This window comes from Telluria sp. ZB4P34, assembly GCF_059686055.1.
In genome coordinates this window covers 1-57,256 of sequence record NZ_JCASIF010000017.1, presented here as the reverse complement: position 1 = coordinate 57,256, position 57,256 = coordinate 1, and the positions used below count along the sequence as shown (strand labels likewise).

At 66.0% G+C, this 57,256-nt stretch carries 48 protein-coding genes; 29 read left to right on the top strand and 19 right to left on the bottom strand.

The features are described 5' to 3' along the window. Positions 1 to 58 precede the first annotated feature (58 nt). Together secD and secF are read left to right on the top strand one after the other, a co-directional pair. Positions 59 to 1,948: a protein translocase subunit SecD gene (secD, locus tag AC56KL_RS20200; RefSeq protein WP_497181965.1), complete on the top strand. Its 1,890-nt coding sequence runs from the start codon at positions 59 to 61 to the stop codon at positions 1,946 to 1,948. Between the two features lie 2 nt (positions 1,949 to 1,950). Then, positions 1,951 to 2,973: a protein translocase subunit SecF gene (gene secF / locus AC56KL_RS20195; RefSeq protein WP_497181964.1), complete on the top strand. Its 1,023-nt coding sequence runs from the start codon at positions 1,951 to 1,953 to the stop codon at positions 2,971 to 2,973. Positions 2,974 to 3,192: 219 nt separating this feature from the next. Here secF and AC56KL_RS20190 read toward each other — a convergent pair whose 3' ends face one another. The 4 genes from AC56KL_RS20190 to AC56KL_RS20175 all read right to left on the bottom strand — a co-directional run bounded on the left by AC56KL_RS20190 (position 3,193) and on the right by AC56KL_RS20175 (position 6,677). Then, on the bottom strand, positions 3,193 to 4,629 hold the full coding sequence (locus tag AC56KL_RS20190; RefSeq protein ID WP_497181963.1) for an FAD-binding oxidoreductase: 1,437 nt from the start codon (positions 4,627 to 4,629) through the stop codon (positions 3,193 to 3,195). Positions 4,630 to 5,017: 388 nt separating this feature from the next. Then, complete coding sequence (locus AC56KL_RS20185) at positions 5,018 to 5,851, bottom strand: HDOD domain-containing protein (protein WP_497181962.1); 834 nt, start codon at positions 5,849 to 5,851, stop codon at positions 5,018 to 5,020. 80 nt (positions 5,852 to 5,931) lie between these two features. After that, complete coding sequence (locus AC56KL_RS20180; RefSeq protein WP_497181961.1) at positions 5,932 to 6,213, bottom strand: hypothetical protein; 282 nt, start codon at positions 6,211 to 6,213, stop codon at positions 5,932 to 5,934. Positions 6,214 to 6,227: 14 nt separating this feature from the next. After that, positions 6,228 to 6,677: a MarR family winged helix-turn-helix transcriptional regulator gene (locus AC56KL_RS20175; RefSeq protein ID WP_497181960.1), complete on the bottom strand. Its 450-nt coding sequence runs from the start codon at positions 6,675 to 6,677 to the stop codon at positions 6,228 to 6,230. 155 nt (positions 6,678 to 6,832) lie between these two features. On the opposite strand from AC56KL_RS20175, the gene AC56KL_RS20170 reads away from it, so the two are divergent. The 10 genes from AC56KL_RS20170 (at position 6,833) to AC56KL_RS20125 (ending at position 22,375) form a co-directional block, all read left to right on the top strand. After that, entirely contained in the window at positions 6,833 to 7,774 is a 942-nt protein-coding gene (locus AC56KL_RS20170) for a GlxA family transcriptional regulator (RefSeq protein ID WP_497181959.1), read from the top strand. Positions 7,775 to 7,932: 158 nt separating this feature from the next. Continuing rightward, positions 7,933 to 9,174, top strand: a complete 1,242-nt coding sequence (locus AC56KL_RS20165; protein WP_497181958.1) for an acetylornithine/succinyldiaminopimelate transaminase — start codon at positions 7,933 to 7,935, stop codon at positions 9,172 to 9,174. 82 nt (positions 9,175 to 9,256) lie between these two features. Beyond that, complete coding sequence (locus AC56KL_RS20160) at positions 9,257 to 10,285, top strand: arginine N-succinyltransferase (protein WP_497181957.1); 1,029 nt, start codon at positions 9,257 to 9,259, stop codon at positions 10,283 to 10,285. Positions 10,286 to 10,296: 11 nt separating this feature from the next. Next, a complete protein-coding gene (astA, locus tag AC56KL_RS20155; protein WP_497181956.1) occupies positions 10,297 to 11,349 on the top strand; it encodes an arginine N-succinyltransferase in 1,053 nt (350 codons plus the stop codon). Continuing rightward, positions 11,342 to 12,823 carry a succinylglutamate-semialdehyde dehydrogenase gene (gene astD / locus AC56KL_RS20150; RefSeq protein ID WP_497181955.1) on the top strand — a complete coding sequence of 494 codons (1,482 nt, stop codon included), beginning with the start codon at positions 11,342 to 11,344 and terminating at the stop codon, positions 12,821 to 12,823. Before astA ends, astD begins: the two co-directional genes overlap by 8 nt. A gap of 13 nt (positions 12,824 to 12,836) precedes the next feature. Then, entirely contained in the window at positions 12,837 to 14,180 is a 1,344-nt protein-coding gene (gene astB / locus AC56KL_RS20145) for an N-succinylarginine dihydrolase (protein WP_497181954.1), read from the top strand. Positions 14,181 to 14,366: 186 nt separating this feature from the next. Then, complete coding sequence (locus AC56KL_RS20140; RefSeq protein ID WP_497181953.1) at positions 14,367 to 19,088, top strand: NAD-glutamate dehydrogenase domain-containing protein; 4,722 nt, start codon at positions 14,367 to 14,369, stop codon at positions 19,086 to 19,088. A 4-nt stretch (positions 19,089 to 19,092) separates the two neighbouring features. Then, positions 19,093 to 20,094: a succinylglutamate desuccinylase gene (locus AC56KL_RS20135; RefSeq protein ID WP_497181952.1), complete on the top strand. Its 1,002-nt coding sequence runs from the start codon at positions 19,093 to 19,095 to the stop codon at positions 20,092 to 20,094. A 150-nt stretch (positions 20,095 to 20,244) separates the two neighbouring features. Continuing rightward, a complete protein-coding gene (locus AC56KL_RS20130; RefSeq protein WP_497181951.1) occupies positions 20,245 to 21,357 on the top strand; it encodes an NADH:flavin oxidoreductase/NADH oxidase in 1,113 nt (370 codons plus the stop codon). A 139-nt stretch (positions 21,358 to 21,496) separates the two neighbouring features. Continuing rightward, positions 21,497 to 22,375 (top strand): head GIN domain-containing protein, encoded by an 879-nt coding sequence (locus AC56KL_RS20125; RefSeq protein WP_497181950.1) that lies wholly within the window; start codon positions 21,497 to 21,499, stop codon positions 22,373 to 22,375. A gap of 120 nt (positions 22,376 to 22,495) precedes the next feature. Here AC56KL_RS20125 and AC56KL_RS20120 read toward each other — a convergent pair whose 3' ends face one another. Next, positions 22,496 to 23,698, bottom strand: coding sequence for a globin domain-containing protein (locus tag AC56KL_RS20120; RefSeq protein WP_497181949.1), 1,203 nt, complete (start codon positions 23,696 to 23,698; stop codon positions 22,496 to 22,498). Between the two features lie 243 nt (positions 23,699 to 23,941). Between AC56KL_RS20120 and AC56KL_RS20115 the strand changes: the two genes are divergently transcribed. Further along, positions 23,942 to 25,405 (top strand): APC family permease, encoded by a 1,464-nt coding sequence (locus AC56KL_RS20115; RefSeq protein WP_497181948.1) that lies wholly within the window; start codon positions 23,942 to 23,944, stop codon positions 25,403 to 25,405. Continuing rightward, a complete protein-coding gene (locus AC56KL_RS20110; protein WP_497181947.1) occupies positions 25,405 to 26,052 on the top strand; it encodes a CatA-like O-acetyltransferase in 648 nt (215 codons plus the stop codon). The genes AC56KL_RS20115 and AC56KL_RS20110 overlap by 1 nt, the downstream gene beginning before the upstream one ends. Here AC56KL_RS20110 and AC56KL_RS20105 read toward each other — a convergent pair. The 4 genes from AC56KL_RS20105 to AC56KL_RS20090 form a co-directional block, all read right to left on the bottom strand. Beyond that, positions 26,033 to 27,121, bottom strand: a complete 1,089-nt coding sequence (locus tag AC56KL_RS20105) for an alpha/beta fold hydrolase (RefSeq protein ID WP_497181946.1) — start codon at positions 27,119 to 27,121, stop codon at positions 26,033 to 26,035. The two genes, AC56KL_RS20110 and AC56KL_RS20105, sit on opposite strands and share 20 nt — an antisense overlap. A gap of 118 nt (positions 27,122 to 27,239) precedes the next feature. Continuing rightward, positions 27,240 to 29,405 (bottom strand): S46 family peptidase, encoded by a 2,166-nt coding sequence (locus AC56KL_RS20100; protein ID WP_497181945.1) that lies wholly within the window; start codon positions 29,403 to 29,405, stop codon positions 27,240 to 27,242. Between the two features lie 134 nt (positions 29,406 to 29,539). Further along, entirely contained in the window at positions 29,540 to 30,826 is a 1,287-nt protein-coding gene (gene cls, locus AC56KL_RS20095; RefSeq protein ID WP_497181944.1) for a cardiolipin synthase, read from the bottom strand. A gap of 70 nt (positions 30,827 to 30,896) precedes the next feature. Further along, the gene (locus tag AC56KL_RS20090; RefSeq protein ID WP_056336677.1) at positions 30,897 to 31,166 is read right to left on the bottom strand and encodes a GlsB/YeaQ/YmgE family stress response membrane protein; all 270 of its coding nucleotides are present in this window, start codon (positions 31,164 to 31,166) and stop codon (positions 30,897 to 30,899) included. 285 nt (positions 31,167 to 31,451) lie between these two features. On the opposite strand from AC56KL_RS20090, the gene AC56KL_RS20085 reads away from it, so the two are divergent. After that, on the top strand, positions 31,452 to 32,957 hold the full coding sequence (locus AC56KL_RS20085) for a hypothetical protein (RefSeq protein WP_497181943.1): 1,506 nt from the start codon (positions 31,452 to 31,454) through the stop codon (positions 32,955 to 32,957). 90 nt (positions 32,958 to 33,047) lie between these two features. Here the strand turns inward: AC56KL_RS20085 and AC56KL_RS20080 are convergent, their stop codons facing one another. The 3 genes from AC56KL_RS20080 to AC56KL_RS20070 are packed head-to-tail and all read right to left on the bottom strand — an operon-like array spanning position 33,048 to position 34,755. After that, positions 33,048 to 33,623: a YceI family protein gene (locus tag AC56KL_RS20080; protein ID WP_497181942.1), complete on the bottom strand. Its 576-nt coding sequence runs from the start codon at positions 33,621 to 33,623 to the stop codon at positions 33,048 to 33,050. 38 nt (positions 33,624 to 33,661) lie between these two features. Continuing rightward, positions 33,662 to 34,210 (bottom strand): YceI family protein, encoded by a 549-nt coding sequence (locus tag AC56KL_RS20075; RefSeq protein ID WP_497181941.1) that lies wholly within the window; start codon positions 34,208 to 34,210, stop codon positions 33,662 to 33,664. Between the two features lie 8 nt (positions 34,211 to 34,218). Further along, the gene (locus AC56KL_RS20070) at positions 34,219 to 34,755 is read right to left on the bottom strand and encodes a cytochrome b (RefSeq protein ID WP_497181940.1); all 537 of its coding nucleotides are present in this window, start codon (positions 34,753 to 34,755) and stop codon (positions 34,219 to 34,221) included. A gap of 272 nt (positions 34,756 to 35,027) precedes the next feature. Here AC56KL_RS20070 and AC56KL_RS20065 point away from each other — a divergent pair, with 272 nt between their 5' ends. After that, the gene (locus AC56KL_RS20065) at positions 35,028 to 36,923 is read left to right on the top strand and encodes a TOL_0244 family TonB-dependent receptor (RefSeq protein WP_497181939.1); all 1,896 of its coding nucleotides are present in this window, start codon (positions 35,028 to 35,030) and stop codon (positions 36,921 to 36,923) included. Between the two features lie 116 nt (positions 36,924 to 37,039). Here AC56KL_RS20065 and purB read toward each other — a convergent pair whose 3' ends face one another. Next, positions 37,040 to 38,431, bottom strand: a complete 1,392-nt coding sequence (purB, locus tag AC56KL_RS20060) for an adenylosuccinate lyase (RefSeq protein WP_497181938.1) — start codon at positions 38,429 to 38,431, stop codon at positions 37,040 to 37,042. A 156-nt stretch (positions 38,432 to 38,587) separates the two neighbouring features. On the opposite strand from purB, the gene AC56KL_RS20055 reads away from it, so the two are divergent. After that, a complete protein-coding gene (locus tag AC56KL_RS20055) occupies positions 38,588 to 39,202 on the top strand; it encodes a glutathione S-transferase C-terminal domain-containing protein (RefSeq protein ID WP_497181937.1) in 615 nt (204 codons plus the stop codon). Then, on the top strand, positions 39,199 to 40,140 hold the full coding sequence (locus tag AC56KL_RS20050; protein ID WP_497181936.1) for a PfkB family carbohydrate kinase: 942 nt from the start codon (positions 39,199 to 39,201) through the stop codon (positions 40,138 to 40,140). The genes AC56KL_RS20055 and AC56KL_RS20050 overlap by 4 nt, the downstream gene beginning before the upstream one ends. 54 nt (positions 40,141 to 40,194) lie before the next feature. On the opposite strand, the gene bfr is transcribed toward AC56KL_RS20050, so the two are convergent. Then, on the bottom strand, positions 40,195 to 40,665 hold the full coding sequence (gene bfr / locus AC56KL_RS20045) for a bacterioferritin (RefSeq protein WP_027866505.1): 471 nt from the start codon (positions 40,663 to 40,665) through the stop codon (positions 40,195 to 40,197). A 264-nt stretch (positions 40,666 to 40,929) separates the two neighbouring features. Next, positions 40,930 to 41,139, bottom strand: a complete 210-nt coding sequence (locus AC56KL_RS20040; RefSeq protein ID WP_497181935.1) for a (2Fe-2S)-binding protein — start codon at positions 41,137 to 41,139, stop codon at positions 40,930 to 40,932. Between the two features lie 234 nt (positions 41,140 to 41,373). On the opposite strand from AC56KL_RS20040, the gene AC56KL_RS20035 reads away from it, so the two are divergent. Genes AC56KL_RS20035 through AC56KL_RS20025 form a run of 3 tightly spaced genes read left to right on the top strand, consistent with a single transcriptional unit; the run spans position 41,374 to position 43,788 of the window. Continuing rightward, complete coding sequence (locus AC56KL_RS20035; protein WP_497181934.1) at positions 41,374 to 41,631, top strand: FeoA family protein; 258 nt, start codon at positions 41,374 to 41,376, stop codon at positions 41,629 to 41,631. Between the two features lie 2 nt (positions 41,632 to 41,633). Then, positions 41,634 to 43,514, top strand: a complete 1,881-nt coding sequence (feoB, locus tag AC56KL_RS20030) for a ferrous iron transporter B (RefSeq protein ID WP_497181933.1) — start codon at positions 41,634 to 41,636, stop codon at positions 43,512 to 43,514. Between the two features lie 13 nt (positions 43,515 to 43,527). Next, entirely contained in the window at positions 43,528 to 43,788 is a 261-nt protein-coding gene (locus AC56KL_RS20025) for a DUF6587 family protein (protein ID WP_497181932.1), read from the top strand. Positions 43,789 to 43,793: 5 nt separating this feature from the next. Here the strand turns inward: AC56KL_RS20025 and AC56KL_RS20020 are convergent, their stop codons facing one another. Further along, a complete protein-coding gene (locus AC56KL_RS20020) occupies positions 43,794 to 44,096 on the bottom strand; it encodes a COG4315 family predicted lipoprotein (protein ID WP_497181931.1) in 303 nt (100 codons plus the stop codon). 120 nt (positions 44,097 to 44,216) lie between these two features. Next, on the bottom strand, positions 44,217 to 45,107 hold the full coding sequence (locus AC56KL_RS20015; protein ID WP_497181930.1) for a DUF72 domain-containing protein: 891 nt from the start codon (positions 45,105 to 45,107) through the stop codon (positions 44,217 to 44,219). A 92-nt stretch (positions 45,108 to 45,199) separates the two neighbouring features. Between AC56KL_RS20015 and AC56KL_RS20010 the strand changes: the two genes are divergently transcribed. From AC56KL_RS20010 to AC56KL_RS19980, 7 genes are all read left to right on the top strand, one after another. Continuing rightward, positions 45,200 to 45,883, top strand: coding sequence for a glutathione S-transferase (locus AC56KL_RS20010; protein WP_497181929.1), 684 nt, complete (start codon positions 45,200 to 45,202; stop codon positions 45,881 to 45,883). Between the two features lie 99 nt (positions 45,884 to 45,982). After that, positions 45,983 to 47,611 carry a DUF1800 domain-containing protein gene (locus AC56KL_RS20005; protein ID WP_497181928.1) on the top strand — a complete coding sequence of 543 codons (1,629 nt, stop codon included), beginning with the start codon at positions 45,983 to 45,985 and terminating at the stop codon, positions 47,609 to 47,611. Beyond that, entirely contained in the window at positions 47,611 to 48,963 is a 1,353-nt protein-coding gene (locus AC56KL_RS20000) for a DUF1501 domain-containing protein (RefSeq protein ID WP_497181927.1), read from the top strand. The genes AC56KL_RS20005 and AC56KL_RS20000 overlap by 1 nt, the downstream gene beginning before the upstream one ends. A 5-nt stretch (positions 48,964 to 48,968) precedes the next feature. After that, complete coding sequence (locus tag AC56KL_RS19995; protein ID WP_497181926.1) at positions 48,969 to 51,566, top strand: DUF4214 domain-containing protein; 2,598 nt, start codon at positions 48,969 to 48,971, stop codon at positions 51,564 to 51,566. Beyond that, positions 51,563 to 52,540, top strand: a complete 978-nt coding sequence (locus AC56KL_RS19990; RefSeq protein ID WP_497181925.1) for a DUF4214 domain-containing protein — start codon at positions 51,563 to 51,565, stop codon at positions 52,538 to 52,540. The genes AC56KL_RS19995 and AC56KL_RS19990 overlap by 4 nt, the downstream gene beginning before the upstream one ends. Positions 52,541 to 52,611: 71 nt before the next feature. Then, on the top strand, positions 52,612 to 53,397 hold the full coding sequence (locus AC56KL_RS19985) for a 5'-3' exonuclease (protein ID WP_497181924.1): 786 nt from the start codon (positions 52,612 to 52,614) through the stop codon (positions 53,395 to 53,397). A gap of 24 nt (positions 53,398 to 53,421) precedes the next feature. Further along, positions 53,422 to 53,817 carry an ANTAR domain-containing response regulator gene (locus AC56KL_RS19980; protein WP_497181923.1) on the top strand — a complete coding sequence of 132 codons (396 nt, stop codon included), beginning with the start codon at positions 53,422 to 53,424 and terminating at the stop codon, positions 53,815 to 53,817. Here AC56KL_RS19980 and AC56KL_RS19975 read toward each other — a convergent pair. Beyond that, positions 53,814 to 54,425 (bottom strand): hypothetical protein, encoded by a 612-nt coding sequence (locus AC56KL_RS19975; RefSeq protein WP_497181922.1) that lies wholly within the window; start codon positions 54,423 to 54,425, stop codon positions 53,814 to 53,816. The genes AC56KL_RS19980 and AC56KL_RS19975 overlap by 4 nt on opposite strands. Before the next feature lie 61 nt (positions 54,426 to 54,486). After that, complete coding sequence (locus AC56KL_RS19970; RefSeq protein ID WP_497181921.1) at positions 54,487 to 55,182, bottom strand: GAF domain-containing protein; 696 nt, start codon at positions 55,180 to 55,182, stop codon at positions 54,487 to 54,489. 180 nt (positions 55,183 to 55,362) lie between these two features. Here AC56KL_RS19970 and AC56KL_RS19965 point away from each other — a divergent pair, with 180 nt between their 5' ends. Beyond that, positions 55,363 to 57,123: a putative bifunctional diguanylate cyclase/phosphodiesterase gene (locus AC56KL_RS19965; protein WP_497181920.1), complete on the top strand. Its 1,761-nt coding sequence runs from the start codon at positions 55,363 to 55,365 to the stop codon at positions 57,121 to 57,123. The last annotated feature ends 133 nt before the right edge of the window (positions 57,124 to 57,256 follow it).

Sequence of the window (57,256 nt, the reverse complement as noted above, 5' to 3'; positions counted from 1 at the left end):
CACCAGCGGCCCAACTGAAAAAGGGCCGCATCGTGCCACCATTGAACGCTGGAACACTATGAATCGCTATCCCGTCTGGAAATATCTATTGATCGCCGTCGCGCTCCTGCTGGGCGCGCTGTTCACGGCACCTAATTACTTCGGCGAATCGCCGGCACTGCAGGTTACTACCGGTAAAACGACGGTCAATATCACCAGCGCCACCGTCGGCCTGGTCGAGGATGCGCTCAAGCGCAACGGTATTCCGGCCGACGGGGTTGCGCTCGAAGGCAGCGGCAACAGCACCTCGGTGCGGGCACGTTTCAACAGCACCGACGCCCAGTTCAAGGCCAAGCTGGCGCTCGAGCGCGACTTGAACGGCAACAAGGACAATCCCGATTACATCGTCACGGTCGGCCTGGTGAAGAACACCCCGGCCTGGATGGAATCGCTCGGCGCCAAGCCCATGAACCTGGGCCTGGACCTGCGCGGCGGCGTGCACTTCCTGCTGCAGATCGACAGCAAGGCCGTGCTCGACACCAGGGTGAAGGGCCTGCAGGCCAGCATACGCAGCCAGCTGCGCGACGCCAACATCCGTCACGCCGGCATCGAACGCGTCGGCAACAGCATCGAAGTGCGTTTCCGCGACGACGCCACCCGTACCGCGGCCCGTAATGCGCTGGCCAAGCAGTCCCAGGACCTGGCTTTCGCCGAAACTGCCGACGGCACCGAGCTGAAGCTGGTCGTCAACATGAAGCCGGAGGCGCTGCGCCGCACGGTGGAAGAGGGCGTGAAGCAGAACATCTCCACCCTGTCCAAGCGCATCAACGAACTGGGCACCACCGAACCGCTGATCCAGCAGCAGGGCGCCGACCGCATCATCGTCCAGCTGCCGGGCGTGCAGGACGTGGCGCGCGCCAAGGACATCATCGGCCGCACCGCCACCCTGGAGCTGCGCATGGTCGACTCGACCGTCACCCCGGGTACCGAAACGACCGCCGCCATCCCGCTGAACTCGGAACTGTTCACCGAGGGGCGCGGCGGCCCGGTCGTGGTGTCGAAGGACATCATCCTGACTGGCGACTACATCTCCAGCGCCGTCGCCAGTTTCGATTCGAACCAGCAGCCGGCCGTTTCTATCGACCTGAACGGCGACGGCGGCCGCCGCATGCGCATGGCCACCCGCGACAACGTCGGCAAGCGGCTGGCGGTGCTGCTGAAGGAAAAAGGCGTGTACAGCGTGCCGACGGCGCCGGTCATCAACCAGGAGCTGGGTTCGACCTTCCAGATCACCGGCATCGGCAGCATCGAAGACGCCAACGAGCTGGCCCTGCTGCTGCGCTCGGGCGCGCTGTCGGCGCCGATGGAATTCATCGAAGAGCGCGTGATCGGCCCGCAGCTGGGCGCGGAGAACATCGAACGCGGCCTCAAGTCCACCCTCTGGGGCTTCGTGGCGATCGCGGTCTTCATGGTGCTCTACTACCATCTGGTGGGCTTCGTCAGCGCCATTGCGCTGGCCGCCAACGTGCTGTTCCTGCTGGCGCTGTTGTCGATGATGCAGGTTACCCTGACCCTGCCGGGTATCGCGGCAATCGCGCTCACCCTCGGTATGGCGATCGACGCCAACGTGCTGATCAACGAGCGCATCCGCGAGGAATTGCGCGCGGGCGCAACGCCGCAGGTGGCGATCAACGCCGGCTTCAAGCACGCCTGGGACACGATTTTCGACTCCAACGTCACCGCCCTGATCGTCGGACTGGCGCTGCTGATCTTCGGTTCCGGTCCGGTGCGCGGCTTCGCCGTGGTGCACTGCCTTGGCATCCTGACCTCGATGTTCTCGGCCGTGTTCGTGGCCCGTGGCCTGATCAACCTCTGGTATGGCCGCAAGAAGAAACTGACGGGCATCTCGATCGGCACGGTCTGGAAAGAAGGCTTCACGCCTAACAAGCAAAACGCACCTCAGGAATAACCATGGAATTTTTCAAGATCAAACGGGATATCCCGTTCATGCGTCACGCCGTGATCCTCAATGTGATCTCGGCGCTGACCTTCCTGGCAGCGGTGTTCTTCCTGGTGACCAAGGGCCTGCATTACTCGGTGGAGTTCACCGGCGGCACCGTGATGGAACTGCATTACCCGCACGCGGCCGACCAGGAAAAGATTCGCACGACGCTGCGCGGCATCGGCTACGAGGCCCCTGAAGTGACCGGTTTCGGCACCGCCCAGAGCGTGCTGCTGCGCCTGCCGATCATCGAAGGGCAGGCTGCGGCCGGCGCCTCGACCCGCGTCTTCAATGCGGTCTGCGCCTCGGAGCAGGGCTTGCCGAAGGTCACGCAGGTCACGACCGACAAAGGCCAGACGGTCAACCGCACCAGCTGCGTGACCGCGGCCGGCCAGGAAGCGGTGAGCCTGCAGCGTGTGGAATTCGTCGGCCCGGCGGTTGGCGAAGAACTGCAGCAGAACGGCCTGAACGCACTGGTCATGGTGATCATCGGCGTGGTCGCCTACCTGGCGATCCGCTTCGAGTGGAAGTTTGCCGTCTCGGCGATCATCGCCAACCTGCACGACGTGGTCATCATCCTCGGCTTCTTCGCCTTTTTCCAGTGGGAGTTCTCGCTGACGGTGCTGGCGGCGATCCTGGCGGTGCTGGGTTACTCGGTCAACGAATCGGTCGTCATCTTCGACCGGATCCGCGAGATGTTCCGCAAGCAGCGCAAGATGAGCGTGGAGGAAGTGATGGACCACGCGATCACCAGCACCATCTCGCGCACCATCATCACCCACGGCTCGACCCAGATCATGGTGCTGTCGATGCTGCTGTTCGGCGGCCACGCGCTGCACTACTTCGCACTGGCGCTGACCATCGGCATCTGCTTCGGCATCTATTCGTCGGTGTTCGTCGCCGCCGCATTGGCCATGTGGCTGGGCGTGAAGCGCGAAGACCTGATCAAGCCGGTGAAGGAAAAGGACGAGCACGACGGCGCCGTGGTCTAAGTCCCGGCCCTCGCCAGGCACATGCCGCCCCGGTTCGCCGCGGCGGCATTTTTACATTTGATCAAAGGTGTGTGACAAGTTAACTGTTTATGTGCGGTAACGCACGGAAGTTCTGAAACGGTTTCCCTATAGTGGACCTGTCTCTTTCAGGACATCCCTAGTTTTGGACTTCACCCGCTCCCCAACCGGAGCGGGTTTTTTTTGCGTCGACGGCGGGGTTCATAAGTACTTTTCCCACAGTGCGTTGGAAAACCTGCCTGCCGGGTCGACGCTGCGCTTGAGCTTGCGCAAATTGTCCGCCTCCGGATAGGCGCGGTCGAATTGCTCCCGGCTGGCGTGAAGCTGGTAAGGCAGGTAGTAGCGTCCGCCGAACGCGAGCGCGGTGTCGATCATCGCGCGGGTCCAGTCGCCGGCCGCGCGCCTGGCCGCCGCATGGGTCCGCTGCTTGTAGTAGACGACGAAGGAAAACACCTCTTCCTTGGCCCAGGGCAGCAGGGCGGTCCGGTCGGCCGGCGAGTGGCGCACCGACACGTTCAGCACTTCTGCATCGTGCTTGCGGATGACGGCCGCCATCGCGCGGGCGTAGGCGGCGAAGTGCCGCACAGGGATGAAATATTCCTGCAGGACGTAGGTCGACAGCGCGCGCGTGCGCGGTTCCAGTTCCGCGACGTCGAGGCTGGCTTCATGGTTACGCCAGGTGACGGCTGGCCGCGCCAGCAGCAGCGGGTGGACCAGCTTCCTGCGCAGCAGGTCGCCGCGCGGCAGTTCGGTCATTGCGAACAGCAGGTTCTGGTTCAGGCTGTAGGACTGGCCGCGCGGCACCAGCCTGGCGGGCTCGGTCAGGGCTTTCGTGGTCCTGTGCCAGGACACCGCCACCGGCGCGTTGAACAGCGGCGGCAGCAGGTCGGCATTGTGGAAAATGCAGTCGCCGCGTGCGAGTACGCGCTGGAAGCAGGCCGGATAGTCATCGAGCGCCATCTCCTCGACGACCCGCTCGATGCGGGTGTTCTCCGCCAGATCGAGCTCCACTTCGGTGATCACCCCGACCGCCCCGTAGCCGCCCGCGGCGGCGTGGAACAGGTCCGCATGGCGGGTGCGGCTCGCTTCCACGATCGCGCCGTCCGCCAGTACGAGCTGCAAGGCCCGCACCGAGTTCACCACCGGCCCGTTGCCGACGTAGCGGCCATGGGCATTCACGGAGACCGCGCCGCCCACGGTGAAATTCGAAAAGCTCTGCATCGTGTGTACGGCCAGGCCGAGCGGGTCGAGCGCATCCTGCAGGTCGCGCCAGCGCATGCCGGCCTGGACCCGCGCCAGCTTCGCGTGGACGTCCAGCCGCAGCAGCCGGTTCATGCTGCGCATGTCCAGGTGCAGCCCGCCGCGGATGGCGACCTGGCCGCCCATGCTGTAGCGGCCGCCGCCCACCGCGATCTTCCCCGGCCAGTCGCGCAGTGCCTGCGCCACTTCCTGCGTCGACAGCGGCGCCACTACGCGGGCGACTTCGACCGGATACAGGCCGGTAAGGTTGGGAATGACGATGCCGGGTGCGGCGAAGGCACGGGGCGTGGACAGGGCCACGAGGCCGGCCCCGGCCATGGCCTGGACGAGGAAGCGGCGGCGCGACGGATGCAAGGTCTGGCTGGAAAGATGTGTCATGTGCGCACCTGTTCAGGAATGAAGACTGAATCTTCCGGCAACATCAGCTTGCCGCGGAAGCGATCCTTAAACGGTAGCGCGCCACAATACCCAGCGTATCGCGTCAACGCGTCAAAGTAGGTGGATTAAGTGAATCAGCGCACGGAAATCGCCGAGGTGGACGATGTATAGTGAAACCGTCTCTTTCAGGACATCCCTAGTTTTGGACTTCACCCGCTCCCCAACCGGAGCGGGTTTTTTTTTCGCCCGGCAGGAAAGCGACGGTCTGTGTGAATCAGCGCACGGAAGCGGTCTCGTGCGAGGCTTATAGTAAAAGCGTCTCTTTCAGGACATCCCTAGTTTTGGACTTTGCCCGCTCCCTCGAGCGGGCATTTTTTTGCCAAAGGGCTTACAGGAGGGCGGAAGTTAGACTCTTGACTTCCTCACTCGACTCGGCCAGCACCTGGGCCAGGGTGCCTGCGCCGACCGTGAAGTCGATCGTGGCGGCGGATTCGAGCGTGGTGGCGCCAGCGCGCTCGCGCAGTGGGGACGGGAAGGGCGCCAGGTCCTTGGCCAGCAGCAGGGTGTCGCCCAAGGTTTCCGGCGGCAGGGCGCGCATGCCGTTCCACAGCGCCTCGATGGCGCCCATCACCGGCACCGGCACGCCCAGCTTGAGCAATACGCCGCGGCCGATCGCCACTTCGCCGTGCTCGATCCATTCCTCGGCGCCGCCGTCGAGCAGGCCCGGGAACTCTTCGGCGCGCGACAGCAGGTAGAAGCCGCCGACCTCGTGCACGATGCCGGCGAACATCGCCGTCTCCGGATCGACGAAGGACACGCGGCGCGCGATCACCTGGGCCAGTGCGGCCACATGCGCCGAGTGGACCCACAAGGCATCGGCCCTGGTGCGCAGGGCGGGGTCGGCGATCTCGCCGGCCAGCTGGCGCACGATGACCGAGGCGGCCAGGGCGCCCAGCGTACGGAAACCGACCCGCTGCACGGCGGCCCGGACATTGGTCACGTCGTGGCCGGAGCGGTTGTAGGCCACCGAATTCGCAATCGCCACGGTGCGCGCGGCGAGCAGGGGTTCGGCCTGCACCAGGCGCGCCGCCATGTCGGTATGGCAGTCGGGTTCGCCCAGGGCGCGCTGCAGCTTCAGCGTCGCGGCGACCTTGGTCGGAAAGCTGAGGTCGCCACGGCTTGCCTGGGCGCCGATGCTCTTGAGGGCAGAGAGTCGGTCCATCGAAAAATTATACCCCCCATCGCATTGCTCGGCCCAGTAAAATTGCCTTACGGCACTATTTCTGTTGCCAAAGCGAGAGATCAGGGCTCGCCGAAGATGGCGTCGCAGCCTTCCTTCTGCTCTTCGAGATCCTGCAGTTCGTCGACCAGGCCGAGGTCGAGCAGCTCTTCGCTCGCATTCATGAAGCTGTTGAGCTTGGTGGCGCCAATGAGGCGGTAGATCTCGCCCGCTTCGTTGCGCACGCCGATCAGCATGGCTTCCTGCTTGACCTCTTCCAACGGTGCGACATCCAGCAGGATATTGCCGATGATGTGTTTGTCGAAGTGGGCAGGCTTTTTGCCGTCGATCAGGGATGTTTTCAAGGCAATTCCTTTGTTTATGGTGAGTGAGGAGGGGGGATGCCGGCGGCGATCTGGTCGCGCAGCCTGCGCAGCACGCTTTCCAGGGCATCGAAGTCGGCCTCGCCATAGTGGGCGAACAGTTGCTTGCCGTGTGCTACTACCTTGGGAAACACATCGGCGAATACCGCATCGCCTGCCGGCGTGAGGCGCACGAAAAACGAGCGCTTGTCGTCGCTGCTGCGCTCGCGCAGCACCAGGCCCTTCTGTTCCAGGCGTTCGATCACACCTGTCAGTGTGCCTTTGGTGATCAGGGTGCGCTCGCCGAGCTCCTTGTAGCTCATGCCCGGCGTATTGCCCAATGTGGCAATGATATCGAACTGCGCATGCGTCAAGCCGTGCTGGCGCACGGACTCGCCGGAAAAACGCTCGAAGCCTTGCATGCACTCGGCCAGCAGCCGGACGCTCTTTAAATATCGTTCCCCCATGGGCCAGGATTATAGCTGGCCGGCGCAGGTTTGCCGCCAGTGGCATGTGTGGAGGTGGTCCGGTTCTTCCAATCGCTTCTTCCAGTATGATAGCGGGCGACGCGACCTGCCGGGCTCCATGCCCGCTTCCCGAATGACACCGCCCATCCGTACCGATGCAGCCTGCTGACCTGTCCCAACTGGCACAGGAAAGGCCGCTGCGCGTGCTGCTCGTGAACGCGGGCGAGCCGGACATGCTCACCTGGTCCGGCCTGGTGCAGCCGCTGCGCCTGGCGGCCAAGCTGCTCGGTCCCGAGCTGCTGCACGTGGACGTACGCAGTCCCGACAAATTCGCCGCCGACGCCATGCGCCACTGGCACCTGGTGCTGCTGGTGGCCGACGAGGCCGAGGCAGCCCTGAAGCCGGCCAACTGCCGCGCCCTGGTCGAGCGCTGCCGCGCGGCGCCGTTCTGGGGCGGGGTCGGCGCCGGGGTGCTGTGGCTGGCCGACGCCGGCGCCCTGCACGGCGTGCGCACCGCGCTGCCCTGGGCGCTGTACCCGGATACCAATGCGCTGGCCGAGCAGGCGCTGTTCACCCCCAACCTGTACGAATTCGACCGCAACCGCCTCACCTGCTGCGGCGGCGCGGCCAGCATCGATTTCGCCCTGACCCTGGTCGAGATGCTGTTTGGCGCGGCGCTGCAGGCCCAGGTGAAGGAAATCCTGTGCATCGACCGCGTGCGCGGCAAGGACGAGCGCCAGCGGGTGGCGCTGCAGGCCAGGTTCGGCGCCCTGCAGCCGAAGCTGACCGAGGCCGTGGCCCTGATGGAAGCGAATATCGAAGAGCCGCTCTCCACCGACGAAATCGCCGGCCTGGCCGGCATTTCGCGCCGCCAGCTGGAGCGCCTGTTCAAGCAATACCTGGGCAGCCTGCCCTCGCGCTACTACCTCGAACTGCGCCTGCAACGGGCGCGCAAACTGCTGCTCGAAACCAATTATTCGATCGTCCAGGTGGGGCTGATGTGCGGCTTTTCGTCGGGCTCGCATTTCTCGACGGCCTTCGGGGCGCTGTTCGGAAATACACCGCGGGAGGAGCGGCAGCGCAAGCTGGCACAGTGATGCCCGGACCTGTTTGGTAGTTACGCAATATTTCCCCGACTAAAAACGAAAATCCCTGTCGCAGTTCTGCAAGAACTTGCCAGGGTGGCTTCCTATAATGGCTCTACTCTGTGCGGCACTGGGTCCGCGCACAACCGTCTCTAGATGAGGAAGAAGCCATGAACGCAAACCTTGACTCCGGTGTCACCACGCGGCCTGTCACCCGGCAGACCTTCGACGAAGTCCTCGTCCCCACCTACGCCCCGGCCGCCATGGTGCCGGTGCGCGCCGCGGGCCTGGATTTGTGGGACCAGGAAGGCAAGCGTTACCTCGACTTCACCTCGGGCATCGCCGTGTCGAGCCTGGGCCACTGCAACCCGCAACTGGTCGCCGCCTTGACCGAACAGCTGGGCAAGGTCTGGCACCTCGGCAATGGCTACACCAACGAGCCGGTGCTGCGCCTGGGCCTGGCCCTGACCGAAGCCACCTTTGCCGATCGCGCCTTCTTCTGCAACTCCGGCGCCGAAGCCAACGAAGCGGCCCTGAAGCTGGCGCGTAAGTATGCGCACACCAAGTTCGGCCCGCACAAGTCGCGCATCGTGTCCTTCCTGTCGTCCTTCCACGGCCGTACCCTGTTCACCGTCTCGGTGGGCGGCCAGCCGAAGTACACCGAAGGCTTCGAGCCGCTGCCGCAGGAAATCAATCATATTCCGTACAACGACATCGACGCGGCGCGCGCCGCCATCCTGGATGACGTTGCCGCCGTGATCGTCGAGCCGATCCAGGGCGAAGGCGGCGTGATCCCGGGCGACCGCGCGTTCCTGAAGGCGCTGCGCGAACTGTGCGACCAGACCGGCGCGCTGCTGGTGTTCGACGAAGTGCAGTCGGGCGTCGGCCGCACCGGCGCCTTCTACGCCTACATGGACACCGGCGTAACTCCGGACATCCTGACCTCGGCCAAGGCGCTGGGCAACGGCTATCCGATCGGCGCCATGCTGACCACCGACGAGATCGGCCAGCACTTCAATGTCGGCTCGCACGGCACCACCTACGGCGGCAACCCGCTGGCGGCCACCGTCGGCCTGAAGGTGGTCGAGACCATCAGCAACCCAAGCTTCCTGGCGCGCGTCAAGGAAGCCAGCGGCAAGATCTTCGCCAACCTCGAAAAGCTGTCGGGCGAGTTCCCGCAGGTGTTCGGCAAGCCGCGCGGCCAGGGCTTGCTCATCGGCCTGCCGATGGCGGCCGACTTCAAGGGCCGCTCCAAGGACTACACCAAGCTCTGCGAAAAGCTCGGCCTGATGCTCCTGATCGCCGGTCCGGACGTAGTGCGCCTGGCGCCTGCCCTGGTCGTGTCGGACGAGCAGATCGCGGAAGCCGACCGCCTGATGCGCGAGGCCGTGCAGGCCTTCATCGCGGGCTGATTTCGCGCCTGCCACCGGCCGGCCAGCCCTCCCCGGGCATGGCCGGCCTCGCCGTTTGAATTGACCCATCTTGGGAGTACGCATGTATGTAGTTCGTCCGGTAGAACGCGCGGATATCGGCGCCCTCGAGGCGATGGCCGCGGTGTCGATCCCCGGTGTGCACACGCTGCCGCGCACGCGCGAAGCCATCGTCGCGGCGGTCGAGCGTTCGATCGCCTCGTTCGCCGCCCACGTCGATATTCCAAGCGAAGAGTCGTACCAGTTCGTGCTGGAAGACCTGCGCACGCGCGAAGTGGTCGGCACCTCGTCGATCCACGCCTCGGCCGGCTCGAACGGCACCTATTTCGCGTTCCGCAACGACGTGATCCAGCAGGTGTCGCGCGACCTGAACATCAGCCACAGCGTGCACGCGCTGACCCTGTGTTCGGAACTGACCGCCTACTCGCACCTGTCGGGCTTCTACATCCGCAACCGCGACAGCGCAGGTAGCGAAGCCGCGCTGCTGTCGCGTGCGCGTCTGCTGTACGCCGTGCTGGCGCCGCAGCGCTTCGGCGACCGCTTCTTCGTGCCGCTGGCCGGCGTCACCGATGGCGAAGGCCAGTCGCCGTTCTGGAATGCGCTGGGCCGCAAGTTCTTCAAGATGGACTTCCTCGACGCCGAGCGCGTCATCGACGGCGCCCGCAACCGCACCCTGATCGTCGAGCTGATGCCGCACTATCCGGTCTACGTGCCGCTGCTGCCGGGCGACGCCCAGGCCGCGCTCGGCCAGATCCACCCGAGCGGCCAGCTGGCCTTCAACCTGCTCACGCAGGAAGGCTTCGAGGCCGACGAGTACATCGACATCTTCGATGGCGGCCCGATCCTGCAGGCCCACAAGAATGCCCTGCGCTCCTTCTGCGCCTCGCAGTTGCGCCAGGTCGAGAACGCCGGCCGCGCGGCCGGCGCCGATGAATTCGTCACCTATGCGGTGGCCAGCAGCGAGCAGAACTTCCGCGCCGTCATCACCGCCTGCCCGCCGGCGGAATCCGGCCAGGCGATCTGCCTGTCGCGCGACGCCCAGCAGGCGCTCGGCGTGTCGCCCGGCGACAGCGTCACCTGCGTGCGCATCTGAGAGAGGAACCGATGCTCGTAATCCGTGCAGTGAAAACCGAGGACCTGGACGCGCTGATCGACATGGCGCGCCAGGCCGGCAGCGGCATGACCACGCTCAAGCCCGACCGCAAGATGCTGGGCGACCGCGTCGCCACTGCGGTGGCCTCGTTCAACGAAACCATCCCGCCCGAGCAGCGCGACTACATGTTCGTGCTCGAGCAAACCGCGCAGTCTGGTGGGCCCGGCAGCATCGCCGGCGTGTGCGCGATCAAGGGCGCGGTCGGGCTCACCGAGCCCTTCTACAACTACCGCATCGGCACCCTGGTGCACTGCAGCCGCGAGCTGAACGTGTTCACGCGGATGGAGACCCTGTACCTGTCGAACGACCTGACCGGCTCGTCCGAACTGTGCTCGTTGTTCCTGCTGCCACAGTTCCGCGCCGGCTTCAACGGCAAGTGGCTGTCGAAAAGCCGCTTCCTGTTCATCGCCCAGTTCCAGCAGCTGTTCACCGAGAAGATCATCGCCGAGATGCGCGGGTACCAGGACGAGAACGGCGTCTCGCCCTTCTACGAAGGCCTGGGCCGCCACTTCTTCAAGATGGACTTCGACCACGTCGACGGCCTCACCGCGATCGGCAAGAAGTCCTTCATCGCCGAGCTGATGCCGCGCCAGCCGCTGTACGTGGACTACCTGCCGGAATCGGCGCGCGAAGTGATCGGCAAGGTGCATACTTCGACCCTGCCGGCGAAGAAGCTGCTGGAAAACGAGGGCATGCACTACGAAGGCTACGTCGATATTTTCGACGCCGGCCCGGTGCTGCAGGGCCGCGTGTCCGAGCTGCGCGCGGTGCGCGACAGCGTGCTGGCGACCGCCGTGGAAGGGCCGCACGACGAGCTCGAGCACACCGAACACCTCCTGGTGTCGAACACGAAGCTCACCGATTTCCGCATGATCGTGACCCGCGCCGTTCCCGGCGCCACGCGTGTCGCGCTGTCCGCGCAAGAACTGTCGCAGCTGCACGTGCAGGCCGGCGATGCAGTGCGCACGCTGCCCCTCAATACAAGGAAGAACGCGAATGCCTGATCTCTCGAACTATATCGGCGGCGAGTGGCTCGCCGGCAGCGGCCCGGAACTGGCCACCATCGACCCGTCGACCGGGCGCCAGACCTGGACCAGCAAGGCCTCCACCGTTGACGACGTGGCGCGCGCCGCTGCGGCCGCCCGCAATGCCTTCGAATCCTGGGCGCTCACGCCGCTGGACGAGCGCATCGCCGTCTGCACGCGTTTCCGCGACCTGCTGAAGGAGCACAGCGAGGAGCTCGCCGCGATCATCGCCGAGGAAGTGGGCAAGCCGCTGTGGGAAGCGCGCACCGAGGTGGCGACCATGGCCAACAAGATCGACATCTCGGCGCAGTCGTATGGCGCGCGCACCGGCGAAACGGCCGCCAAGGTAGCCGACGGCAACGCCGTGCTGCGCCACCGCCCGCACGGCGTGTTTGCCGTCTACGGCCCGTATAACTTCCCCGGCCACCTGCCGAACGGCCACATCGTGCCGGCCCTGATCGCCGGGAACACCGTGGTGTTCAAGCCGAGCGAATATGCGCCGCGCGCCGCCGTGAAGACCGTGCAGCTGTGGGAACAGGCCGGCCTGCCCAAGGGCGTGCTGAACCTGGTCAACGGCGGCCGCGACACCGGCGTGGCGCTCGGCCAGCACGGGGACATCGACGGCATCCTGTTCACCGGCAGCAGCCAGACCGGCATGGCCCTGCACAAGCAGTTCGGCGGCAGGCCGGGCAAGATGCTGGCGCTGGAAATGGGCGGCAACAACCCGCTGGTGGTGTGGGACATCCCGCTTGACGCCAAGCTGCTGGACGCCGCCGTGCACCACACCGTGATGTCGGCCTTCATCTCGGCCGGCCAGCGCTGCACCTGCGCGCGCCGCCTGGTGATCCAGGACTCGCCGCAGGCCCAGGCATTCCTTGACCGTTTGGTCGAGATCGCAGCATCGCTGCAACCCGGCCCGTCGAAGGCCGATCCGCAGCCCTTCATGGGGCCTGTGGTATCGAGCGCCGTCGCCGCCCGCCTGGTGCAGGCGCAGGCCGACATGGAGGCCAAGGGCGGCAAGGTGCTGCTGCAAATGAAGCAGCTCGACCCGAACGCCGGTTTCGTCACCGCCGGCATCGTCGACACCACCGATGCGCAGGGCATCCCGGACGAAGAGTGGTTCGGCCCGCTTCTGCAGGTGATCCGCGTGAAGGATTTCGACGCGGCCCTGCGCGTCGCCAACGCCACCGAGTACGGCCTGGCCGCGGCCCTGCTGTCGCCCTCCGAGGCGCTGTGGAAGCGCTTCTCGGTGCGCGCCAGGGCCGGCATCGTCAACTGGAACCGCCCGACCACCGGCGCGGCCAGCTCGGCCCCGTTCGGCGGCGTCGGCAAATCGGGCAACCACCGCCCGAGCGCCTATTACGCCGCCGATTATTGCGCCTACCCGGTCGCCTCGATCGAGACGGCGGAACTCGACATGCCGGCGAAGCTGTCGCCGGGGCTCAGCTTCTAAGGCTTACTACACCATGCGTATCGCTCGCGAATACAACTTCGACGGCCTGGTCGGCCCATCCCATAACTACGCCGGACTCTCGTTCGGCAACGTCGCCTCGTTCAGCAATGTGAGGAGCGCCTCGAACCCGCGCCAGGCCGCCCTGCAGGGCCTGGCCAAGATGCGCGCGCTCGGCATGCGCGGCTTCGCCCAGGCCGTGATGCCGCCGCAGGCACGCCCGAACTTCCGCCTGCTGCGCCGCATCGGCTTTTCCGGCACCGACGCCGACGTGCTGGCGCGCGCCTTCCGCGATGCGCCCGTGATCCTGGCCTGCGCCTATTCGGCGGCGCCGATGTGGACTGCCAATGCGGCCACCGTCAGCCCATCGGGCGATACGCTGGACGGACGCGTGCACTTTACCCCGGCGAACCTGAACAACAAATTGCACCGCTCGGAAGAGTACGTGCAGGCCACCCGCACCCTGCGCGCGATCTTCCAGGATTCCAGCCGCTTCGTGGTGCACGACGCGCTGCCGCCGGTGCCGGCCTTCGGCGACGAAGGCGCCGCCAACCACACCCGCTTTGCCAGCGCCCACGGCGCCGCCGGCGTGGAATTCTTCGTGTATGGCCGCGCCGAGTTCGACCCGTCCGCCCCAAGCCCGAAGAAGTACCCGGCGCGCCAGACCCTGGAAGCCTCGCAGGCGGTCGCACGCCTGCACGGCCTGGACCCGGCGCGCACCGTATTCGCCTCGCAGAATCCCGACGTGATCGACCAGGGCGTGTTCCACAACGACGTGATCGCGGTCGGCAACGGCAACGTGCTGTTCTACCATGAAGAAGCGTTCGCGGACGAAGCCGTCACGCTGGACGCGCTGCGCCGCGCGCTGGCCGGCGTCGATGCCGAGCTGGCGCCGGTGCGCGTGGCCGGCGCCCAGGTGCCGGTGGCCGACGCCGTGGCCAGCTACCTGTTCAACAGCCAGCTGCTCACCAAGCCGGACGGCCGCATGGCCCTGGTGGTGCCGCACGAATGCCGCGAGAACGAGGCGGTCTCGCGCTACCTGGCCGGCATGGTCGCGAGCGGCGGCCCGATCGACGAGCTGCTCGAATTCGACCTGCGCCAGAGCATGCGCAATGGCGGCGGCCCGGCCTGCCTGCGCCTGCGGGTAGCCCTGACCGACGAGGAAGCGGCGGCCCTGCACGGCAACGTGATCATGACCGAAGCGCTGTATGCGCAGCTGGTCGCCTGGGTCGAGAAGTACTACCGCGACCGGGTCGAGCCGAAGGACCTGGCCGACCCGCAGCTGGCGATCGAATGCGCCGCGGCGCTCGAGGAACTGGAACGCATCCTCGGCCTGCCGGGCCTGTACGACCTGTCGTAAAAATGGGCGGGAAGGCCGCAGCGCACGGGTGACCGGGCCGATGCGGCATGTTCTAATAGCGGATTGGCGCGCCCCGGTTCAAGGCGCGCACGGAATTCGGACGGGACACCCCCGTCCATATAAAGCCAGGGCCGCGCACAGCCACAAGCCTCAGCGCGCCGGGCACACAAACTTTGGAGAAGCAAGATGAAAGACATGCCTCAAGATTTGCGTAACCAGACGCTCGCGCTGGTGAACGCAAACCACGCCGCCGCCGGCGCCAACGCCCAGGTGGGCGCGCTGATCAGCGCGTGGCTCGGATCGCTCGATGACGAAGACCTGGCCGGCACCGCGCCCGAGAGCCTGGCCCCGGTACTGTGGGAAGGTTTCTCGCAGCTGGCCCAGCGCACCGGCCCCGGCTGCCAGATCGCGCAGATGAAGTATTCCGACGCCCGTGGCGGCATGGCCACTGCCCTGCTGATCCTGAACGACGACATGCCTTACCTGGTCGATTCCTTCGTCATGGCCCTGCGCAAGGAGCGCCAGACCGCCGCCGGCGTGATGAACGCCGTGCTGGCCGTGCGCCGTGAAGCGGGCGGCATCGCAACCGCCGTCGGCGAAGCCGGCGCGCCGCTGGAATCGATCGTCCTGATCCTGATGAGCGACGAACTCGAATTCGGCGAACTCGATTCCCTGACCGCACGCATCCGCATGGTCGCCAACGATGCCGCCACCGTGCACCGCGACGCCGTCAAGATGGCCGACCGCATGACCGCCGTCGCCGCCGCCGCCGCAAGTAGCAACAGCGAGGCCGGCAGCGCCGAAGGCCAGGAAGTGGCCGCATTCCTCGAATGGGCCAAGAACGAGGGCTTCGAGCCCTTCGGCTACGCCTACTATGCCGTGAAGGAAGGCGTGCGCGAACTCGAACGCGACATCCCGAGCCGCATCGGCGTGCTTGCCGACACCTCGCACCCGGTCTACGGTACCTGCCTGGCCAATATCCCGGGCGACTTCGAAACCCTGTCGCGCCGCGCCGACACCCTGTCGATCGTGAAAGCCGACGTCGAGGGCACCCTGCATCGCGACCAGCCGCTCGACTTCATCGGCGTGCGCAACACCGACGCCCAGGGGCGCATCCTGGGCGAGCACTGCTTCGTGGGCCTGTTCACCCGCGCCGCCACCGCGACCCCGCTGGCGCGCCTGCCGTTCGCGCGCGGCCGCGTGGCCAAGGTGCTGTCGATCGCCGGCGTGCGCCAGGAAGGCTTCCGCGCCGAGAAGTTCGTCGAGATCCTCGAATCGCTGCCGCGCACCGAAGCGCTGGAAGCCGATCCGGAATGGCTGGCCCAGGTGTGCTCCTCGGTCGTGTCGATGTACAAGCAGCCGCGCCCGAAAGTGTTCGCGCGCCGCGACGTGTATGCGCGCCACCTGAACGTGCTGGTCTACCTGCCGCGCGAGCGCTACAGCGCCGCCGTCGCGGCCAGCCTGGCCTCGGCCCTCAAGAACAGCTCGGGTGCGGTCGATGTGCGCGTCCAGACCCTGGTGGCCGACGGCCCGCTGGCCCGCGTCTACCTGATCGCCCAGGCCGCCCGCTATCCGCTCGACCTCGAGACCGACATCCAGCAGCCGCTGCTGGCGGTGCTGGATGGCTGGCATGACCGCTTCGCCGCCGTCACCAACACCATCGGCGACGCCGGCATGCGCAGCAACCTGCGCAAGCTGGGCAGCAACCTGCCGGTCAGCTTTGTCACCAACACCGCGCCGGAAACCGCCTTCCGCGACCTGCAGGCCGTGCTGAAGAACGGCCTGCACGACCGTGTCGCCGTGCGCGTGGAGCCGGGCGACGCCGCCAATGGCATCGATGCCTCGATCCGCCTGTACTCGGGCGAGAACGTGCCCTCGCTGTCGCGCATCCTGCCGGCCCTGCAGAACGCCGGCATCGCGGTCGACCGCGAGCAGACCTGGACCTTCAAGAATCCGGATGGCGCCATCCACAACGTCACCGCGCTGGCCGTGGACGACGAAAGCGGCGCCAAGCTGGTCAAGCCGGGCATCATCCCGGTGGCCGAGGAACTGTTCACCGCGCTGTTCAACAACGAAGCCGAAGACGGCCGCATGAACGGCCTGACCATCGAAGGCGGCCTGTCGCTGCGCGAAGTGCAGCTGGTGCGCGCCTACATCAGCTACTGGCGCCAGCTCGGCTCGAAGTTCTCGGTGCGCTACATGGCCGAGACCCTGCGCACCCAGCCGGCCCTGGTGAAGGAATTCGTTACCGCCTTCCTGCTGCGCTTCGACCCGAAGCTGGGCGATTCCGAGCACGGCGCCGGCACCGCCAAGCTGTCGGCATTGAAGGCCGGCCTGTCGACCGTCAACCACGCCGACACCGAAGAGATCATGGCCGCGCTGGTCGACCTGGCCCTGGCCACCGTGCGCACCAACTACTTCCAGAACGACGGTGAGAAGATCATCTTCAAGGTCGACACCAGCAACCTGGCGCTGGCGCCGGAGCCGCGTCCGTACCGCGAGATCTATGTGTTCTCGCGCCGCTTCGAAGGCGTGCACCTGCGCGGCGGCCCGGTCGCCCGCGGCGGCCTGCGCTGGTCGGACCGCATGGAAGACTACCGCACCGAAGTACTGGGCCTGGTGAAGGCGCAGATGGTGAAGAACGCCGTCATCGTGCCGGCCGGCTCGAAGGGCGGCTTCGTGTGCAAGCAGATGCCGGCCAATGCAGCGCGTGAAGTGGTGGCGGCGGAAGGCGAAGCCTGCTACCGCGAATTCATCGCCAGCCTGCTGGAAGTGACCGACAACCGCGTGCGCGGCGCCATCGTCCCGCCGGACAACACCGTGCGCCACGACCAGGACGACCCGTACCTGGTGGTGGCCGCCGACAAGGGCACCGCGACCTTCTCGGACATCGCCAACAGCATCGCCGTCAAGCGCGGCTTCTGGCTGGGCGACGCGTTCGCCTCGGGCGGCTCGAACGGCTATGACCACAAGAAGATGGGCATCACCGCCAAAGGCGCGTTCGAAGCGGTCAAGCGCCACTTCTACGAACTGGGCCACGACATGGGCAGCACCCCGGTAACCATGGTCGGCGTGGGCGACATGTCGGGCGACGTGTTCGGCAACGGCGTGCTGCTGTCGCGCCAGCTGAAACTGCTGGCGGCGTTCGACCACCGCCACATCTTCCTGGATCCGACCCCGGACGTCGCAGTCTCGTTCAAGGAGCGCGAGCGCATGTTCGCGCTGCCACGCTCGTCCTGGGAAGACTATGACAAGAGCCTGATCTCGCAGGGCGGCGGCGTGTATCCGCGCACCTCGCGCTCGATCGAGCTGAGCCCGGAAGTGCGTGCTGCCCTGGACATCGAGGAAAGCGCGCTGTCGCCGGAAGAGCTGATGCACCGCATCCTGCTGGCGCCGGTGGACCTGTTCTACAACGGCGGCATCGGCACCTACATCAAGTGCTCGAACGAGACCCACGCCCAGGTGAAGGACCGCGCCAACGACCGCATCCGCGTCAATGGCAACGAACTGCGCTGCAAGGTAGTGGCCGAAGGCGGCAACCTGGGCGCGACCCAGGCCGGCCGTATCGAGTTCGCCCTGGCGGGCGGCCGCATCTTCACCGATGCGATCGACAACTCGGCCGGTGTGGACTGCTCCGACCACGAAGTGAATATCAAGATCTGGCTGGACACCGAAGTCAACGCCGGTGAACTGCCTGAAGCCGACCGCAACCGCATCCTGAACGAGATGACCGGCGCCGTGGAAGACCTGGTCCTGCGCGACAACACGCTGCAGACCCACCTGCTGACCCGCGAGGCGCAGGCGCAGGCCACCGCGTCGACCGTCGACGGCTATGCCGCCCTGATCACGAACCTGGAATCGGAAGGCGCCGTCAACCGCGAACTGGAACAGCTGCCGACCGATACCGAACTGCAGCGCCGCAAGGCCCTGGGCCTGGGCCTGACGGCGCCGGAACTGGCGGTGGTCGTGGCCAATGTGAAGAACCGCTTCAAGCGTACCCTGTCGGCGCTGGACCTGACGAAGGAAACCTGGGCCGAGCCGCTGCTGCGTCCGTACTTCCCGGCCCAGCTGGTCGCCACCCGCAACCCGCTGGACCACCCGCTGGCCAACGCCATCCTGGCGACCGTGCTGGCCAACGAAGCGGTCAACCGCTGCGGTCCGCTGATGCTGCGCGACCTGGCCGCCGAGCACCGTGTGGACGAAACCGAAGTGGTGAAGGCCTGGGCCCGCGCCTGGTCGGCGCTGCACCTGGCGCCGGTGTTCGACGCGCTCGACGCCGATGCCTTGACGGTGCCGCGTGACGTCTCGATGGCGGTCGACACCCGCACCCGTGCGCTGCTGCGCGCCGTGATCGAAGGCGTGCTCTCGCTGCCGGCCGGTACCGACGGCATGGCCGAGCTCTCGACCCTGTTCGGCCAGGCCGACCAGCTGCGTTCGCTGACCCCATCCCGTTCGGAAGCCGACGGCCACAGCGGCCTGCCGACTTCCTTCACCGCGGCCTGGAAGGCGGTCGAGACCATCGAGTCGCTGGCCACCTTCCTGTTCGCGGCGGTGTCGGTCCAGCGTCCGAGCGGCATGAGCCTGGCCCAGTTCCTGCAGGTCGGCATGGCCCTGCGCCAGCAGGCCGGCATCGACACGCTCGAGCGCGGCCTGAAGCTGCCGGCCCAGAGCAAGTCGCAGGAACAGCTGCGCAACTACGCGATGCAGGCCCTGCGCCGCACCCAGCAGCGCCTGCTGCTGCAGGTGATCGAGCGTGCCGGCCAGGGCGGCGACCCGCTGGCAGCCGTCCAGCAGGTCACCGAGGCGCGCGGCCTGAGCGGCTTTGCACAGCCGGTCGAGCTCGAGCAGGCCATGCTGGACGTCTGGGCGCTGTCGGAAGGTTCGAGCCCGGACCGCCTGGCTGCCTGAGCCGATGAGCAGCGCTGCTGACTCAACGCTGCCGGAAGCGGTGCGCGCCCTTGCCGAAGCGGATTTCGGCGCGGTCGCGCAGCGCTTCGCGGAGGCCGGCTTTACTGTCAGCCTGCCGGCGCCCGGCATCCTGAGCGTGAAAGGCGCTGCGCCGGATGCGCAGCGTCCTGCCGTGCTGGTGTCGGTGGGCGTGCATGGCGACGAGACCGGGCCGATCGAGATGGTGGCCTGGCTGATCGAAGCCCTGTCGCGCACCCCGCGTACGCTGGCCGTCGACCTGATGCTGTGCGTCGGAAACATCGACGCGATCGCCCAAGGCAAGCGCTTCATCGATGCGGACCTGAACCGCATGTTCCGTGCGGAGCGCGGGTCGCTGGCCGGCACCGCGGAAGCGGGGCGGGCCGATGCGCTGATCCGGGCGACCTGCGCCTTCTTCGAGGGCGCCGGGCCGCAGCGCTGGCACCTCGACCTGCACACGGCCATCCGGCCCTCGCACTATCCGATGTTCGCGATCGTGCCCGAGATCATTCCGGATGAACCGCGCCGGGCGCTGATCGACTGGCTGGGAGAGGCGGCAATCGGCGCCGTCATCATGAACCCGAAGTCGGTGGGCACCTACAGCTACTACTCGTCGGAGCATCACGGCGCCGCGGGCAGCACCGTCGAGCTGGGGCGGGTCGGGACGCTGGGGCAGAACGACCTGTCGCAGTTCGCCGATGCGTCCGAGGCGCTGGACCGCCTGCTGCGGGGCTTGCCGGCAGCCGCCGGCAAGCCGGCGCCGCACGTGTTCGCGACGGCGCGGCAGGTGATCAAGCTGTCGGACGCTTTCACGATGTCGGTGGGGCGCGAGACCTGGAACTTCGCGCCGATGAAGAAGGGCGAGGTGATCGCCACCGACGGGGATACCGTGTATCGCGTCGAGCATGACGAGGAGCTGGTGGTGTTTCCGAATCCGGACGTGCGGGTGGGCTTGCGTGCAGGGCTGATGGTCACGCGTATCGGCTGATCCAGCCAACTTGGCGGGACGACGGTTTGTCGGCCTGCGACTTCAAAACGTCATCCCGGCGAAGGCCGGGATCCAAGTTCTTCACCGACGTCGCAGCACCAGACTCCCCACCAAGCTAGACTGAAGCCTTTGCCCAAATGCGGAGGCCTCATGAGCAGCATGCTTTTCTCCCCAGTCACCCTGGGCCCCCTGCAACTCCCCAACCGTATCGCGATCGCCCCGATGTGCCAGTACTCGGCCGTCGACGGCCTGCCCACGGACTGGCATACCATCCACCTGGGCGGCCTGGCGCTGTCCGGCGCGGGCCTCCTGATCATCGAAGCCACCGCCGTCACGCCCGAGGGACGCATCTCGCCCGACGACCTGGGCCTGTGGTCCGGCGCCCACCAGGAAGCGCTGGCGCCCGTCATCCGTGCCATGCGCCGCTATTCTCCCATCAAGATCGCCGTGCAGCTGGCCCACGCCGGCCGCAAGGCGTCGACCGCCGTGCCCTGGGAAGGCGGCGCCCAGATCGCGCCAGGCGAGCCGCGCGGCTGGCAGACTGTCGGGCCGTCGCGCCTCGCGCATGCCGACGGCGACGTGCCGCCGATGGCGCTCGACGCCGCCGGGCTGGCGCGCATCAAGCAAGGTTTCGTCGATGCCGCCCGCCGCGTCCAGGCGCTGGGCCTGGACGGCATCGAACTCCACGCCGCGCACGGCTACCTGATGCACCAGTTCCTGTCACCGCTGTCGAATACCCGCGATGACGAATATGGCGGCACGCTCGAGAACCGCATGCGCTTCCCGCTCGACCTATTCGACGCCGTGCGCGCCGCAGTGCCGCGCGGGATGGCGGTGGGCGTGCGCATTTCCGCCACCGACTGGGTCGACGGCGGCTGGGAGATCGAGCAGAGCCTTGCCTTCGCCCGGGCCCTCGAGGAGCGCGGCTGCGACTTCATCCACGTGTCCAGCGGCGGCCTGTCGCCCATGCAGAAGATTCCCGTTGGACCCGGCTACCAGCTCGGGTTCGCCGAGCGCATCAAGCGCGAGACCGGCGTGCCGACCATCGGCGTGGGCCTGATCACCGAGGCCCGCCAGGCGGAAGCCATCCTGCAGCAGGGCCAGGCCGACCTCATCGGCCTGGCGCGCGCCATGCTGTACGACCCGCGCTGGCCATGGCATGCGGCGGCCGAACTGGGCGAGCAGGTGTTTGCGCCGCCGCAGTACTGGCGCTCGCAGCCGCGCGAATACAAGGCGCTGTTCGGCAGCATGCGCGCCGGCTAGGGCGGATCCCGGCGATCGCCGGCGCCGTGATGCCGCAGCTCAGGCAGCGTTTCCTGCAGCTTGTCGCACGGCGCGGGCGGCAGGGCAGGGGTGATTGTTACAGTGCTACCACTCTATAACCACCCTGAAGGATTGACCCATGCGCACGCCACGTACCCTGCTTGCCCTCGCCACCATCGCCGCCATCGCCTCGCTGGGCGGCTGCGCCATCATCGTGTCGCCGAACGACGGCGACGTGCGCATGCGGAGTGTCTTCAGCAGCGACACGGTGGAGGGCGACGGCATCGCGGCGCGCGACCAGCGCCGGGTGGCGGCGCATGGCGAGCTGGAAGTGAGCGGCTCGATGCAGGTCGACGTGCGCGTCGGCCCGGCGCCCTCGCTGCTGGTCGAAGCCGACGGCAACCTGCTGCCCTATATCCGCACCGAAGGGAGCGGCAATACCCTGAAGATCGTTAACGAGCGCCAGCTGCGCAGCAAGACGCCGGTGCGCATCGTCTACACCACGCCGCGCCTGAGCGCCGTGCGCGCGTCCGGCTCGGGCCAGGTCTTCGTACGCGACCTGGCCGGTGCGCCGCTCGAGGTGCGCAAGAGCGGCTCCGGCCAGGTACGCCTGGCAGGCAAGGTGGACAGCCTGCACGCACGCGTGAGCGGCTCGGGCGTTCTCGATGCGGGTGAATTGAGCAGCGCCAGCGCGGACCTGGGCCTGGCGGGTTCCGGCCGCATGACCATCGGCCAAATCCGCGGCGACTATGTGCGCGCCAGCGTGGCCGGTTCGGGCGCCCTGCAGGCCGGCGGCGCGGTGCGCTCGCTGAATGCGCGCGTCGCGGGCTCGGGCAGCCTCGACCTGGCGGGCCTGACGACCCAGGATGCCGACCTGGCGGCAGACGGTTCCGGCGGCATCCGCGCCACCGTGAAGCAGTCGCTGATCGCCCACGGCGGCGGTTCGGGCGGCATCCGCGTGTACGGCCACCCGGCGCAGCGCAGCGTCAGCGGCCGCAACGTGCATCTGCTGGATTGATTTTGTAGGGTGGTCGGCTCTGCCGACCGGGCGTCCAGCTCCACCCGGCTTTGTGGCAACGCATCCGTCAGTTGAACGCGCGGTCGGCGAAGCCGACCACCCTACGAGAAACGATGCATCCTAGAGCAGGTTGTCGAGCAGGTCCGGACCGAACACCTCGCGGTGCAGGCGGCTTGCCGGGGCGCCGGCCGCCAGCAGCGCATGCCACTGCGCCTGCATGAAGGGCAGCGGGCCGCACAGGTAGACGTCGGTCTCGCTGCGTGGCCACGACGGCAGGCGCTCGAGCGCCATCTTGCCCTTCAACACGCCCGCTGCCTCTTCCTCTTCATAGAAGCTCACCACCTGCAGGTGCGGCATGCGCGCCTGCGCGGCGGCGACGTCCGCCTGGTGCGCGTGGTGCGCAGCATTGCGTGCGGCGTGGGCGAAGATCACGCGGCGCTCCGGATTCACCATCGCGATGCGGTTCAGCGCCGAGATCATCGGCGTGATGCCGACGCCGGCCGACAGCAGCACGATCGGCTCGTTCGATTCGGTATCGGGCAGGAAGTCGCCGAACGGGTGGCTCACGTGCAGCACGCCGCCCACGTTCACGTTCTTGTGCAGCCAGGTCGACACCTCGCCGGCCGGATGTGCACTGCCATCTTCGCGCTTGACCGAAATGCGCAGGCTGTCCTTGCCCGGCGTGGCGACGCCCGGCGCATCCGACAGGCTGTACTGGCGTAGCTGGCGGCGGCCGTCCGCGAAGTCCACGGCCACGCTCACATACTGGCCCGCCTTGAAGGGCGGCAGGGCGCCGCCATCGAGCGGATTGAACCGGATCGAAATCACGTTGTCGCTCTCGCGCACCACCTCCGTCACGCGCATCGCGCGCGTTTCGCCCGGCTGCACCCCGGCTTCCTCGTACATCTTCGCTTCCGCATCGATCAAGAGGCGCGCCAGCGAGGTATAGGCTTCTTCCCAGGCCTTCAGCAGGGGCTCGGTGGCGGCATCGCCCAGCACCGTCTTGATCGCGCCGAGCAGGTGGTGGCCGACGATCGGGTAATGGTCGGCGCGGATGCCCACCGAGGCGTGCTTGTGCACGATGCGGTTCACCACCGGGCCGAGGGCCGCGGCATGGCCGATGTTGGCGGCGTAGGCGAACACCGCCGACGCCAGCGACTGCTGCTGCACGCCGCTGGCCTGGTTGCCCATGTTGAACAGGTTCTTCAGCTCCGGATGGGCCTCGAACATGCTGCGGTAAAAGAGGGTGGTGATGGCCAGGCCGTGCTCGCGCAGGACGGGAACCGATGCGTCGATGTAGGGGCGGGAAGCGCTCGAGATCATGCTGTTTCCTATATTGATGTATTGAGATTACATGTTTAAGGCCAAAAAATGGTCCGGACTGGATGGGGAATCAGTGCGGACGCAGCCATTCTATCAAAAGATGTTCTTTAAATGTATCTTTGCGCAAACTATTTTATTGAGACAACGCAAAACCCCTATAATCGCTGGTTTGATTGGCGGTTCATATCGCTGCCGACGTGAGACAACTGCGCGGCGACGGGCCGCGCCACCAAAGGACATGCCGTGAATTTGACCCTGGGCCAAAAGCTGATCCGTACCAAACAGGCTGAACGTCACCATGACGAAGACGGCACGGGCGGCGGCCTGCAACGGTCGCTCGGCCTGTTCCCGCTGACCATGATCGGCGTCGGCGCCACTATCGGCACCGGCATCTTCTTCACGATGGTCGAGGCGGTGCCGAAGGCCGGTCCGGCCGTGATCCTCTCCTTCCTGCTGGCCGCCGTCACCGCCGGCCTGACCGCGCTGTGCTACGCCGAATTGGCCGGCCGCGTGCCGGCCGCGGGTTCCTCGTATTCCTTCGCCTATGCCACCGTGGGCGAGTTTGCCGCCTTCATCGTCGCCGCCTGCCTGCTGCTCGAATACGGCCTGGCGGGAAGCGCCGTGGCGATCGGCTGGTCCGACTACCTGAACAACTTCCTGGTGAATGCCTTCGGCTGGGAGATCCCGGCGCACCTGCGCTCGCCAATGTTCGTATCGGATCACCACAATCTTCAAGTCAATCCCGGCAACGTCAACCTGCCGCCGATCATCCTGGTGGCGATGTGCTGCCTCCTGCTGATCCGCGGCACCAGGGAGTCGGCGACCACCAATGCCGTCATGGTGATCATCAAGCTGGCCATCCTGGTCTTCTTCGCCGCGATCGCGCTCACCGGTTTTGACAGCGCCAACTTCACCCCCTTCTTCAACCCCGATGCGGCCAGCGGCTATGTCGGCATGGCCGGCGTGACCGCCGCCGCCGGCACCGTGTTCTTCTCCTTCATCGGCCTGGACACGATTGCCACCGCCGGCGAGGAAGTCAACAACCCGCGCCGCAACGTCCCGATCGGGATCCTGGCCGCGCTCCTGATCGTCACCGTGTTCTACATGCTGGTGGCGGTGGCCGCGATGGGCGCCCAGCCTTCGCACATGTTCGCGGGCCAGGAAGCCGGCCTGTCGGTGATCCTGCAGAACGTCACCGGCCAGGCCTGGCCGGCGCTGGTGCTGTCGGCGGGCGCCGTGGTGTCGGTGTTCTCGGTGACCCTGGTGACGATCTACGGCCAGACCCGCATCCTGTACGCCATCAGCCGCGACGGCCTGATCCCGAAGACTTTCCAGAAGGTGAACAAGCGCACCCAGGCGCCGGTCAGCAATACGGTCATTGTTTGCGTCGTGGTAGGCGCGGTGGCCGGCCTGGTCGACTCTGGTTTCCTGTGGGACATGGTGAGCATGGGTACGCTGACCGCCTTCATCGTCGTGTCGATCGCGGTGCCGGTGATCCGCGCCAAGCAGGGCCGCGGCGAACCGGGCGCCTTCCGCGTGCCCTTCGGTCCCTACGTGATCCCGGGCCTGTCGATTGCGGCCTGCCTGTACATCATGAAGGACCTGTCGCCCGCCACCTTCCGCGTGTTCTTCATCTGGATTGGCGTGGCCGTGGCCACCTACTTCCTGTACAGCGTGCGTCACAGCCGCCTGAACAAGGCCCAGTAATGGAGCTGTTCGACAGGCGGCGCGACCGCTTCGCGCTGTTCGATGCGATGGACAGCGCCGCGGTGAACATCTGCTTCCCGCTCGAGCTGCCGGACTTCCGGCCCTGGTGCAAGGAACAGGGCCTGGCGCCCTTCCACGTGCTGCTGTATGCGGTGCTGCGTTCGGTGCTGAAGGTGGAGAACTTCCGCTACCGCATCCTCGACGGCGAAGTGATCCGCATCGAGCGCCTGATGCCATCCTTCACCGTGGTCAACCAGCACAATGACCTGAACTTCGCCCAGTTCGACTGGAGCGACGAGCTGCGCGAATTCGTCGCACGCGGCATCGCGGCGCGCGAGGAAGCCGGCAGCATGGCGGCGCTGAACATGGAGTACGCCGCCCGCACGCCGCTGCAGGCGAAGGAGCAGGTGTTCGTCACCTGCATTCCCTGGCTGGCGTTTACTTCGATCCAGCATCCGAGCGCCTCGATCCAGCAGCCCGACATTCCGTCCTTCGCCTGGGGCAAGTACCGTGACGCCGCCAACGGCCGTTTGGAACTGCCGTTCTCGGCGCAGGCCCACCACGGCTTCGTCGACGGTTTTCATATCCACCAGCTGGCCCGGCAGATTGCGGCCGAGCTGGAAGCGATTATTTCGCCAGCGGCCTGACCACCTCCAGCAGGCTGACCAGGGTCTTGCCCGGCTCTTCCCACGGCACCATGTGCGCAGAGCGCTCGAACCAGACGACGCGCTTGTAGGGCGCGTCGACCTTCTCCATCCAGCTGGCCGTCGGCGCCGCCGGTGTCGTGTAGTCGTGGCGGCCCAGGAGCATCACGACCGGGATCGGGAAGCGCTTCACGTTTGAAAAATCGACATCGAGGAACTCGGGCAGCACGCGGCCCAGGGTCAACACGTTGCCCCTGTCGATGTCCTTTACCTGGCTCGGGGTGTACTCGGGCGAGAGCAGCGGCCCGCGGAAGAAGTAGCCGGACTCGCTGCGGAAGGCCGACAGGCCGCCGTAGTGCTGCGGCCACTTGCGGGCGATGATGATGCGTTCGCGCGTGATCGGCTGGTCGCCGGGGTAGGGGGCGATCGAGGCCATCTCCCTGACGGCCTGGACATTGTTCTCGCGCCTGGCGCGCTCGTAGGCGTAGTCGAAGCTGATGCGTTCGTTCTCGCGCACGTTCAGCACCTGGCCGATGCCCACGTAGGCATGGAACAGGTCGGGACGCCTGAGCGCCGCCTGCATGCCGACGACGGTGCCCCAGCTGTGGCCCATCAGGATGAGCTTGCGCTTGCCGTAGCGCGCCTTCAGGTGTTCGGCCACCTCGATGGCATCCAGGACGTAGCGCTCGATGCGGATGGTCCCGGCGACTGCCGCGGGATCGGCTTCGGCGTAGCTCTTGCCGGCGCCGCGCTGGTCCCAGTTCGCCACGGTGAAATATTCCTCTATCGGACGCTGGAACTGCCACATGGTCGGCGTCACCGGCGAGGCCGGGCCGCCGTGCACGAACAGGATCATCGGGTTGCCGCGGTCCTGGCCGCGCACATTGAGCCACTGGTCGACGCCGCCGATGCGCGTCTTGTACGACTCCTGTACGCCGGTCGGGGCGCTGATGCGAGTCAGGTCTTCGATGATGGCGCGCGATGCCGCATACTGATCGGGGGCTTCCTGCGCCAGGGAGCCGGAGCATGCCAGCGCGAGCAGCGCGCCGCAGTATAAGCAGGTCTTCGTCATGCGTGTCCTTTCGCTTGCAGTCGGTCGATGAGAGCAGCATAGCGAGACAGGAACAAAAAAGCCACGCGGCCTTGCGGCGGCGTGGCTTCAGGGAGCGCCCGCAGGCGCCACACCGTGCTTATTGCACGCCCATTTCCTTCAGCAGGTTGTCGGCCTTGTCCACATGCTTCATGTTCCACAGCATGTAGCGGCTGTCGACCTGGATCGAGCGGGTCATGGCCTTGTTGAAGTCCCAGTCCGAGATGATCGAATCCAGGGTGCCGTCGAAGGCCAGGCCGATCAGCTCGCCCTTCGCGTTCAGTGCGGCCGAACCCGAGTTGCCGCCGGTGATGTCCAGCGTCGCCAGGTAGTTGACCGGCACGGTCTTCAGCTTCGGATCGACGTACTTGCCGAAGTCCTTGGCCTGGATCGCCGCCAGCTGGGCTGCCGGTGCGTTGAACTCGCCTTCGCCGGTGTGCTTGGCCACGATGCCCTTCGGGGTCGTGAACGCGGTCCAGGAACCGGTGCCGTCGGCGCCGACGTCACGACCGGCGACCTTGCCGAAGGTGACGCGCAGGGTGCCGTTGGCGTCCGGGTAGACGGCCTGGCCCTTGCTGTTCATGTAGGCGATCTTGGCGCGCATGTAGTTGCCGTAGGCTTGCTGGATCTTGCCTGCCAGTTCCTCTTCCTTGGCTTCATCGCGCATCGACGCGTCGTACATGGCGACGGCGGCCTTGATGAAGCTGTCGTTCGAGGCCTGGAATTCGGCCGGCGACTTCTTCAGCCAGGCGGCGCGCTCTTCCTTGTTTGCCAGCCTGGAACCGGCGTAGATGCGGTCCAGCGCGGCCTTCAGCTCGGCCTCGCTCATGCCGTGACGGATGCCCAGCGCGGCGTCGAAGGCGGCGTCATGCTCGGCAGCCGGCTGCGCGTTGTACTTGGTGAGGAAGTTCAGCACCAGCGCCTTGTCGACCTTTTCGTCGTAGGTGCGGTCCTGGCCGGCGATGACCGAATTCCAGCGCGGCATGTCGCGTTCCTGGAAGCCGGTCTTGCGCTCGGCGTTCGGCTTGGTGCGCTCGTTGGCCAGGCGGTACAGCGAGCGGGCCGAAGACAGGAAGCGCGGCTGGGCGTAGTTCAGGTAGAAGCCCTTCTTGGCGTTGGCGTCGCGCTCGGCGATCAGCTGTTCGGCCGCTTCGATGTCGGCGGCGTACTGCGCCTTGCGGGCCGGGTTGGCGTTCACCCAGGCCTTCAGGGCCTTGTGCTCGGCCGTCTTGCGCTGCAGGAAATCGCTGCTCGCGTACGAGGTCAGCATGCCCTTGCGGTTCTTGTAGTAGTTGTTGACGCTGGCGATCTGGCCGGCGTACTTCAGCTTGGCGGCCGGGTCGTTCTTGGTCTCGCGCTCGATGATCGCCAGGGTCTCGCCCGATGCCGCAACGAAGGCCGGGTAGTTCCAGTCGAAGGTCGAGGCGACTTCCGACGGCAGGCGGTGGCGGTTGGTGCGGCCCGGGTAACCCAGCACCATGACGAAGTCGCCTTCCTTGGCGCTGGCGCTCGGGTCCGCGATCTTCAGCACATGCTTCGGCTGGTAAGGCACGTTGTCCTTCGAGAACTCGGCGGCCTTGCCGTCCTTGCTCACGTAGGCCCGGTAGAAGCCGTAGTCGCCGGTGTGGCGCGGCCACATCCAGTTGTCGGTGTCGCCGCCGAACTTGCCGACGCCGGCCGCCGGCGCGTGCACCAGGCGCACGTCGCGGATCTCGAGCTGCTTCAGGCGGTAGAACTCCAGGCCGCCGTAGTAGCTGGCCACGGTGCAGCGGTAGCCGGCTGCCTGTTCGCATTCGGCCACCAGCTTCTTCTGGTTCTTCTCGATGGCGTCGATGCGCGCCTTGCCGCTCAGCTTGGCGACTTCAGGGGTGATGATCTGGTTGGTGACGTTTGCCACTTCCTCGGTCACGTAGACGCGGCTGCCTGGGGCGGCCGGCAGTTCTTCTGCGAAGCTCTTGGCCAGGAAGCCATTGGCCAGCAGGTCGCGTTCCGGGGTCGAGTTGACGGCGATGCTGTTGTAGATGCAGTGGTGGTTGGTGACGACCAGGCCCTGCGGCGAAACGAACGAGGCCGAGCAGCCGCCCAGGCTCACGATCGCGCCCATCGGGAATTCGGTCAGCTTGGTCAGGGTTGCCGGGTCGAGCTTGAGGCCGGCGGCTTTCAGTTGCTTGGCTACTTGTGGCAGCTGCTGCGGCATCCACATGCCTTCGTCCGCGTGTGCGGCGAAGCTGGTGAGGATGGCCAGCGAGAGGAGGGTCTTTTTCATTCGCGTCTGTCTTTATGGGAGATGGGAACACTCTTGGGCTCCGCGGAGCATCCGTGAGTATCCGTAATCCCCATGTGCATCGTCAACCACTATTTCGTACGGACAAACACACTGTTTTCCAATGGAAACTCGTCCTACAACTGTGCGCTGAACACGGAGGCCAGGCCCGTCGTCAGGCGCTTCCACCAGGACCGTTCGCGGAATTCGACTGTGGTCACCGGGTTCGAGCGCCGCCAGTCGTCCTCGAAGATGGCGGTCTGTTCGCGCGCGAAGCCCTCGTGCAGGACGTTGAGGTTGGCCTCGTCGTTGATGCTGAAGGAACGGTTGTCGAAGTTGGTCGAGCCGACCGACACCAGCAGGTTGTCGACGATCAGGGCCTTCACGTGATACATCGTGGGCTGGTATTCGGCCAGCTTGACGCCCGCAGCCAGCAGGTCGCCCCAGCGCTCGCGCGAGGCGGCCTTGACCAGGTCCGAATCGATGATCTCGCCGGGCATCAGGATGCGCACCCGCACGCCGCGCCGCGCCGCGTCGATCAGGGTGCGGATGGTGAGGTCGTCGGGCACGAAGTAGGCCGCCGACAGGTCGATGGTCTTGCGCGCCGAGGTGATCGCCATCAGGTACATCAGGTGCATCGACTCGGCGCCGCCGGTAGGCGAGCTGGAAAACATCTGGGCCGGCATGTCGCCCATGTGCTGCAGGGCCGGGAAGTAATCGGCGCCGTCGAGCACGGTGCCCGTGGCCTTGGTCCAGTTGTCGTTGAAGACGGCCTGCACCTGGCCGACCACCGGCCCCTGGATACGGAAATGCGTGTCGCGCCAGTGATCCTTGTCCTGGGCATTGCCGCGCCACTGGTCGGCGATGCCGACTCCGCCCGTGAAGCCGACCTTGCCGTCGACGACAAGCAGCTTGCGGTGGGTGCGGTTGTTCATGCGCGCCAGCTTCCACCAAACCGGCTTGTGGTAGCGCTGCACCTGCACGCCGGCCTGTTTCATGGCGTCGATCTGGGCCAGGTCCAGCTTGATGCTGCCCATGAAATCGAGCATGACGTGCACCTTGACGCCGGCGCGGGCCCGTTCGATCAGGGCCTCGGTGAATTCGCGTCCGATCGTGCCTGACCAGTAGATATAGGTTTCGAAGGTAATGGTTTTTTCTGCCGAGCGGATCGCTTCCAGCATGGCCGGGAAGATCTGGTCGCCATTGAGCAGGACCTCGACCTTGTTCCCTTCGAGGATGGGCGGACCGAGCAGGACGCCAAGCGAGCGGCGGAACTGCGGGTCATTGGTGTCGTACTGCCGGGTCAGGCGGGTCTCGATTTGCGTTTCGCTCGGCATGAAATTGAGCGCGAGCACGCCAACGACCAGCGTGAGCGCGGCCGTGACGAGGATGGTCCAGAATCTTTTGGGTGACAGTAGGGACATACGGGATTGCAGGCGTAAAAAAACCAACGCATGAAGCGTTGGTTTTTAGAAAGAGCTAATCACTTGCTGATTAACGAACGCGGCCGCGACGCAGCAGGTTCACGATAGCCAGCAGGATGACAGCACCCAGGAACGAAACGAGCAGCGACGAAACGCTGAAGTCGTCGGAGTTGATGGTACCGGTGCCGAACAGCGGCGACAGGAGCCAGCCACCCAGGAAGGCGCCGATGATACCAACCACAACGTTGAGAATCATGCCTTGTTCTGCATCGGTTTTCATGACCATGCTGGCGAGCCAGCCCAGAATGCCACCGACAACGATCCAAATGATGAATAACATGGTGTACCTCCTTCAAGTGTAAGAAAACATACCCCCAGGCCGATTGAATTGCCGTGGCCATGGAGAAAAGTCTAGAGACCAGTCCCCTTCAGGTCGGTGCGGCAACGAACGTTAGACGGCGAATCTGCAAGCCTGTTCAGGCGCCACGAACTGTTGAGCAAAAAGAATCGGGTAGGGTGCGTCAGCGAACAGAAGAGGTGCGTTGCGGCGCATAAGGTTTCAACACTTGCAAGTCCAATTTCCGTTTGCAGGACCCAGCACCTGAACCTTCTGAAAGGATTCGCCATGAGCAACTACGATTCGAATAACAACCAGAATTCCCGCATGGTTACCGGCCTGTTCCCTGACCGTGCCAGCGCAGAACGCGCCTACAGCTCGATCTCGACCCGCGGCTACAGCAAGGACGACGTCAACCTGATGATGTCGGACGATGCACGCAAGACCCATTTCGCCGACACCGACACTGAGCTGGGCAGCAAGGCCGCCGAAGGCGCCGGCATTGGCGCCGGCATTGGCGGCACCATTGGCGCCGTGCTCGCAGGCATCGCCGCCGTCGGCACCACCCTGGTGCTGCCGGGCGTCGGCCTGGTGGTGGCCGGCCCGCTGGCAGCGGCCCTGGCCGGCGCCGGCGCCGGCGGTATCACCGGCGGCCTGATCGGTGCACTGATCGGCGCCGGCATTCCGGAAGACCGTGCTGCCCACTATGAAGAAGGCATCAAGCGCGGCGGCATCGTGATGGGCGTGAATGCCCGTTCGGACGAAGATGCACGCCACATCGAGCAATCGTTCACCGACAATGGCGGTAGCCATGTGATCGGCGCCGGCATCGGCGCCCTGGGCGGCGCAGCAGCGGGCGCCGCGATCGGCTCGGCAGCCGGCCCGATCGGCACCGTGGCCGGCGCCGCCATCGGCGCGGTCACCGGCGGCATGGCCGGCAAGGGCGTGGGTGAAGTCGTCAATCCGAAGTCGGGCGACGACCTGTCGCAACACTACCTGGCCAAGGGCACCGGCGCCGGCACCGGCGCGGCAGTCGGCGCCATGGCAGGCGCAGCGGCGGGTCCGATCGGCATGGCGGCCGGTGCGGTGGTCGGCGGCCTGGCGGGCGGCGCAGCCGGCCGCGGCGCGGGCGAAGTGGTGAACCCGAAGGCAAGCGACGACCTGAACGACCATAACCTGGCGCAGGGCGTGGGTGCGGGTGGCGGCGCCGCCGCCGGCGCCGCGGTCGGCTCGGTGGCTGGTCCGATCGGCACCGCTGCGGGCGCGGTGATCGGCGGCCTGGCAGGGGGCGCTGCCGGCCGGGGGACGGGCGAAGTCGTCAACCCGAAGCCGGGCGACGAACTGCGTGACCACCACCTGGCGACCGGCGCCACTGCGGGCGCAGGCGCCGTCGTGGGCGGCACGGTGATCGGCGGCGCCGTCGGCGGCCCGCTGGGTGCGGTGGCCGGCGCCGGCATCGGCGCAGCGATCGGCGGCATGGCCGGCAAGGGGGTGGCCAAGATGGTCAACCCGGCCGAGGAAGATGCCCACTGGCGCGGCCAGTACCAAACCCAGCCGTACTACACCCCGGGCTACACCTACGACGACTACCAGCCGGCCTATGCGCTGGGCTATAACTCGGCGGGCCGGTATCCGGGCAACTACGACATGCACGAGCAGGAACTGTCGACCGAGTGGGAACGCAGCAAGGGCAATTCGCGCCTGAGCTGGGACCAGGCCAAGCACGCTTCGCGCGCTGCATGGCACAAGGTCGAGCGCGCCGTCCCGGGTGACGCCGACCGCGACGGCCGTTAAGCAGTCATTGCGCCGCCCGCATCCGGTGGCGCAGGAATGAAAAAAGCCTCGGGGCCTTGCGGCGCCGAGGCTTTTTCCATGGAAAAGCGATTACTGCTTGACCGCTTCCACCTGGATCGCCAGCTTCACTTCCGGCGAGAAGGCCGGCAGGCCGAAGGTGATGCCGTAGTCGCCGCGATTGAAGGTAGCGCTGGCGTCCGCGCCGCACACTTCACGCTTCAGGCGCGGGTGCATGACGCACTTGAATTTGTTGATGGTCAGGGTCAGCGGCTTGGTCACGCCGTGCAGGGTCAGCTCGCCCGCTGCCGAGGTGGGCACGTCGCCGGTGAAGGTAATCGACTTGGCCTTGAAGGTCGCGGTCGGGAATTTCTCGACATCGAAAATGTCCGCCTTTTTGGCGTGCGCGTTCATGCCGTCATGGCCAAAGTCGATGCTGGTAGTGTCGATGACGATGTCGATGCTGCCGGTCTTGGCGGCGCGGTCCAGGGTCACGGTGCCGTCGGTCTTGTTGAACTTGCCGCGCCAGACCGAGATGCCCATGTGGTCGGCCTCGAAGCTCGGGTAGGTGTGGTTCGGGTCGATCTTGTAGGTGTCGGCGGCAAAGGCGAAGCCGGCGCCGAGGGTGCTCGAAGCGGCCAGGGCGGCGATCAGGTGCTTGATTTTCATAAGACTATTCCTTGCTGAAGTGTTGAGGTGAGTTGCTGTTACTGGGCTGCGACGCGGAACTTGATGACAACCTCATCGGCGACCATGCTCGTGTCCTTCCACTCGTCCTCGCCGATGTTGAAGGCCAGTCGCTTGATCGGCAGCTGTCCTTCGAATACCTGTTTTCCCGCTTCCGTCTTCACGCTCAGGGGGAAGTTTACGTTGGCGCTGCGGCCCTTGATGGTCAGCTTGCCGGCCACGTTGAGCTTGCCTGCGCCGGCCGGCGTGATCGCGGTCGACACGAAGCTCGCCTTCGGGAATTGCGCGGTATTGAACCATTCCTTCTTGGTGACTTCCTTGTTGTAGTCCGGGTCGCCCAGGTCGAGGCTGGCCGTCTGAATCTCGACCGCCGCCTTCGATGCGGCCGGCTTGGCGGCGTCGTAGTCGATCTGCGCGGTGAACTGCTTGAACTTGGCCTCGACCGGCACCCCCATCTGCTTGAAGGTGGCCGTCACGCTGCTTTTCGCAGGATCGGTCTTCAGCGGCGCGGCGCCGACGAGGGCGCTGGCAAACAGGGAAGCCAGCAGCAGGCTCTTGATTGGTTTCATCGACACTCCTAACGGGAAGAAAAAGGCAGCATGCGCGCCATCACCCCGTCGCGATGGACGAGCAGGTGCTTGAACGCGGCCGCCACGTGCAGGCCGACGAGCAGGGCCAGCAGCATGTTGAGCCAGTAGTGGACATCCTTCAATGCAAGTTTCAGGGCCGGGTCCGGCTGGATGAGCACCGGCAGCTCGAGCACGCCGAACCAGACGATCGGATAGCCGCTAGCCAGGCTGTAGAAGTAGCCGGACAGGGGCACCGCGAACATCAGGATGTACAGCAGCCAGTGCAGGCCGTGGGCCGCACCGCGCTGCCAGGCCGGCATCTCGTCGGCGTAGGCGGGCGGGTGGCGCAGCAGCCGCCACAGCAGGCGCAGCGCAGCCAGCCCGAGTACGGTGACGCCGGCCCATTTGTGCCAGTTGAAGTATTTGAGCTTGGTGGGCGTGATGCCGGGGATATCGGTCATCACCAGTCCGAGCGTGAACGTCCCAATGATCAGCAGCGCGATCAGCCAGTGCAGGACGATGGCCGTAGTGGTGTAGCGATGCATAAAGATTTGTTTTTGGAAAGTTGTACGCGTTAGAACTAACTATACCAGTCTTTACCATATGCCGCTGCCAGGTGCTTTTTCCGCTCAGAACACTAGCACGGATTGAAAAACTGCACAGGCATGGCTGGCGGAATGTAAAATCCGGGCAATATTCATTTATTAGACATTACTGGCGTCATGATTCGGTGCCAGAAAACAATATGCTTACCCATCCAAGCACGCCTTGTTCGCCATCCCTCGCGCTGAAACGTATTGCCGTCGCCTGCCTCGCTATGCTGGCGCTTCCCGCGCTTGCCGACAATCTCGACAACCGGCCCGAGAACCTGGCCGACCTGACGATCGAAGAGCTGGCCAATATTCCGGTGATGTCGGTGTCGAAGCGGCCGGAGCGCCTGCAGGATGCAGCCGCGGCCGTGTTCGTCATCACGGGCGACGACATCCGCCGCTCGGGCGCCGCCACGCTTCCCGAAGCACTGCGCCTGGCGCCGAACCTGCATGTCGCGCGCATCAACGGCTACGCCTATTCGATCAGTGCGCGCGGCATGAACACGAGCGGCAACAGCTACTCCAACAAGCTGCTGGTGCTGATCGACGGCCGCTCGGTTTACACGCCGCTGTTTTCCGGGGTGTTCTGGGACGCGCAGGAAGTGCTGCTGGAGGACGTCGAGCGCATCGAGGTCATCAGCGGACCGGGCGGGGTGCTGTGGGGCCTGAACGCCGTCAACGGCGTCATCAACATCACTACTCGCTCCGCGCGTGACACCCAGGGCAGCCTGGCGGTGCTGCAGGCCGCGACCGACGGCGTCACGGCGAGCTTCCGCCACGGCGGCGCCACCGCCGGCGGCATCGCCTGGCGCGCCTTCGGCAAGACCACGCGGCGCGAAGACAGCGATCTGGCCAGCGGCAGGCCGGTCGACGACGCCTACCGCCGCACCCTGGTGGGCGCACGCGCCGACTGGGAGCGGGGGCCGGACCGTTTCAGCCTGATCGGCAACGCCTACCGCGGCCGCTTCGACCAGCCGGCCCCCGGCGAGATCAATGCCCCCGGCGTGCCAATCACCCTGGGCAAGGTGCGTTCCGACGGCGTCAACCTGACCGCGCGCTGGGAGCATGCGCTGGACGACGGCGGCAGCCTGATGACGCAGGCCTACTTCGACCACACGCTGCGCCGCGCCGCGCCGCTGTTCGGCGAGCGCCTGTACACGACCGACCTGCAGTTCCAGCACACGCTGGCGCCGGCGGGCCGCCACCGGATCGTATGGGGCGCGAACTACCGCCACAGCCGCGACCGGGTCGACAACACCGCCGTCGTCGCCTTCCTGCCGGCGCGCACCACGCAGCAGTGGGCCAGCCTGTTCGCGCAGGATGAGATCGCGCTGCGCGATGACTGGTACCTGACCCTGGGCAGCCGCCTGGAATACAACGAGTACACCGGCGTCGAATGGCTGCCGAGCGCGCGCCTGTCGTGGCGCCTGTCGCCCCAGCACGCGCTGTGGGCGGCGGCCTCGCGCACCGTGCGCGCGCCGTCGCGGCTCGACGTCGACGCCTACCTGCCGGGACGCGCGCCGTTCCTGCTGCGCGGCGGGCCGCACGTACGCGGCGAGGTGGCGCAGGTGTTCGAGCTGGGCTACCGCGGCAATCCGGTGGCGCCGCTCGCGTATTCGGTGACGCTGTTCCACCACGATTACGACTACCTGCGCACCACCGAAAGCGATCCGCGCGGCTTCATCGTCTTCGACAGCCTGATGGAAGGGCGCTCCAGCGGCATCGAGGCCTGGGGCAGTTGGCAGGCGGCGCCGCGCTGGCGCCTGTCGGCCGGCTGGACGGCGATGAAACAGAAGCTGCACCTGAAGCCCGGCAGCCGCGACCTTGGCGCCACGCGCGTGGCGGACCGCGATCCGGCGCACACCTTCCAGCTGCGCTCCGTCTACGGCATCGACGACCGGCGCGACGTCGAGTTCACCCTGCGCAAGGTGGCGGGCAAGTCCTTCCCCGAAGTGCCGGCCTACACGGCCCTGGACGCGCGCTTCGGCTGGCGCATCCGTCCGGGACTGGAAGTGGCCGTGACCGGCGAGAACCTCACCGGCGGGCATGGGGAATACGGGACGATCGTGTACCGTGCCGAGATCGAGCGGCGGCTCGGCGTGAAAGTGATGTGGGAGTATTGAAGGTTTCGTAGGGTGGTCGGCTCTGCCGACCGCGCGTTCAACCAGTGGGAGAACAGCCGCGCGGGCAGCATTCCCGTGACTTGAACGCGCGGACGGCGAAGCCGTCCACCCTACGTTTAGATGGCCGCCGCCAGCTCGGCCGCCAGGCCGGTATAGTTCGCCGGCGTCATCGCCAGCAGCAGGTCCCTGGCGTCCTGCGGAATCGCCAGCTTGCCGATGAACTCCTGCAGCGCGTCGCGGGTGATGCCCTTGCCGCGGGTGAGTTCCTTCAACTGCTCGTACGGGTTCTCGATGCCGTAGCGGCGCATCACGGTCTGCACCGGCTCGGCCAGCACTTCCCAGCTCGCGTCCAGGTCCGCTTCCAGGCGGGCCGCATTCACTTCCAGCTTGTTCAGGCCGCGCAGGCAGCTGTCGTAGGCCAGCAAGGCGTAGCCGAAGCCGACGCCGATGTTGCGCAACACGGTCGAATCGGTCAGGTCGCGCTGCATGCGCGAGACCGGCAGCTTCTCGGCCATGTGGCGCAGCACCGCGTTGGCCAGGCCCAGGTTGCCCTCCGAGTTTTCGAAGTCGATCGGGTTGACCTTGTGCGGCATGGTCGACGAGCCGATTTCGCCGGCTTTCAGTTTCTGCTTGAAGTAACCCAGCGAGACGTAGGTCCAGATGTCGCGGTTCAGGTCGAGCAGGATGGTGTTGGCGCGCGCGATGGCGTCGAACATCTCGGCCATGTAGTCGTGCGGCTCGATCTGGATGGTGTACGGATTGAACACGAGTCCCAGGCGGTTCTCGATCACGTCCTTCGAAAACGCCGGCCAGTCGAAGCCCGGGTAGGCCGACAGGTGCGCATTGTAGTTGCCGACCGCGCCGTTCATCTTGCCGAGGATCTCGACGTCGGCGATGCGCCTGGCGGCGCGCTGCAGTCGCGCGACCACGTTGGCGAATTCCTTGCCCAGGGTGGTCGGGCTGGCGGTCTGGCCGTGGGTGCGCGACAGCATCGGCAGCGCGGCGTTGGTGTGCGCGATCTCGGTCAGCCTGGCGATGATGTTCTGGAGCGCCGGCAGCAGCACGCCGTCGCGCGCGCTTTTCAGCATCATGCCGTGCGAGGTGTTGTTGATGTCTTCCGAGGTGCAGCCGAAGTGGATGAATTCGCTCGCCGCCACCAGTTCCGGCACGTCCTTCACCTGCTCCTTGAGCCAGTACTCCACCGCCTTGACGTCATGGTTGGTGACCGCCTCGATCTCCTTGATGCGCGCGGCTTCGGCTTCGCCGAAGTGTGCGGCCATGCGCTCGAGGTGAGCGTTCGCTTCCGGCGAAAATGGCTTGATCTCCGGGAAGCCAGCCTGCGACAATGCCTGCAGCCAGGCGATTTCGACCTTCACGCGGTGGTGCATGAAGCCCGCTTCCGACAGGATCGGGCGCAGCTTGTCGGTTTTCGAGGCGTAGCGGCCGTCCAGCGGAGACAGGGCCGACAAGGTAGCCGACGGGGCAGATGAGGATACGGTAGAGGTCATGGCGGGCGGTCCGTGCAAAAACGCGGATTTTACCACCGGGAAGGGCGCGCGGCCTTGTGCGCGCCCTTCCCCGGGGCCCGGATGGGGCCGCCTGGCGCAGACGGACGCCGGATCGCCGGTGCTATACTGGCACCCAATCTTCTTACCCGGGCATGTATGAAACTCATCGGTTCCTTCACCAGTCCCTTTGTGCGAAAAGTCCGCGTCGTGATGGCGGAAAAAAAGCTCGATTTCAGCTTTGAACAGGAAAACGTCTGGGTTCCGGAGACCATGATCCAGCAGGTCAACCCCTTGGGCAAGATTCCCTGTCTCGTCATGGAAGACGGCAGCACGCTGTACGACTCGCGCGTGATCGCCGAGTACCTCGACACCATCTCCCCCGTGTGCAAGCTGTTGCCGCCGAACGGCCGTGACCGTACCGAAGTCAAGGTATGGGAAGCGCTGGCCGACGGCGTGCTCGATGCCGCCATCCTCGTCTTCCTCGAGCGGCGCGAACGCGCGCCTGAGCAGCAAAGCGCCAAGTGGATCGAGCGCCAGATGAGCAAGGTGCATGCGGGCCTGCGCGAGATGTCCACCAGGCTGGGCGACGCCACCTACTGCATGGGTGTCCACTACACGCTGGCCGACGTCGCGGCCGGCTGCGCGCTGGGCTGGCTTGCCTTCCGCTTCCCCGACATCGACTGGCGCACCGACTACCCGAACCTGGCGCGCCTGGCCGACAAACTCGCCGAGCGCGCGTCGTTCCGCGATACCGTGCCCTTCGTCGCGTGAGCGCCCAGGCATCATCCATCGCCACCACCGTCGTATTCGGCGAAGCGCTGGTCGACGACTTCACGACCGAACAGGTGGTCGGCGGCGCGCCCTTCAACGTCGCCCGCCACCTGGCCGCCTTCATGGCGCCGCAGCTGATGCTGACCCGGATCGGCAACGACAAGGCAGGGCAGGCGGTGCGCGCCGAGTTCGAACGCTTCGCGATGAGCGAAGCCGGGCTGCAGCTCGACGCCATCGAGGAAACCGGCCGCGTGCTGGTGGAGCGCAGCGCGCGCGGCCACCGCTTCACGATCCTGCCGAACCAGGCCTACGATTTCATCGACCGCGCCGAGGCCAGGGCGGCGCTGGCAGGGACGCAGCCGGGCATCTTCTATTTCGGCACGCTGGCCCAGCGCAACGAGCGCTCGCGCGCCACATTGACGTCGCTGATCGACGCCACGCCGGCCCTGCGCTACCTCGACCTGAACCTGCGCGACGGCCAGGTCGACGAGCGCGTGGTGACGCGCTCGCTCCAGGCAGCCAACATCGCCAAGGTCAACGAAGAAGAACTGCAGGCGATGTTCGGGTGGTACTTCCAGATGAAGCCGAACGATCCGCCGCTGGCGGCCGACGAGGTGCACGCCTCCTGCCAGGCGCTGCTGCAGATGTTCTCGCTCGATGCGCTGATCGTCACGCTGGGGCACCGCGGCTCGGTGTACTTCGGCGCGGACGGCCAGGTGCTGATGCACCGTGACAATCCGGCGCCGCCCTTCGTGATCGACACGGTCGGGGCGGGCGACGCCTTCTCGGCGATTTTCCTGCTGGGGAAGATGCGGGACTGGCCGCTCGACGCCAGCCTGGCGCGGGCCAACGAATTCGCGGGGGCGATCTGCGCGATTCCCGGGGCGGTGCCGCGGGACCTGGGGTTCTACGACCAGTGGATGAGGAAGTGGCGCTGAAAAAACGAAACCCCGCACCGGCGGGGTTTTTCTTTAGCAGCAGCGCAAGAACGCTTATTCGCTGATCTGGCTCTGCAGGTAGTTCTGGATGCCGACCTTCACGATCAGGTCCAGCTGGGTCTCCAGCCACTCGATGTGCTCTTCGGTATCCTCGAGGATCATCAGGAACAGGTCGCGGGTCACGTAGTCAGCAGCCGCTTCCGCCGCCGCGATGCCTTCCTTGACCGTCACCTGGGCCGCGCGCTCGAGCTTGAGGTCGCATTCCAGCATTTCCTGGGTCGATTCGCCGATCAGCAGCTTGTGCAGCGCCTGCAGGTTCGGCAGGCCGTCGAGCATCAGGATGCGGTCGATCAGCTTGTCCGCGTGCTTCATCTCGCCGATCGATTCGTCGTATTCCTTCTTGGCGAGCTTGCCGAAACCCCAGTGGCGGTACATGCGCGCGTGCAGGAAGTACTGGTTGATCGCGGTGAGTTCGTTGGTCAGCTGTGCGTTCAGCAAACGGAGAACGTTCTGGTCGCCTTTCATGTGATGCCCTTGATGATTTTGAATGGGCTCCATGATAGCAAACAAGCAGTCGAATTCCGGTCGAAATGCCGCGAAAAAGCCGAAAAATCCCCCTGAAATGCGCGAAAAATCGTGAATGTCGAGCGGAATAAAAACCGTTCTCAGTCCACTCTGAAAACGCTTCTCAGTACCGCGCCAAACAGGGAAAACAAGGGCGAAAAAAAGCCCCGCTGGAGGCGGGGCCGTGAGAGATGATTGGGTTGGCCGGCGCTGCAGCGGGCGCAATCAGGCGGCCTGCGGGACGCGCCGCACTTCGGTCACCGTGGTCTTGCTGTCGAGGTGTTCGTGCAGAACTTCGCGTGCATAGCTGACGCACTTGCCGCACATGGTGCCGACGCCCAGTTCCTTGTGCAGTTCGGCCACCGAGGTGATGCCCAGGTCGACGGCCTGGCGGATTTCACGGTCGGAGATGTTGTTGCAGACACAGACGATCATGTGGTGGTCACCCTTGCTGATTTTGCTACAAAACGCGAATCATTCTCATTTGCGTTGCCATTTTCTGTAAACTCGACGGCGAACGCAAGTGGTTTTTACGTATCGTGCGCACTTTTTTGCGCTTGACGGCCCATCCATGTCAGGCTGCAAATAGAAATAATTCGCATTTAGGTTTATCATGGCAGTATCGTTCCAGGCGCTGTCTCATCGGCGCCACAACCTTTGGAAGCTGCCATGACCCTAGCCCCCGCCCTGACCACCCTCGACTCGCTGAAAGCGGGCCAGAGCGCTACCGTCGTCCACCTGGCGCCGCATGCCCCGCAGGGCGGCTTCGACGTCCAGCGCCGCCTGATGGAACTGGGCTTCGTGCCGGGTGAGCGCATCCGCGTGCTCAAGCGCGTGCTGGGCGGTCCGCTGGCGGTCAAGGTCGGCGAGTCGACCTTCGCACTGCGCCGCTTCGAAGCGGCGCTCGTCTCGATCAAGCCGGAATAAGCATGGGCGTGATGGAACAGCAGGTGGCGTCGCGCACGCCGCTGGTCGCCTTGCTCGGCAATCCGAATTGCGGCAAGACCGCGCTCTTCAACCGTCTCACCGGTGCGCGCCAGAAAGTCGCGAACTATGCCGGCGTGACCATCGAGCGCAAGGAAGGCAGCTTCACCTCGCCGCAGGGCCGCGCCTTCCGCGTCCTCGACCTGCCGGGCGCCTACAGCCTCAGTGCGCAGACGCCGGACGAAGCCATCACGCGCGACGTGGTGGCCGGCCTGCGCGCCGGCGAGGCCGCGCCCGACGCCATCCTGTGCGTGGTCAACGCCACCAACCTGCGCCTGAACCTGCGCCTCGTACTGGAACTCCAGCGTCTCGGACTGCCGATGGTGCTGGTCCTGAACATGGTCGACGTGGCGAAAAAGCGCGGCATTGCCATCGATACCGCCAAACTCTCCGCGGAACTCGGCATGCCGGTGGTCGAAACCGTCGCCATCCAGTCGGGCGGGGAGCAGGCCCTGCTGGCCGCGCTGGACCGCATGCGCTTCGATGCGCCGGTCAAGCCGCAACCGCTCTCGGCCATCGACGCGGTGCCGGTCGAGCAGACCCAGCGTGAAGTGCGCCGCATCCTGGACCTGGCCGTCTCGGCCAGCGGCGACCGCGGCAACCTGACCGAAAAGATCGACAACGTGGTGCTGCACCCGGTCGCAGGCCCGGTCATCCTGGCCGCGCTGATGTTCCTGATCTTCCAGGCCGTGTTCAGCTGGGCCGGCACGCCGATGGACCTGATCGAGGCAGGGGTGGGGCTACTGGGCGAACAGGTCGGCCTGCTGCTGGGCGAAGGCGTGCTGCACAGCCTGATCGTGGACGGCATCATCGCCGGCGTCGGCAGCGTGCTGGTGTTCCTGCCGCAGATCCTGATCCTGTTCTTCTTCATCCTGCTGCTGGAAGACGTGGGCTACCTGCCGCGCGCCGCCTTCCTGCTCGACCGCATCATGGGCAGCGTGGGCCTGTCCGGCCGCGCCTTCCTGCCGCTACTGTCCTCGTTTGCCTGCGCGATTCCCGGCATCATGGCCGCCCGCACCATCCAGAATCCGCGCGACCGCCTGGTGACGATCATGATCGCGCCCCTGATGACCTGCTCGGCGCGACTACCCGTATATGCGCTCCTGATCGCCGCCTTCATCCCGGACCGCATCGTCGCCGGCGGCCTCAACCTGCAGGGCCTGGTGCTGTTCGCGCTGTACATGGCCGGCATCCTGAGCGCGATGGCGGTGGCCTGGTTCATGAAGCGCCGCAGCGAGTACAAGCAGCAGGCCCTGATGCTCGAACTGCCGGCCTACCACTGGCCGCAGCCTGGCGCGCTGGCCTCGGGCCTGTGGGAACGCGCCAAGATCTTCCTGAAGCGCGTCGGCACCCTGATCCTCACCATGATGATCCTGCTGTGGGTGCTGTCGAGCTTCCCGGGCGCGCCGGAAGGCGCCACCCACCCGCCGATCTACTACAGCGTGGCCGGCATGATCGGCCGTGCCCTGGAAGTCATCCTGGCGCCGATCGGCTTCGGCTGGGAGATCGGGATCGCCCTGGTGCCGGGCATGGCCGCCCGCGAAGTGGCGGTCGGCGCGCTGGCACAGGTTTACGCCCTGTCGGGCGGCGACGAAGCCGCCAGCGCGCTGGCGCCACTGGTCGCGCAATCGTGGTCGCTGGCCACCGGCCTGTCGCTCCTTACCTGGTACGTCTACGCGCCACACTGCCTGCCGACGCTGGCTACCGTGGCGCGCGAGACAGGCAATCGCCGCTATGCCTGGATCATGGCTGGCTACATGTTCGGCCTGGCCTACGTGGCGGCCTTCATCGTCTACCGCGTGACGCTGTTCGTCACGGGAAGCTGAGGGGCGCCCGGGTATGTGGCAGGAGTTGATCGCCGGGATCATCGTCGCGCTGGCCGTGCTGTACGTCGGCGCGAAGTACCTGCCGGACAGCTGGCGCCGCGCGATCGTGCACCGCCTGTCGCAAGGCGGGCGGCAATCGGGGCTGGTGAAGTGGCTGGATACGTCGGCCAGCTGCGGCAGCGGCTGCAAGAGCTGCAATACCTGCGGCCCGACCGAGCCGGCGCCGCCTGCCGCCGGTAAAGGCAAGGTCATCAAGATCCACGAGCGGCGCTAGGGCGTTCAGGGCTCCGCCACGCGGACGACGTGCCAGACGCCACCCACGCTATCGCCGGTCCTGTCTCCCGCATTCTTGTCCTTCACGAAGGTGTACAGCGGCTTGCCGCCGTGCGCCAGCTGCTTGCTGCCGTCCGCGCGCGTGAGCACGGAGTAGGGCGGGCGCGGGCTGCCCGCGGCGATGACGGGCGGCCAGTGTTTCGCACAGGTGGCGACGCAACTGCTCTTGCCGCTGCCGGCCTCATCCTTGTCATACGTGTAGACCGTCATGCCGGCGGCATTGACGAGCACACCGTTTGCGATTTTCAAGGGTGCGCTCTCGGCAGCGAGCAGGGCGGCAGGCAACAACAGGGCTGTGGCAAGGGTACTTACTCGAAGCAAGATCATGATGTTCTCCCGGGCGGTGTACGCCTGGGATAGACAGCAGTTTCACCCGGCCGTTCCATGCAAGTCTTCCACGGCCTTGATCAGCCTCAGCGCGTCGTAGGGCGCGTGCACCTTGATGTCATTGTCGAAGTAGCAGTAGACGTCGCGCGCTCGCGCAGCCGGGGGCGGCGTGCGGGAGACGAGCCGCGCACCGGCCGGTTGCCGGCCCTGGCGCCAGGCATGGATGCGCGCGGCCCAGGCGGCGATCGACGCGTCTTCGTAGCCGCTCGCATATAACTCCTTGTCGCCATGCAGGCGGATGTAGACGAAATCCGCGGTCACGTCCTCGCACAGGGGCCAGCGGCCGGCCGTGTCGGCCACCACCAGCGCCACGTTGTAGCGGCGCAGCATCGCAATGAAGGCCGGGTCCATGAAGCTTTCGTGGCGGATCTCCACCGCATGGCGCATCGGGCGCTTTGGCCCGGCCTCGAGCGCCACCCGGCCTTCCATGCGCGGCTGGTACTGCAGGGCCAGCTCCAGGGCGCTGTCGGTGTCCTGGGGCAGCAGCGACAGGAAGCGCTCGAAGCGTTGTGGCTCGAATTTTACGATGGGGGGAAATTGCCACAGGAAGGGACCGAGCTTCTCGCGCAGTGCGAATACGCCCGAGGCCAGCACATTGGCCAGCGGGCCTTCGATGTCCTTCAGCTTGAGCATGTGGGTGATGAAGCGGTTGCCCTTCACCGCGAACACGAAGCCGGGTGGCGTGGCCGCATGCCAGGCGGCATAGCTCTCGGGCCGCTGCAAGGAATAAAAGGAACCGTTGATCTCGATGGTGGGCAGCCGGCTGGCCGCGTATGCGAGCTCGCGGTGCTGGACCAGTCCCTTCGGATAGAACACGCCGCGCCACGGCGCGTAGCGCCAGCCGGAGATGCCGATGTGGACCGATCCGCTCATGGACACAGCATACGATGCCCCGCCCGCCGCATCTGTTAAGGCGCGCACGGCATGCTAAGCTGGCGGCCTGTCGAATTCCCCGGGGAAAGCCCATGATCGTCGTCCACCATCTGAACAACTCGCGCTCGCAGCGCATCCTGTGGCTGCTCGAGGAGCTCGGACTCGACTACGAGATCAAGAAATACCAGCGCGACCCGAAGACCATGCTGGCGCCGCCGGAACTCAGGGCCGTGCATCCGCTCGGCAAGTCGCCGGTGATCACCGACGACGGCCCGGGCGAGTACATTGTTGTGGCGGAGTCCGGCGCCATCGTCGAATACCTCACCAGGCGCTACGGCAACGGACGCCTGGTGCCGGCCGAAGGTACGCCCGAGCGCCTGCGCTACACCTACTATCTGCACTTCGCTGAGGGCTCGGCGATGCCGCCCTTGCTCATGAAGCTGGTCTTCGACAAGGTCGAGAACGGCCCGCTGCCGTTTTTTGCGAAACCGATCGCGCGCGCCATTGCACGCAAGGTCAAGGAAAGCTTCATCAACCCGAATATCCGCAACCAGCTCGATTTCCTGGAAAGCGAACTGGGCAAGTCCGAATGGTTCGCCGGCGAGGAATTCAGCGCCGCCGACATCCAGATGAGCTTTGCGCTGGAAGCGGCCGCCTCGCGCGGTGGACTGGGCAGCCAGTATCCAAAGCTGTCGGCTTTTCTGCAGCGGATCCATGCGCGCCCGGCCTATGGGCGCGCCCTGGAGCGAGGCGGAAAGTACGACTATGCGAAGTGAGTAGGTTTTTAACCACAAGTGTGAAAATTATTAAATCTTGGTAGGTGTTTGTGAATTCTAGCGTGCAATAATCTCAGCAATATCCTTGCTGGAGTTCACATGCCCACCTTCTTGCGCCCGTCCCGCTCGCGGGCATGGCTGATTCCTGTCGTCCTGGCGCTTGCCGCCGGATGCAACCGCGACGCCGGCCAGCCGGCTCCCCAGTTCAGCGCTTCGGCCGGCCAGGTCAAGGCGGTGGCAAGCACCCCGGTGACCCGTTATGCGGCGGCACGCTTCGCCGACCAGGTCAGCTTCGGCGCCACGCCGGCGCTCGTGGCGGACATCCAGGCCAAGGGCTTCGAGCGCTGGATCGACGAGCAATTTGCGCTGCCGGTGTCGCTGATCGACCCTAGCCCGATCGCAAGATACGACAGCCAGATATTTGAACAGGCGAACAACGCCTACATTTTCATGAACGCGCAGTTGTATGGGTCGTTCATCAATGCACCGGACCAGCTGCGTCGGCGTGTCAGCTGGTCGCTGTCGCAATTCATCGTCACGTCGGTCAACAAAGTCAGCCCCTACGGTGGCCTGGCCTACTCGAATTTCCTGCAGAAGCACGCATTTGGCAATTACGGCGAGCTGATCCGTGCAGTGACGATAAACCCATCCATGGGTGTGTTCCTGGACAACCTCGAGAATCGTCCGACCAGCGACGAATGCCGCTGGTGCGCGCCGAACGAGAACTATGCGCGCGAGCTGCTGCAGCTATTCACCTTGGGCGTCGTCAAGCTTAACCTCGACGGCAGCATCCAGCGCGACCAGGCCGGCAAACCGATCGAGACCTATAGCCAGAAGGACGTGGAAGAGCTGGCGCGTGCCCTGACCGGCTGGCGCCGGAATGGCGACTTCGAGGGTACTGATTTTCGCAGCTATGACGGCGAGCTGATTCCCGATACCTGGCGCGCGGCACATGACCGCGGCGCCAAGGTGGTTCTGGGACGCGCCTTTCCCGCCGGCGTAGAGGCGCGACAGGAACTCGATACCATCGTTTCGCTCCTGATGGCGCACCAGAACATCGCGCCTTTCGTCAGCCTGCGCCTGATCCAGCACCTGGTCACGAGCGATCCAAGCCCTGCTTATATCGCGCGCGTTGCTACGGTATTCCGCAGTAGCGGCGGCGACATGAAAGCACTGATCAAGGCGGTCCTGCTCGACGCCGAGGCACGTCGGGGAGACCAGATCGGCGCCGATACCGCGGAATTTGGCAAGATGCGCGAACCTCTCTTGTGGTACACAGGCCTGCTGCGCGGACTCGGCTGCACCCGCAGGTTGAACTGGCGTGATGGCGGCGCTATCCAGCCGTCCCAGAATCCTTTCGATCCAGCTAGCGTGTTCAGCTTCTACGCGCCGACCGATCGCGCACCGGGCAGCAACCTGCTCGCGCCCGAGCAGCGGCTGCTGAATGCAAGCGAGCTCTCTTTCCGCCTCACTACCGGCCTGGCGGATGGCGGCCAGCAGGCGAGCGCTTTCTGCGATGTGGATGCATTCGGCCGTGCGTACAGCAATTCGCCCCAAGCTTTTGCCGATCTCGTCAGCGAACGTTTCTTCCGTGGCGCCATGCCCGCCACGCTTCGCCAGAACCTGATCGAACTCGCCCCTACCACCTGGGGAGCCAGCCCTAACCAAAAAGCGATCAGCCTGCTCCAATTCGCACTGGCGACGCCCTACTATGGAGTGATCCACTAATGGACCGCCGCCACTTTCTCCGTTTCGCCGGCACGGCGCCGGTCGTCAGCCTGCTCGGCGCATCGAGCCTGCTTGAATCCGGTCCGGCCCTGGCGGCTGGCGACGATTACCGCGCCCTGGTCGTCGTCTTCCTCACCGGCGGCAACGATGGCCTGAACAGCCTGGTGCCTACCGACGGCGCCTACAACGACTATGCCGCCGCGCGTCCCGAACTGGCACTCAACAAGAGCGTGCTGGCATCCATGTCGGGCAGCAGTGGCGGACATACCTACGGCATGCATCCGGCCCTGGCGCCGCTGGCGCAGCTCTACAACAGCGGCCGCCTCGCCTGGATTGCCAATGCCGGCCCGCTGGTGGCGCCGGCGACGGCGCGCCAGGTGATTGAACGTACCGTCTCGGTGCCTTCCTTTCTGCTGTCGCACAGCGACCAGGTGATGTGGCAACAGGGCTGGCTGGGCGACAGCGATCTCAGCGGCTGGGCCGGGCGCGGACTCGAGCTACTGCCGACCTCGCTGCGCAATCAGGCAAATGCAGTAACGATGAACAACGACCGGACCCTGGTCCTCGGCCGCAATTCGCCGGTGTCCTTCCTCAGCGCCTGGGACTCGCGCTATTGGGGACAGGCCGACCTGGCCCAGCCGCAGGCGCCGGCGGCCCAGGCGCTGAACCGGATGGCGCGTTGGCAGTTCGCCAACAAGTATCAGGCAGAGTATGCGCGCACCTTTGGCGGCGCCGTCACCGAATCGACGCTGTTCACCCAGGTCAGTCTTCTGGCCAAGGCGCCATCCGGCAATTTCGGCAGCGATGAACTATCGCGCTCGCTGCGCAAGCTGGCGTCCCTGCTGCCCGTGTTCAAGCAGCGCGGTTTCAAGCGCCAGGTGTTCCTGGTCCAGTGGGGTTCCTTCGACACCCATGCGGCCCAGCGCGGGACCGCCCCGGTCAGCCAGGACGCCCAGTTGGCTACCCTGGCGAAAGCACTGCAGGCGTTCGACCAGTCGAACATCGCGGCCGGCATGGACCAGAACGTGATCTCGTTGATGATGACCGATTTTGGACGCACCCTGCGCCAGGCCTCCGGCGGCGGCAGCGATCACGCCTGGGGCAATCACTGGTTCGCCATGGGCGGCCCGGTGCGCGGCAGCCAGGTGGTCGGCACCTTGCCGAGCTTGACGCTGAAAGGCCCCGACGATTCCGACCCGAACGGCGGAGGACGCTTCGTCCCGACTATTTCGACCGATCAGGTCGGCGCCACGCTGATGCAGTGGCTCGGCGTGCCGTCGTCGGACTTCGACAAGGTCTTCCCTAATCTGGCCAACTTCAGCCAGAAGACCATCAACCTCCTGCATGCCTAGACCTCATGGAAATCAAGCTCACGGACGGCGATGACCAGTTCACGCACACCAAGGTCGAGGACCAGTGGGACGACATCTGGGGCCAGGGCGGCAACGATGTCATCCGGGTCTATTTGGGAAACATCATCGGCGGCGCTGGCAATGACCGTATCGAACAGCTGCCGAGCAGCGACTGGTGGCGCTCTCTGATCGCCGCCTACTGGGACAGTCCCGGCGCTGTCGTCGTCGACCTCGAAGCCGGATGGGCGCAGGACGGCTGGGGAACCCGCGATACGCTGGTCGACGTGCGCCGTGTCGGCGGCAATTGGAACGACAGCACCTTTTATGGCAGCCGCCTGGACAACGAGTTCTACGTCGGGGGTGGCAAGACCATCGTGGATGGCCGAGATGGTGACGACCTGATCAACATGCCGGATTTCATCGGTGAAAATGGCGGAGTTCCAGTTAAATTTTCCGATTTACAGATCTCGGTGTCGGTCGACGGCCGCAGCGGTACCATCACCTTTGCCGGCAGGAAAGAATTCCAGATTACGTTCAGCAACGTGGAGCGGCTGCGCATCGACAGGTCAGATCTCATCGTCACAGTTGCCGACTTCATCCAGCCCGAACAAATGGCGCGCGAGGGCCTCACTGGTCTGGACAGCCAGCGCTGGAACGTCGCAACCGGGCTAGGCACATCTGTCGAACTCACTTTCGCCTTCGCCACTGCCGCGCCGGAAGGCGGCCCCGGCGCCACCGGTTTCGCCGCCTTCACCGAAGCGCAGAAGGCCGCCGTGCGCGCCATTCTCGACAGCGTATCGAAGCTCACCGGCCTGAGCTTCCGCGAAGTAGCGCCGGGCGCTTCCAAGCTGCTGTTCGGCGCCAGTGCCCAGGCCAATACCAAAGGCGTGGCTGCCATGCCGGGCATGGCCAACGCCGGGCAGGTCTGGATGGACATCGATTCGCTGCGCGACCTGACGCCCGGGAGCGAAGGCTACGCGGCGCTGCTGCACGAAATCGGCCATGCGCTCGGCCTGCGCCACCCGCGCAACGTCGATGCGGGCGACCTGTGGAGCGCGCAGTGGCGCGAGCAGGACGACGTCACCAGCTACTCGGTAATGGCCCACGGCGCCAGCAGCGATGGCCTGTTTCCCTCGACCTGGGGCGCACTCGACATTGCGGCCTTGCGCTATCTGTACGGTACGCGCGCCGTGGACACTACCGACACGGTCTACAAGCTTGACGCCGCGCGCTTCAACGGCCAGACCAGCATCACCGATGACGGCGGCAACGACACTATCGACGCGTCAGGCTCGATGATCGGCGTGTCGATCGACCTGACCCCGGGCGCGCTGTCGAGCGTGGGCGTCACGAAAGCCGGCGCAGTGGCGGTCGATAACCTGGCCATCACCCCGGGCAGCTGGATCGAAACCGTCACCGGCTCGCAATACGACGACGTCCTCACCGGCAACGCCCGCGACAACAGCCTGCGTGGCGGCCTGGGCAACGACTGGATCGACGGTGGTGCCGGCACCGACATCGCCGTGTTCGAAGGGCAGCGCACCGACTATCTGCTCAGCACCGGGTTCGGCAAGGTCTTCGTCACTGCACGCGACGGCAGCGCCGGCTTCGATACCCTGGTGAACATCGAGAAGCTGCAGTTCGCCGATGGCAGCATCGGCTTTAACGCGGCCGGTCTCGCAGCCGATGCCAGCATCGCGGTCGACCAGAATGCGGCGACGTCGGGCAAGCTCCCGGATGCGAGCAATGGTGCCTCGGTCAGCTACCTGCTCAAGACCGCACCGCTCTACGGCAGCCTGACCCTGACGCCGGCCGGCGATTATGTCTATACGCCACAGCGTGGCTATGCGGGCGAAGACCACTTCGTCTTTACCGTTACCGATGCCAAAGGCAGCAACGACTACATCGGCTTCGTCGCCGTGCGCCAGATATCGGGCAGCGTGAGCGGCGGCAACGGCAACGATAATCTGGCCGGCTCGGCAGGAGACGATACCATTTTCGCGGGCGCCGGCAGCGACCGCATCGCTGGAAGCAGCGGATCCGACCAGATCGATGGCGGCGCCGGCGTCGACTTCGTGACGTATGAAGGGGCGCGCACGGGAGTCAGCTTTGCGCGCAACCAGGACGGCAGCATCCGCGCGACCAAGGCCGGCGGTGTCGACCACCTGATCGGCGTCGAGCGCGTGCTGTTCGGCGACAAGAGCGCGGTGGCTTTCGACATCGACGGCGCCGCTGGGATGACCTACCGTATCTACCAGGCCGCCTTCGACCGTCCCGCCGACGCCGGAGGGCTGGGCTTCTGGATGTTCAATCTCGACCACGGCACGAGCGTGGTGTCGGTGGCAGAAGGTTTCCTTTCCTCGGCAGAAGCAATCGCGAAGTTCGGGGCCAACCCGACTGCCGAGGAATACGTCGGGAAGCTGTACAACAACGTGCTGCACCGTGCGCCGGAGCAGGCGGGCTTCGACTTCTGGGTCAAGGCCATCAAGGCCGGCTTCTCGCGCGCCGACCTGCTGGCGCAGTTCGCCGAGAGCGCCGAGAACCGGGCCCAGGTCATCGCCGCGATCGAGGGTGGTATCGAGTACAACCCGTACAGCCCATGATGCCGGCCCGTTCCCTGCGCACCGTCGCGGCGCTGGCCGGCACTGCCGCGCTGCTGGCCGGCTGCGGCGGCAATGCCGTGGACGACGCCGCGCCGGCGGCGCGCACCGCCAGCGCCACCGGCATCGCGCTGGACGAGACCGACCACATGCGCATCGCCCAGCGGCTCTACCTGGCCTACCTCGGCCGCGCCGCCGACCCGGAGGGCCTGGCCTTCTTCAAGGGCGCCAGCCGCGCCGCCGGCCTGTCGACGGACATGCGGGCCATGAGCGCGCGCTACGCCGGCGACCCCGGCCTGCGCCAGGTGCTCGACAGTCTCGCCGGCAGTCCGGAAGCCGCGGCCCTGTATGCGGGCAGCGATGCGGCGGCGGTGGCTGCCATGTACCGCAACCTGTTCAACCGCGACGCCGACTCTGGCGGGCTGGCCTTCTGGGCCGGCCTGCTCTCCAGCGGGACACTCACGCGCGGCCAGGTGCCGGTGGCGCTGCTGGCCGGCGCGCACGCCGGCGATCTTGCCGTGTTCGAGCGCAAGGTGGACGTGGCGGCAGCCTTCACCGCCGCACTCGACACGCCGGAGCGCGCCGCCATCTACCACGGCGATGCCGCCGGCGCGGCGCTGCGCCAGGTGCTGGCCCGCGTGACGGCCGCCACCAGCGAGGCCGAAGGCGCCGCATTGGTGAACGAAGCCCTGCTCATGGTCGCCGCATCGCCGGCCTTCCCGAAAGTCGCAGCGATCGTGCGTGCGCGCTGCGTGGCCTGCCATTCAGTGACTCCGACGATGCGCGGCTTCCACAGCGCCCCACGCGGCATCCGCTTCGACACCCAGGACCAGATCCGGGCCGACGCCTACCGCATCTACGTGAACGTGGTCCAGACCCAGTTCATGCCTTACGGGAACCAGACCAATATGACGCAGGCCGAGCGCGCCGTCGTGCGCGCGTGGTACGAACAGGAAGTGCAGGGCGCGGCGCAATGACGCGCTGCTAGGCGGCGCGCGCTGCCCGGTTTATCATGGCGGCGCCGCAACCACCCCGACACCGTACCACCATGGACAAACAGGGAAAGCTGCTCGCGATCGACGGCCTGAACATCGTGCGCCGCGTGTATGAAGCCAGCCCCGAACCGGATTCCGACCTGAAGGCCAGCATCGCGCTGCGCCATGCGTTCTCGTCCTTCCGCACGGTGCTGGAAACGCATGCGCCGACCCACGTGCTGGCGGCCTTCGACTACGGCGGGCCGAACTGGCGCCACGCCCTGTACCCGCGCTACCGCGAGGGACGTGCGCCCATGCCCGCGCCGCTGCGCGAGGCCCTGCCCGGATTCCACGAGCGCCTGCGCCAGGCCGGCCTGCACGTGCTGGCGCTGCCCGAGGTCGAGGCCGACGACGTGATCGCCACCGGCGTCATGCGCTGGCTGCAGGAAGGGCGGGGCGAGGCCATCGTCGCCACCACCGACAAGGACCTGCACATCCTGATCGCGCAGGGTGCGCTGGTGTGGGACCATTTCAGGAACGAATGGCACGACGATGCCTGGGTACGCCAGCGCTTCGGCGTGGCGCCCGAGCTGCTGCACGACCTGCTGGCGCTGATGGGCGACCCGACCGACGGCGTGCCGGGCGTGTCGAAGATCGGCATGAAGACGGCGGCGCGCCTGCTCAATGCCTACGGCGGCCTGGACGCCGTGATGGCCGGCGCCGGCATCCTCAAGACGCCCCTGGGCGAAAGGCTGCGCGCCGAGCGTGAGATACTCGCCCTGTCGCGCCGGCTGGTCGAGCTCAAGCTGGACGTGCGGCTGGGGGTCACCTGGAACATGCTCGCGTATGAATTGCACTGAGGTGGAAATGGAAGGGATGAGACGATGCTCAAGGCATTGATCGTGGACGGCAGCGCCATCGCGCGCGGCCTGCTTAACACCGTGCTGACGGACGGCGGCTACGAGGTGGTCGCCCAGGGGCACACCGGCGCGGCCGGCCTGCTGATGGCGATGAAGCACCGCCCGCAGATCGTCTGCATCGCCCGCGAACAGGTCGAGGACGGCAGCCGCATCGTCGAGGAACTGCGCGTGCAGCTGCCGAAGGCGATGATCTTCATCGTGTCCGGCACGCTCGACGCCGGCGCCATCCAGGATGCGCTCGGGCGCGGCGTGCATGGCTTCATCGTCAAGCCGTTCAAGGCCGACGCCGTGCTCAAGACCATCCGCAATACCGTGATTGCTTTCGTCCGCAAGCAGCAGGCGGCTGCTTCGCCGGACTAGTAGCGGGTCTCGGCCGCGGGAAGTTTGATGAAAGGCTGCGGCTTGTCGCCGCGCGTCCACCCGGCCAGGTCGATCCCCGCGGACGGCGGCGCCAGTTCGCCGGCACGGTATTCTCCCTTCACCAGCAGCTTGCCCCGTTCGCTGATGGTGTAGCGGATCGTACCGCCAATATCGCGCGCGGCGCTGACGCCGATGCGTTCGCGGCCAAGTTCGAGCAGCTTCGCCGTCTCCGTTTCCGGCACCGTATCCGGGCCTTCAGGAAAGGCCAGGCCCAGCAGGTGGATGCCCATGATCGCCCCTTCGGGCAGGTGAAGGAAGGGATTGCGGCCGGGCGGCTGGTCTGGCGGTACGCCCTGGAACCACACGCCGCCGGGCGTGACCAGCATGCGCTGGGTTTCCGACGGCCGTGTGACTTCGACCAGGGTCGTGTCGTCGTCATGGAAACGCAGGCTGATCGTGTCGGTCGGGGTGACGATCGTGAGCACGCCGACGCATTCCCACTTGAGTACGCGGCCGCTGCATGCGCCGGGGACAAGACCAGCGGCCGCGGGAAGGGCGCCCAACAGCGCGGCGGAAAGCAGGAGCGAGAAAAGGAAGGGCGGACGCATGGCATCTCCGGGAGAGCTGACCGCGGGAGGCGGCCACGCCATGCTAGCACGCCATCGGGTATCAGCCGCGCCGCTTGATTTCTTCCGACGCGATCGCGGCCAGCTCGCGCAGCGCGCGCAGTTCGCGCTCGCGCAGCCGGCGCGGTTCGCGGTCGAGCACGCACAGGGTGCCGAAGCGCTGTCCCTGTGCATCTTCCAGCGGCACCCCGGCGTAGAAGCGCACGTGCGGCGCCGCGGTCACCAGCGGATTGGCGGCAAAGCGCGTGTCCTTGGCCGCATCGCCCACCACGAATGGCTGTCCGCTCGCCAGCGCCCCATTGCAGAACGCCCACTCGCGCGGCGTTTCCAGCAGGTCGACGCCGAAGCGGGCCTTGAACCATTGGCGCTCCGGGGTCAGCACCGTCAACAGCGCCATCGGACAGTCCGTCACCTGCGCGGCCAGGCGCGCCAGGCGGTCGAAGACTTCTTCGGGCGGCGTATCGAGCAGGACCTGGCTCGACGGCGTCTCGTAAGCGGGCAGGGGGCCTGGGACAGGTGCCGCTGCAGCTGCGCCATCCGGCTGTACCGGGACGCCGCCGCCATCACGCTGCTGCGCCTGCAGCTGGCGCACCGCGCTCAGGCGCACGCGCCGGTGTCCGCCGGGCGTCTTCCATGCCGGCAGCGCCCCGCTCTCCATCCAGATCTGGGCAGTGCTGACGGCCACCCCCAGCAGCCGGGCCGCTTCGCGCGTCGTCAGGATGGGGTCGTCCTCGATCATGGTCTTGTTAATTTGTAGTAGGTGCACGCATTCTACCCGAAACGCGACAATATTTGACGAATATGCTTGTTAGAATCGAAAATCTATTGACTTCGTGCACTATTAAGCCCAAGAATAGGGCTCGAAATCGTCAATTCCGATAAATACGTGCTCCTTTTGGGGTGCTAGCGCCAAGGCCCCATGAATACACTGTACGATCCGTTTTTGCAGGAAGCCGGCAGGCTCGATGTCCTGCGCCAGCTGGAACTGCTCGATACCGCGCCGAGCGAGGCCTTCGACCGCATCACGCGCATGGCCGCTCAGCTGTTCCAGCTGCCGATCGCCGCGGTGTCGCTGACCGACGCCGACCGGCAGTGGTTCAAGTCGAAGGTCGGCATCGGGCACAATACCATTCCGCGCCTGCGCGCGCCCTGCGCAACGGTGGCCGAGAGCGGCCAGGTGCGGGCGCTGCCCGACCTGCTCGAGGACGCCAACTTCCGCCACAGCCCGCTGGCGGAAAGCGGCATCCGCTTCTACCTGGGCGCGCCCCTGGTAACAAAGACCGGCCATTGCCTCGGCGCGATGTGCGTGCTCGGACTGGAACCGCGTTCGGTGAGCGAGGCCGACAGGGCGGCCCTGCAGGACCTGGCGGCCATGGTGATGTCGCAGATCGAACTGCAGCATGCGCTGGGCCGGATCGACCCGATCAGCGGCCTGCCCAACCGTAATCAATTCCTCGGCGACGTGGGCGACCTCGGCCTGGACGCGGAGCGCGGCAGCGCCCAACTGGCGGCCCTGGTCAGCCTGGCCAGCCCCGAGCAGTTGAGCGACGCCATGCGCGTGATGGGCAGCGCCCACCTGGACGAGATCGTGCGTTCGGCGGTGCCGGCGCTGCGCCAGCTCGCCGGCGGCGGCAAGGTCTACCACGTGGGCACGGCACAGTTCGCATTCATGGCGCCGCCGGAGTCATCGATGGTGCGCTTCAGCGGAACGCTGCTTGCCTGGCTGGGCGAACGCGCGCCTGCAAGCGGCACCCGCTTCCTGACCAGCACCACGGTGGGCCTGGTGCGCATCGCGGTCGGCGAGGACGCGCCGCTGGACGTGCTGCGCAACCTGCACAGCGCCGCCCACGATGCGCTCGCAGCCGAATCCGGCCTGCGCGTGTTCTCGCCTGAACAGGACGCCGCGTACCAGCGCCGCTTCTGGCTGATCGGCGAACTCGGGCGCGCGCTGGGGGAGCCGGGCGAGCTGCACCTGGCCTTCCAGCCGAAGGTCGACCTGGACAGCGGCGCCTGCCGCAGCGTCGAAGCGCTGCTGCGCTGGAACCACCCGTCCGAGGGAGCGCTGTCGCCGGGTGAATTCATTCCGATCGTCGAAAGCACCTCGCTGGCGCGCGCCACCACCGAGTGGGTGCTGGAAGCGGCCATGCGCCAGCTTGCCGACTGGCGCGACCTGGGCGTGGCGCTGCAGGTGGCGGTCAACGTCTCGGCCGTCAACCTCGAGGAACCGGATTTCTGCGACCGCGTGCTGGACGGCCTGGCGCGCCATGGCCTGCCGTCCGGCAGCCTGTCGCTGGAGCTCACCGAAAGCGCCCTGATGCGCAAGCCCAAGGCGGCCCAATACACCATGGAGCGGCTGGTGCGGGGCGGCGTGCAGATCGCCATCGACGACTTCGGCACCGGCTACAGCAGCCTGGCCTACCTGCAGGAGATGCCGGCCGACGTGGTCAAGATCGACCAGTCTTTCGTGCGCGGCATCGAGGGCGACGAGCGCACCCGCGCCCTGGTGACGACCATGATCAAGCTGTCGCACGACCTCGGCCACCGGGTGGTGGCGGAAGGCGTGGAGACGGAGGAAGTGGCGCAGCTGCTGCGCGCGGCGGGCTGCGACGAGGCGCAGGGTTACTACTATGGACGTCCGATGGAGCCGGCGGCGCTGGTGGCGTGGCTGGCGGGGCGTTGACGGCGGGCTGTTGTAAGGTGGTCGGCTTTGAACTGACCCCAGAAAGTTGGACACTAACTTTCTGGGGTTTTATGGGGAAGTACACACCTGCCTTCAAGCTGATTGTCGTGCAACGGTATCTTGAAGGCTCGAT

Excerpts from the sequence above, each read along its gene's own strand:
- AC56KL_RS20065 (WP_497181939.1), top strand. The coding sequence starts at position 35,028 with ATGCTGGCGCTTCCCGCGCTTGCCGACAATCTCGACAACCGGCCCGAG.
- purB (WP_497181938.1), bottom strand. The coding sequence starts at position 38,431 with ATGACCTCTACCGTATCCTCATCTGCCCCGTCGGCTACCTTGTCGGCC.
- AC56KL_RS20185 (WP_497181962.1), bottom strand. The coding sequence starts at position 5,851 with ATGGACCGACTCTCTGCCCTCAAGAGCATCGGCGCCCAGGCAAGCCGT.
- AC56KL_RS20005 (WP_497181928.1), top strand. The coding sequence starts at position 45,983 with ATGCCCACCTTCTTGCGCCCGTCCCGCTCGCGGGCATGGCTGATTCCT.
- AC56KL_RS20075 (WP_497181941.1), bottom strand. The coding sequence starts at position 34,210 with ATGAAACCAATCAAGAGCCTGCTGCTGGCTTCCCTGTTTGCCAGCGCC.
- AC56KL_RS20120 (WP_497181949.1), bottom strand. The coding sequence starts at position 23,698 with ATGATCTCGAGCGCTTCCCGCCCCTACATCGACGCATCGGTTCCCGTC.
- AC56KL_RS19965 (WP_497181920.1), top strand. The coding sequence starts at position 55,363 with ATGAATACACTGTACGATCCGTTTTTGCAGGAAGCCGGCAGGCTCGAT.
- AC56KL_RS19990 (WP_497181925.1), top strand. The coding sequence starts at position 51,563 with ATGATGCCGGCCCGTTCCCTGCGCACCGTCGCGGCGCTGGCCGGCACT.
- AC56KL_RS20080 (WP_497181942.1), bottom strand. The coding sequence starts at position 33,623 with ATGAAAATCAAGCACCTGATCGCCGCCCTGGCCGCTTCGAGCACCCTC.
- astD (WP_497181955.1), top strand. The coding sequence starts at position 11,342 with ATGCCTGATCTCTCGAACTATATCGGCGGCGAGTGGCTCGCCGGCAGC.
- feoB (WP_497181933.1), top strand. The coding sequence starts at position 41,634 with ATGGGCGTGATGGAACAGCAGGTGGCGTCGCGCACGCCGCTGGTCGCC.
- AC56KL_RS20055 (WP_497181937.1), top strand. The coding sequence starts at position 38,588 with ATGAAACTCATCGGTTCCTTCACCAGTCCCTTTGTGCGAAAAGTCCGC.
- AC56KL_RS20170 (WP_497181959.1), top strand. The coding sequence starts at position 6,833 with ATGCAGCCTGCTGACCTGTCCCAACTGGCACAGGAAAGGCCGCTGCGC.
- AC56KL_RS20160 (WP_497181957.1), top strand. The coding sequence starts at position 9,257 with ATGTATGTAGTTCGTCCGGTAGAACGCGCGGATATCGGCGCCCTCGAG.
- AC56KL_RS19980 (WP_497181923.1), top strand. The coding sequence starts at position 53,422 with ATGCTCAAGGCATTGATCGTGGACGGCAGCGCCATCGCGCGCGGCCTG.
- AC56KL_RS20175 (WP_497181960.1), bottom strand. The coding sequence starts at position 6,677 with ATGGGGGAACGATATTTAAAGAGCGTCCGGCTGCTGGCCGAGTGCATG.
- AC56KL_RS19995 (WP_497181926.1), top strand. The coding sequence starts at position 48,969 with ATGGAAATCAAGCTCACGGACGGCGATGACCAGTTCACGCACACCAAG.
- AC56KL_RS20025 (WP_497181932.1), top strand. The coding sequence starts at position 43,528 with ATGTGGCAGGAGTTGATCGCCGGGATCATCGTCGCGCTGGCCGTGCTG.
- AC56KL_RS20105 (WP_497181946.1), bottom strand. The coding sequence starts at position 27,121 with ATGACGAAGACCTGCTTATACTGCGGCGCGCTGCTCGCGCTGGCATGC.
- cls (WP_497181944.1), bottom strand. The coding sequence starts at position 30,826 with ATGTCCCTACTGTCACCCAAAAGATTCTGGACCATCCTCGTCACGGCC.
- AC56KL_RS20130 (WP_497181951.1), top strand. The coding sequence starts at position 20,245 with ATGAGCAGCATGCTTTTCTCCCCAGTCACCCTGGGCCCCCTGCAACTC.
- AC56KL_RS20040 (WP_497181935.1), bottom strand. The coding sequence starts at position 41,139 with ATGATCGTCTGTGTCTGCAACAACATCTCCGACCGTGAAATCCGCCAG.
- AC56KL_RS20165 (WP_497181958.1), top strand. The coding sequence starts at position 7,933 with ATGAACGCAAACCTTGACTCCGGTGTCACCACGCGGCCTGTCACCCGG.
- AC56KL_RS20035 (WP_497181934.1), top strand. The coding sequence starts at position 41,374 with ATGACCCTAGCCCCCGCCCTGACCACCCTCGACTCGCTGAAAGCGGGC.
- AC56KL_RS20135 (WP_497181952.1), top strand. The coding sequence starts at position 19,093 with ATGAGCAGCGCTGCTGACTCAACGCTGCCGGAAGCGGTGCGCGCCCTT.
- AC56KL_RS20090 (WP_056336677.1), bottom strand. The coding sequence starts at position 31,166 with ATGTTATTCATCATTTGGATCGTTGTCGGTGGCATTCTGGGCTGGCTC.
- AC56KL_RS20100 (WP_497181945.1), bottom strand. The coding sequence starts at position 29,405 with ATGAAAAAGACCCTCCTCTCGCTGGCCATCCTCACCAGCTTCGCCGCA.
- astB (WP_497181954.1), top strand. The coding sequence starts at position 12,837 with ATGCGTATCGCTCGCGAATACAACTTCGACGGCCTGGTCGGCCCATCC.
- AC56KL_RS19985 (WP_497181924.1), top strand. The coding sequence starts at position 52,612 with ATGGACAAACAGGGAAAGCTGCTCGCGATCGACGGCCTGAACATCGTG.
- AC56KL_RS20015 (WP_497181930.1), bottom strand. The coding sequence starts at position 45,107 with ATGAGCGGATCGGTCCACATCGGCATCTCCGGCTGGCGCTACGCGCCG.
- AC56KL_RS19970 (WP_497181921.1), bottom strand. The coding sequence starts at position 55,182 with ATGATCGAGGACGACCCCATCCTGACGACGCGCGAAGCGGCCCGGCTG.
- secF (WP_497181964.1), top strand. The coding sequence starts at position 1,951 with ATGGAATTTTTCAAGATCAAACGGGATATCCCGTTCATGCGTCACGCC.
- AC56KL_RS20085 (WP_497181943.1), top strand. The coding sequence starts at position 31,452 with ATGAGCAACTACGATTCGAATAACAACCAGAATTCCCGCATGGTTACC.
- AC56KL_RS20190 (WP_497181963.1), bottom strand. The coding sequence starts at position 4,629 with ATGACACATCTTTCCAGCCAGACCTTGCATCCGTCGCGCCGCCGCTTC.
- AC56KL_RS20140 (WP_497181953.1), top strand. The coding sequence starts at position 14,367 with ATGAAAGACATGCCTCAAGATTTGCGTAACCAGACGCTCGCGCTGGTG.
- AC56KL_RS20070 (WP_497181940.1), bottom strand. The coding sequence starts at position 34,755 with ATGCATCGCTACACCACTACGGCCATCGTCCTGCACTGGCTGATCGCG.
- astA (WP_497181956.1), top strand. The coding sequence starts at position 10,297 with ATGCTCGTAATCCGTGCAGTGAAAACCGAGGACCTGGACGCGCTGATC.
- AC56KL_RS20010 (WP_497181929.1), top strand. The coding sequence starts at position 45,200 with ATGATCGTCGTCCACCATCTGAACAACTCGCGCTCGCAGCGCATCCTG.
- AC56KL_RS20000 (WP_497181927.1), top strand. The coding sequence starts at position 47,611 with ATGGACCGCCGCCACTTTCTCCGTTTCGCCGGCACGGCGCCGGTCGTC.
- AC56KL_RS19975 (WP_497181922.1), bottom strand. The coding sequence starts at position 54,425 with ATGCGTCCGCCCTTCCTTTTCTCGCTCCTGCTTTCCGCCGCGCTGTTG.
- secD (WP_497181965.1), top strand. The coding sequence starts at position 59 with ATGAATCGCTATCCCGTCTGGAAATATCTATTGATCGCCGTCGCGCTC.
- bfr (WP_027866505.1), bottom strand. The coding sequence starts at position 40,665 with ATGAAAGGCGACCAGAACGTTCTCCGTTTGCTGAACGCACAGCTGACC.
- AC56KL_RS20110 (WP_497181947.1), top strand. The coding sequence starts at position 25,405 with ATGGAGCTGTTCGACAGGCGGCGCGACCGCTTCGCGCTGTTCGATGCG.
- AC56KL_RS20125 (WP_497181950.1), top strand. The coding sequence starts at position 21,497 with ATGCGCACGCCACGTACCCTGCTTGCCCTCGCCACCATCGCCGCCATC.